A 54,247-nucleotide genomic window follows, 5' to 3' on the forward strand; every position below is an offset into this window, starting at 1 on the left:
GGAGCCGCGCCTTGTGGATCATCTGCCGTGGGGTGAGCTGGAAGATGCGCTTGCAGTGACGCTCCAGTTGCGCCACCGAGAGCCCGGCGATGGCAGTGAGATCGGCGAGGCTGAGCGGCTGGTCGTAGTGCTCGCGGATATGCGCGTCCACCGCCGCCAGCCGGCCGTAGGCCGGGTGCGCCGACTGCGCCGCCGGCAGGTCGTGGGAGATGCCGGCCATGCCGATGATCGCCCCGTCGGCATCGCGCAGCGCCTGCTTGTGGGTCAGGCACCAGCCCGGCTGGCGACCGGGATAGAGGTGCAGCTCCAACTGGTTCTCCAGCGTCGCGCCGCCGCGCAGCACGCGCCGATCCTGCTCGGCATAGAGCGGACCGAGGCTGGAAGGGAAGACCTCGTCGGCGCTGCGGCCGAGCAGTTCGGCCTTGTCTTTCACGCCGCAGCGGCGTGCCAGGGTGCGGTTGACCAGGACGTAGCGGGCGCGCTCGTCCTTGACGAAGAACACCACGCCGGGCATGGCGTCGAGCAGCGCCTCGACCTGGCGCAGGCTGGCCAGCAGGCTGGCGAGGTCGGCGGGGGGCGGGGCGGCGAGCAGGTCGTGCATCGGGGCGAAGGCCTGGCTGGGGGACCGCGCCAGCATACGGGGCGCCGGCGGCCGGGAACAGGGCCCGGCCGCGCGCCTCAGTTGCCCGGCGAGTCGCAGCGCAATGGCACCGTGCGTACGCGGCGCAGGTAGAAGAGGCAGGTGGCGCCGAGCAGCAGCGTCATCAGGACGAACTCGACGGCCAGGGTCGTCTGCGTCGCTTCCAGGTAGTCGCCATGGCGCTCCAGCCTGTGCGCGAACACCGCGCCGAGCAGCGCCGAGCCGAGGCCGAGGGAGGCCTGCTGGACGGTGGCGAGCATGGCGCTGCCGGCGCCGGCCTGGGCGGCCGGCACCTCCGAGAGGCCGATGCGGAAGAAGCTGCTGACGATGAACGCCTGGCCGAAGCCGATCACCAGGGTCGCCGGCGCCAGGTTGAGGATGCCCGGCTGCGGCCAGACCCGTTGCAGGGTCAGCATCAGGCCGAGCAGGCCGCACATCTGGATGACGCAGCCGAGCAGCAGCAGGCGTACCGGGCCGATCCGCGCCGCCACCCGGGCGGTGAGCAGCGCCGAGACGAAGTAGGAAGCGCCGAGGGCGATGAAGGCATTGCCGGCCTGCACCGGCGAGAGACCGGCGCCGGCCTGCAGGGCCAGGGCAAGGGCGAACATGAAGCCGCTCCAGCAGGCGAAGAACAGGATCGCCAGCAACAGGCCGAAGCGGATGCTCGGCAGGCGCAGCAGCGACGGCGGCAGCAACGGCCAGGCCTGGCGGTGTTCCTGGCGCAGCTCGGTGCGCCACAGCCAGGCCAGCAGCGGCACCGCCGCCGCCAGCAGCAGGGCGCAGGGCCAGGACCAGTGCAGCGATGGGCCGAGAGCCAGCGGCAGCAGCAGGCAGAGGATCAGCGCGGCGAGCAGCAGGGTGCCCGGCGCGTCGACGCGGGCGGCATGCTCGGCGCGGGTCTCCGGTACCCAGCGGCGGCTGCAAAGGAGAATGCCGAGGCAGATCGGCAGGTTGATCAGGAACACGCTGCGCCAGCCGAGGCCGCCGATATCGGCGGAGACCAGGAAGCCGCCGAGCACCTGGCCGACGACGAAGGCCAGGCCGCCGATGGCGCCGTAGGCGGCCAGCGCGCGGGAATGCGCGTGGCCGCTGAGGCTGACATGCAGGGTGGCGAGGATCTGCGGCACGATCAGCGCCGCGCCGACGCCCTGCAGGGCGCGCGCCACCAGCAGCAGCCAGACCGAACCGGCCAGCCCGCAAAGCAACGAGGCGACGGCGAACAGGGCGACGCCGAGATCGAACAGGCGGCGACGGCCGTAGTTGTCGCCAAGCCGGCCGCCCATCGCCAGGCACACGGCGAAGGCCACGCCGTAGACGGCGACGATCAGTTCCAGTTCGGTTTCGCTGGCGCCGAGGGAATGGGCGAGGGCGTCGAGGGCGACGTTGACGATGGAGAAATCGATCATCGGCAACAGTTGCCCCGCCAGCAGGATGCAGAGCCCGGCGAGGCCGAGCCGCGACGACGAGACGGTGCTGGGCATGGGCGGAGTCCTTGTGCGGAAGGGAGTGGGCTGGCAGCATGCGCTTCTGGCTAACCCGGTACCAGTTCTTGCTTATCCTGGTATTGGCGCTACCCGTCTGCCCTCCGGAGGACTTCGCCATGCCCCTCGACGCCCCTGCCAGCCACGCTGCGGAAAGCCCCGCGCAGCCGTCCCGCGCCGAACAGCTGGGGGCCTTCCTGCGCCGCCGGCGGGAAAGCATCGAGCCGCAGCGGGTCGGCATTTCCCGCCTCGGCCGCCGACGCACGCCGGGCCTGCGTCGCGAGGAGGTGGCGCAGCTCGCCGGGGTCGGCGTGACCTGGTACACCTGGCTGGAGCAGGGCCGCGCGGTACGCGCCTCGGAGCAGGTGATCGGAGCCATCGCCCGGGCCCTGCTGTGCAACGAGACGGAAACCCACCACCTGTTCAACCTCGCCGGGCTGGCCGCGCCGACCTCGGCGCGGCGGGTGGTCTGCGAGAAGCCTTCGGCCGCCACCCAAGCCATCCTCGATGCCCTCGACCCGTTGCCGGCCATGGTGCAGAACGCCCGTTTCGACATCCGCGGCTACAACCGCGCCTATTGCCGGCTGGTGGGCATCGACCTGGCGGAGATCCCCGAGGAAGACCGCAACTGCATCTACCTGGCACTGACCCACGAGCGCTGGCGCTACTGCATGGCCAACCGCGAGGAGGCGTTGCCGCGGATGGTCGGCTTCTTCCGCGCGGCAATGGTCGAGCGCATGGGCGATCCGCTGTGGGAGCGGCAGTTGCAGCGCTGCCTGGAGGTTTCGGCGGAGTTCCGCGAGATCTGGCGGCGCAATGAGGTGATGGGTATCGAAAACCAGCTCAAGCGCTTCCGTCATGCGCGCTGCGGCGAATTCGAACTGCAGCAGACCAACTGGTGGTCGGCGCCGAAGAACGGCGATCGCCTGCTGGTCTTCGTCCCCCTCGACGACCACGCTCGCGACTGCCTGGAGCAACTGTGAGTCGGCGCCCTGTCCCGTAGCCAGCGCCTGCTCGACCTGCTGCAGATTTTGCGCCGGCATCGTTACCCGGTGGCCGGGCATGTGCTTGCCGGCGAACTGGGGATCAGCCTGCGCACGCTCTACCGCGATATCGCCACCCTGCGACAGCAGGGCGCGCACATCGAGGGCGGCGCCGGCGCCAGGCGTTGCTGCGCGAGTGGCGTGAACGGGAAAGCATCGCCGCGCAGTGAGCGACTGCTGCCGGAGACTGACAGACGGCCACCGCCTGCGGGTCTAGCGCCCGGCGCTGTAGCGGCTCAGAGCCGGAACTCCTCGGCGATCAGTTCGCCGAGGCGCTCCAGCGCCGGCGGCCGCTCTCCCGGGGCGAAGGCCAGGCGAATGCGGTGGGCGGGCAGTTCGGCGAAGCCCTCCGCCGGCCCCAGCACGCGCATCGTCGGGCCGACCCGCGCACGGTCGATCACGCCGATCGCCAGGCCGCCTTCGATGGCTGCTTCCAGCGCCGCCGCGCCGGGACTGCTGACCACCGTGCGCCAGCGCCGGCCCGTCGCGCCGAGGGCTTCCAGCAGCGCCTGCCGATAGGGACAACCCTGGCCGTGCAGGGCCAGCGGCAGCGGGCGTTGCGGGTCGATCCGCAGGCCGTGGCCGGCGACCCACACCGGCTGGGTGCCGCCGATCTCGCGGGAGTGCCCGTCGTACGGGGTTTCGTCTTGCGCTTGCACCAGCAGGGCGAGGTCCAACTGGCCGCGCCGCAGGCGTCCGGCCAGCCTGCCGCTGGCGTCGGTGAGCACCTCCAGCTCCAGCGCCGGCAGTTCCGCGCCGAGGCGCGGCAGGAGACGGCCGAGCAGCTTGCCGGCGTATTCCTCGGAAATGCCGAAGCGCACCCGCAGCGGCTCTTCCCGTCTGCGCAACCCGGCGAGCACGCGGTCGTGGGTCTCCAGCAGCTCGGCGGTCTGGCGCTGGAACCGCTGCCCCAGCGGGGTCAGCCGCACCGACTGGTTGTCGCGCTCGAACAGCCGGCCGCCGGCCAGTTCCTCCAGGCGCCGGACGTGGGTGCTCACCGCCGAGGGGCTGCGGTTGAGGTGGCTGGCCGCGGCGAGGAAACGGCCGAAGCGCAGGATGGCATGGAAGGTACGCAGCAGCTCGATATCCAGGTTGGCGCTCATGGTTCCGATTTCCTGCATGACTGGTGCAGATAGTTTCGTTTGATAGTAGCGGCGGAGGCCGCCTAGCCTCGACTCGAACCTGACCGACGGAGGCGAGCGATGCGCGCGACCACCTGCACCCCGCGAGCGATGCCCGGGGCGACCCGCCTGCTGGCCGTGCAACTGGGCATGGTACTGGCCTGGAGTTCCGGCTTCGTCGGCTACCGCTATGCCATGGAACAGGCGCCGGTGTTCCTCACCAGCTTCTGGCGTTTCGCCGTCTGCCTGGCGCTGCTGCTGCCCTTCGCCTGGGCCGGGCTGCGTCGGTTGTCGGCGCGCCAGTGGCGGCGCCAGGCGCTGATCGGGGTGCTGGCCTACGCGGGCTACATCGCGCCGATCGCCAAGGCCATCGAACTCGGCGTCTCACCGGGCGTGGCGGCGCTGATGGCCGACCTGTTGCCGCTGCTGGTGGCCTTGCTGGCGCTGGTCCTGCCGGGGCAGCGAACGCGGCCGGGGCAGTGGCCGGGGATCGCCCTGGGCGTCGCCGGGGTGCTCTGGGCCGGGCATGCGGCGCTGGCGCTGGGGCGGGCGCCGGGCTGGGCCTACGGCCTGCCGCTGCTGGGCATGCTGGCGCTGGCCCTGGCCACCCTGTTGCAGAAGCGCTGGGACGACGCGCCGGGATCGCTGGCCGTGGTGCTGTTCGTGCAGATCGGCGCCGCGCTGCCGGCGTTCGCCGGCCTGGCGTTGGCGGAGGGTAGCCTGCGGCCGCCGCTGTCCGGCGGATTCCTGTTCGGGCTCGCCTGGCTGGTGCTGCTGCCCACCTTCGGCGGCTACGGCCTGTACTGGCTGGGCCTGCGCCATCTTTCCGCACAGGGCGGCAGCGCGGCGCTGTACCTGAGTCCGGCGCTGACCCTGCTATGGGCGCACTGGATGTTCGCCGAGCCGCTGACACCCATGCTGCTGGGTGGCCTGCTGCTGTCGCTGGCCGGCCTCGGCTGGCTGTATCGCGCCGAGCGTCGCTAGCCGGCGTCGCCCTGCCAGCGGGCCAGGGTCTCCAGGCGCGCCGGGCTGAACGGCGGACGCGGCGCCGGAGGCGTCCAGCCGAACAGGAATTGCGCGGCGCTGCCGCATATCCGCCCCTGGCAGGCGCCCATGCCGCAACGGCTGTGCAGCTTGGCCTCGGTCCAGCCGGCATGCCCGGCCAGCGCGGCCAAGGGGACGTCTTCGCAACGGCAGACCAGGGTATCCGCCTCCGCCAGTTCACGCAGTTCGGCACGCAGGGCGAAGTGTCGCGCCAGGGTGTCGGCGAAGCCCTGCCAGCGTCGCCGTCGTGGCCACAGGCGGCGAGCCGCGTCGCGCTCGTCGACGGCGGCATGGCCGGCGATGGCGCCTTCCACCAGGGCCAGTTCGCTGCCGCCGAAGCCGGTGCATTCGCCGGCGGCGTAGTGGTCGGGCAGGCTGCCGGCCTGCCATTCGTCGACGGCGAGCGCCTGGCCGTCGAGGCGATAGCCGAGGGCCTGGCCGAGTTGCACGTTGGGCGCCAGGCCGAAGCCGCAGGCCAGGCGTTCGCAGGCGATCTCGCGGACCCGACCGCCTTCGCGCAGGCGCACGGCTTCCAGGCGCTCCTCGCCGAGGGCGGCGAGCACGTAGCTGTCGGCGCGGTAGCTACGGGCGAACAGGCCGGCGGCCTGCCACAGCTTGCCGGGCCAGCGCGGCAGGCGTACGGCGAAGGCGGCCAGGGTTCTCGCCGGCGCCTGTTCGGCGATGCGCAGCAGGCGCGCCCCGCACTGGCTGGCGCTGGCGGCGCTGGCCAGCAGCAGCGGGCCGGAGCCAGCCACCACCAGGCGCTGGCCGGCCAGTGGCAGGCCGCCCTTGGCCAACGCCTGCAGGCCGCCGGCGCCGGTGACGCCGGGGAGGGTCCAGCCGGGAAACGGCAGCAGCAGTTCGCGGGCGCCGGTGCAGAGGACCAGGCGTCGGTAGCCGACCTGCCAGCCGCGTTGCGGGTCTTCCAGCAACAGGCGCCTGCCGGGACCGCAGGCGACCACCCGGGTCGCCGGGAAGTGCTCGACATTGGCGTGCCCGGCCAGGCGTTGGCGCATCTGATGGGCACGCGGCGGCAGGCTGGCACGCGGGCCGTCGCGCCAGATCTGTCCGCCGGCGGCCGGGTTGTCGTCGACCAGGGCGATGCGCGCGCCGCTCGGCGCGGCGGCCAGCGCTGCGGCCAGGCCGGCGGGGCCGGCGCCGACGATCAGCAGGTCGTAGTCGGCGCTCATGCCTGGGTCTCCACGCGCATGCCGGGTTGGCAGACGGTCTGGCAGGCCAGGCGTCGCCGACCGTCGATCAATACCCGGCATTCCTGGCACGCGCCCATGCCGCAGAACGGCGCGCGCCGCCCGCCGCCGACCGCGCTGCGGGAGCAGCCGTCGCCGCCGAGGGCGAGGGCGGCCGCCACGCTGGTACCGACGGCGACCCGCAGCGGACGCCGGTCGATGAACAGTTCGATCATGGCCGGGCACTCCCGGAGCTGGAGAGGAAGCGTTGCGGCAGATAAGGCGTGGTATCCAGCGGCGGCGTTTCGCCGAACAACTGGGCGGCGAGCAGGCGCGCGCTGCCCGGCGCGGTGGTCACGCCCAGGCCCTCGTGGCCGACCGCCAGCCACAGGCCCGGCTGCGCCGGGTGCTCGCCGAGCAGCGGCAGGCCGTCCGGAGTGGCGGCGCGGAAGCCGGTCCAGGCACGGATCGCATTGAGGCCGGCGAGCCCCGGCAGGTAGTCCAGGGCACGCCGCAGCATGCGCGCCAGCACCGGGCCTTCCACCTGCGGGTCGAGCGTGTCGAACTGCCGCGAGGAGCCGAGGAAGACCTGCCCGGTGGGGCGCGGCTGGGCGTTGAAGGCTACCGAGGTACCGCTGCTGGCGTGGGCGCTGCTGACATAGCCGAGTTCCACCAGTTGATGGCGGAGGGTGCCGGGATAGCGGTCGGTGATCAGCAGGTGGCCTTTCTTCGGGCGGATCGGCAGCTCCGCGCACAGCTCGCCGGCATGGATGCCGTTGGCCAGCACCAGCGCCTCGGCGCTCAGCCAGCGGCCGTCGGCCAGGCGCAGGCGGCTGCCGTCCACTTCGCTGACTTCGGCGTGCAATCGACGCAGGCGCGGGCCGGCTCGTTCGAGCAGCCAGCGCGCCGCGTTGGGCGCGTAGAGGATGCCGTCGCCCGGCACCTTCAGGGCGCCGGCGAGGCCTGGCCGCAAGACCGGTTCCAGGTCACGCAGGCGCGCGGCGTCGAGCATCTCGCAGGCGACGCCGGCGGCCAGCAGGGCCTGGCGCTTGCGCTCGGCTTCGGCGAGTTCGGCGGCGTCGGCGGCCAGCCAGAGGGTGCCGCAATTGCGGTACGCGCAGTCTTCCGGCAGATCCGCCGCCCAGGTGCGCCAGGCCTGGATCGAGTAGTCGCTGAGGGCCAGTTCGGCCGGGTTGTCGTCCATCGCCACCAGGTGCCCCATGCCCACCGCGGTGGCACCGCCGCGGCGGCTGTCCAGCACCAGTACGTCGAGGCCGCGACGCGCCAGTTCATGGGCGCAGGCGCTGCCGACGATGCCGGCGCCGACCACGATGACCTCGGCGTTCACCGGCGGATGCCCCAGGCGAACGGATCGTCGTCCGCCAGCAGCAGGGTGGCTTCCGCGCTGACGTGGGCGCGGCCGCGGATGGTCGGCACGATACGCCCGCCGGGCTGGCCGTCGAGCCATTCGTAACGCCCCTCGAACTGGCTGCCGATCACGCTCGCCTGGCGCCAGGGCTGGCCGGGCAGCAGCTTGCCGTCGGCGGCCAGGCAGGCCAGCTTGGCGCTGGTGCCGGTGCCGCAGGGCGAGCGGTCGTAGGCCTTGCCGGGGCAGAGCACGAAGTTGCGGCTGTCGGCGTGGGGGTCGTCGGCGAACAGTTCGATGTGATCGATGGCGCCGCCGTCCTCGCCGCGGATGTCCTGGTCGTCCAGCGCCTGCTGGACGGCGACGGTGTAGGCGGTGAGGGCGTCGAGGTTGTCGCCGGCGAGGCGCTGGCCGTGTCCGGCGACCAGGAAGAACCAGTTGCCGCCCCAGGCGATGTCGCCGCTGACCCGGCCGATGCCGGGCACTTCGACGCTGACCTGGCGACGGTAGCGGTAGGCCGGCACGTTGCGCACGCTGACCGAGCCGTCCTCGTGGAGGGTCGCCTCGACCTCGCCGACCGGCGTCTCGATGCGGTGCACGCCGGGACCGATCCGCCCGAGGTGTGCCAGCGAGGCGACCAGGCCGATGGTGCCGTGGCCGCACATGCCGAGGTAGCCACTGTTGTTGAAGAAGATCACTCCGGCACAGGCTTCGGGATCGACCGGTGCGCAGAGCAGGGCGCCGACCAGTACGTCGCTGCCGCGCGGTTCGAGGATGCAGGCGGCGCGCCAGGCGTCGTGGCGCTCGCCGAGCAGGCGCCGGCGCTCGGCCATGTCGCCCCGGCCGAGATCGGGAAAGCCGCCGATGACTAGGCGGGTGGGCTCGCCGCCGGTATGCGAATCGATGATGCGGATGCGTTGCATGGTGGCCCTCGCCTGTGCCGGGGAATGCGCCACAGGGTGGCGTTTCGGCGGGGCGGGGCGCTTGAGGGTTTTCGCTCAGGCGAGTGACGAAAGCGGCATAGCCGGGATGGCCCGGCTCAGGTGCTGGCCGGGCGGTTCGGCAGGTGTTCGTAGAGGGTCCGGCAGACCCCGACGATATGTGCCTCGATCAGTGCCGCGGCCCGTTCGGCATCGCCGGCGCGACAGGCGGCGACGATCTCGCGGTGTTCCTGGTCGGCGCGCTGCTTGCCTTCGGACAGGCTCATCTGCATGCGCAGGTAACGTTCCAGCTTGTCGTGGATGGAGCGAATCAGGTTGACCAGGAACGGCCGCTGCGCCGGTTCGTAGAGGCAGGCGTGCAGTTGCCAGTTGAGTTCGGCCCAGCGTCCGACGTTGTCTTCGCCGACGAAGTCGGCGCAGATCGCCTCGGCGCGGGCGAAGGTGGTCTCGTCCATGTTCGGCACCGCCAGGCGGATCGCCTGCGCCTCGAGCAGCACCCGCACTTCGAACATCTGCGCCAGTTCCGGTTCGGAAATACGCGTCACCACCGCGCCCTTGTTGCGCTGGAACAGCACCAGGCCTTCCGCTTCCAGGCGCTTGAGGGCCTCGCGGACGGGAATCTTGCTGACATTGAAGAGTTGCGCGATGTCGTCCTGGCGGATCGGTTCGTCCTCGGCGAAATGCCCGGCGATGATCGCTTCGCGCAGGTGCTTGGCGATGATCTCGGAGGCCGAAGGGGCGATGCCCAGGTTAGGGGCGTTGAGCATGGAGAGAGGCAAGCGGGACAACCTGCATGGCGTTGGGAACGTGCGGGATATTGTATACGAACGCTTGGCGCGTGCCGCTGCCAGTTGGCGCCTTCTGCGCAGGCGTGTTGGTCGGCTTCAGTGGGCCTCCGTGGCGCATGTTTCGCAGGGCGAAACGCTCTTCCGGAAAGTTCGGGGAGAGGCTGGACAATAGAAAATTAGCTTGCTAATAATTCGCTCGCTCATGTATTTCGGGGCGTCCGCGATGGCCAAGCCTTCCTTCTTTTCCTCCGACCTGGTGCAGGTGCTGCTGTGCCCGCGCCTGCACGAACTGCAGTTCGCGGTGAAGGCCCTGCTGGCCGGCGGGTTGGCCCTGTACCTGGCCTTCAGCCTGGAGCTGGAGCAGCCGCAATGGGCATTGATGACGGTGTTCGTGGTCAGCCAGCCCTATAGCGGCATGGTCCTGGCCAAGGGCATGTTCCGCCTGATCGGCACCTGCGCCGGTGCGCTGGTGTCCATCGGCATGGTCGCGCTCTATGGTCAGGCGTCGCTGCCCTTCCTCCTGCTGATGGCGCTCTGGCTGGCGTTCTGCACCGCCGGCGCGTCGCTGCTGCACAACCATGCGTCCTACGGTTTCGTCCTGGCCGGCTACACCGCGGCGATCGTCGCCCTGCCGGCCAGCGCCGATCCGGCGACGGTGTTCGACCAGGCGGTGGCCCGCTGCTCGGAGATCGGCCTGGGCATCCTCTGCGCGGCGCTGGTGAATGTGCTGCTCTGGCCGCGGCGCCTGGAACGCCAGTTGGCGAACCAGGGCAAGGCGGCCTGGGAGGCCGGCTTGCAGGCGGCCGCGGCGGAGCTGCGCGGCGCCGACGAACGCGGCGAGCTGCTCGCGGCGCTGGGGCGGATCGCCGCGGCGGACGCCCAGCGCGACCACGCCTGGTTCGAGGGTGCGCTCGGCCGCGCCCGCTCCCAGGCCTTGCGCGTGCTAGGCCTCGACCTGCTCGGCCTGCTGCGCGCGGCGCGCAAGGTGGCTCGCGAGCGGAGGCTGCTCGATCCGGCCAGCGCGCACGCCTTGCAGCCCTGGCTGGAAGAACTCGAGGCACTGTTGCGCGAGGGCCGCCAGGCCGAGTTCGAGGCCTGCCGGCAGCGCTTGCGCCTGGCGCTGGACGCGGCGCACGGACAGTTGCACCTGTGCCTGGTCTGCCTCGAACGCCTGCTCGGCGAGGCGAGGGCGGCCGGGCGCAGCGTCGAGGCGCTGGTCTATGGCGCGCCCACCCGCCAGGCGCCGGGCGCCATCGCCTGGCACCGGGACATCGAGCGCGGCGTGCTGTTCGGCCTGCGCAGCGCCCTGGCGTTCCTCTGCGTAGCCGCGTTCTGGCTGGCCAGCGCCTGGCCGAGCGGGTTGGGCGCGGTGTCGATCACCGGCGTGGTGCTGAGTCTCTTCGCCAGCCGCGACAACCCGGCCCAGGCCGGCCTGAACTTCCTTCGCGGGATCCTCCTGTCGATCCCGCTGGCCGGCTTCGTCGCACTGTTCTACCTGCCCGGCGTGGACGGCTTCCCGCTGCTCTGCCTGGGCCTGGGCGTACCGCTGTTCTTCGCCGCGCTGTGCGTGAACCGGGCGAGCCTGGCCGGGATCGCCTCGCCGTTCTGCATCTTCTTCGTGAAGAACGTCGCGCCGAGCAACAGCATGAGCTACGACCTCGCGCACTTCCTCAACAACGCCCTGTCGACGGTGCTTGGGGTGGCCTTCGCCGTGCTGGTGTTCAACCTGGTCAGCCTGCGGCCGGGCGAACGCCATTACCGGCGCATGCTGCAGGCCACCCTCGGCGACCTGGCGCGGCTCACCCTGCGCTCGCCGGCGCAGGCCGAGGCCTGGTTCGGCGGGCGCACCGCGGATCGCCTGATCCGCCTGGCGCAGCGCTACGACCGTTTACCGGAGGGGCGCCGCCAGCCCTGGTCGGACGGCCTGATGGGACTCGACTTCGGCGACGAGCTGCTCTACCTGCGGCAGTGCCTGGAGGAGGTCCCGGCGTCCCTGGCGCAGGCCCGCGACCGCTACCTGCGGCGCCTGCGCCTGGCGCTGCTGGGCGATGGCCCGCGGGCCGAGCGTGAACACGCCCTCGACCCGCCGACCGCGCGCCTGCTCAAGGCCCTGGCCGCCAGCCCGCTGGCCGGCAGCGAACGCGGCGAGCTGGCCGGCGCCGCGCTGGTGCAGTTGCAGGCCACCTGGCGGCAGTGGTGCCGCAGCCATGCTCCGGCCGGGACGGCGCTGCGCGCGGACCCGCTCCCCGGAGCCGGGTGCTAGTTCTGCGGTGGCCGGCCACATTGACCGCGCAAGCCCCGAACCACTAAGCTGCGCGCCTTGCGACAGGTGCCCCGCAAGGGGTGAAACAGGGAAGCTGGTGCGTTCCGTCGGAACCAGGCCAGCGCTGCCCCCGCAACGGTAGGCGAATCAGACAGCCGCTCGATGACCACTGTGCTCCGGCATGGGAAGGCGCGGCTGGAAGCGTCCAGCGCTTCGCTCGCGAGCCCGGAGACCGGCCTGACGCACCCACGGCATCGCGGAGGGCGCTGTCGGACGTCTCCTGCCGTCGCTTCGTCCTCCGTCTGCCTCAACCCAGGTCGCGCGGGTGAGAGCGACGGAGCAGCGTAGAGCATGAACAGAGTTTTCCTGACCCCGGCAGCCGTGGCGCTGTGCGGCGCGTCTTCCCTGAGCCTGGCCGAACCGGTCAGCCTTGCCGACCAGGTGGTGACCGCCACCCGTACCGCCCAGACCGCTTCCCAGAGCCTGGCGGCGGTGAGCGTCATCGACCGCGAGGATATCGAGCGCAGCCAGGCGCGCAGCGTGCCGGAGCTGTTGCGCCAGGTACCCGGCGTGTCGCTGGCGAACAACGGCGGTTTCGGCAAGAACACCACGCTGTTCCTGCGCGGCACCGAGTCCGACCATGTGCTGGTGCTGATCGACGGCATCAAGGTCGGCTCGGCCAGCGCCGGCCTCACCGCGTTCCAGGACTTGCCGGTGGAGCTGATCGAGCGCATCGAGGTGGTCCGCGGGCCGCGTTCCAGCCTGTACGGCTCGGAGGCCATCGGCGGGGTGATCCAGATCTTCACCCGGCGCGGCGACGGCCAGGGCGCCAAGCCGTTCTTCTCCGCCGGCTACGGCACCCATCACACCCTGGAGGGCAGCGCCGGGGTCAGCGGCGGCGCTGGCAACGGTTGGTACAGCCTCGGGGTGAGCAGCTTCGATACGGCGGGCATCAACGCCAAGCGCGCAGGCACCTCGAGCTACGAACCAGACCGCGATGGCTATCGCAACCTGTCCGGTAACCTGCGCGGCGGCTATCGCTTCGACAATGGCCTGGAACTCGACGGCACGCTGCTCAGGGCCAAGTCGCACAACGACTATGACCAGGTTTTCGGCAACTCTGGTTTCAATACCAACGCCGACGGCGAGCAGAACCTGGTCGGCGGCCGTGCCCGCTTCACTCCGCTCGATCCCTGGCTGGTGACCCTCCAGGCCGGGCGCAGCGAGGACAAGGCCGATGCCTATCAGGATGGCCGTTTCTACTCGCGCTTCGATACCCGTCGCGACAGCCTGTCCTGGCAGAACGACCTGACCCTGGCCGAAGGCCATGTGCTGACCCTCGGCTACGACTGGCAGAAGGACGAGATCAGCAGCAGCGAAGCCTTCAGCGTCGACTCGCGGCTGAACAAAGGCTGGTTCGCCCAGTACCTCGGCCGGTACGGTCGCCAGGATTGGCAACTGAGCCTGCGCCGTGACGACAACCAGCAGTTCGGCGTGCACGACACCGGCAGCGCCGCCTGGGGCTACGCGCTGAGCGACGCGCTGCGCTTCACCGTCAGCTACGGTACGGCGTTCAAGGCGCCGACCTTCAACGAACTCTACCTCCCCGACTACGGCAATCCCGACCTGGACGCCGAGACTTCGCGCAGCCTGGAGGTCGGTCTCAGCGGTACGCACGACTGGGGGCACTGGGCGGTGAATGCCTATCGTACGGACATCGACTCGCTGATCACCTATACAACCCGTCAGGGGCTTTATGTGCCGTTCAACATCGACGAAGCGCGCATCCGTGGCGTCGAACTGGTCCTCGGCAGCCAGTGGCTGGGCTGGGACTGGAACGCCAACGCGACCTTCCTCGACCCGCAAAACCGTTCCGGCGGCGTCAACGACGGCAACGAACTGCCGCGCCGGGCGCAGCGGATGTTCAACCTGGAACTGGACCGGCGCTTCGAGCGTCTTTCGCTGGGCGCCAGCGTGCACGCCGAAGGCCGACGCTATGATGACCCGGCCAACGAGGTGCGCCTGGGCGGCTACGCCACCCTCGACCTGCGCAGCGAGTACCGGCTGAACGACGAATGGCGCCTGCAGGGCCGGATCGCCAACCTGTTCGGTGCCGACTACGAAACCGCGTATGGCTACAACCAGCCTGGCCAGGCGGTCTACCTCAGCGTGCGCTACCAGGCTCTGTGAGGCCGGGTATTTCGAATGAACGAGGCGACGGCGCGGCCGCGTCGCCGCAAGGAGTGATCGACGATGAACGAATCCCCCGAGAAGGACCAGCGCCACCGCGAGCGGATGGAGCGCAAGAAGGCCGTGGTCGACGAGAAGATCGCCCAGGCCCGCGACGAACGCGGCGTGCTCCTGGTGCATAGCGGCAACGGCAAGGGCAAGAGCAGCTCGGCCTTCGGCATGGTCGCGCGGGCCCTGGGCCATGGCATGAAGGTCGGTGTCGTGCAGTTCATCAAGGGCGCCGCCAGCACCGGCGAGGAAGCCTTCTTCCGGCGTTTCCCCGAGGAAGTCAGCTATCACGTAATGGGCGAGGGCTTCACCTGGGAGACCCAGGACCGCCAGCGCGACATCGCCAAGGCCGAAGCGGCCTGGAAGGTCGCCGCGCAATTGCTGGCCGACCCGGACGTTGGCCTGGTGGTGCTGGACGAACTGAACATCGCCCTCAAGCACGGCTACCTGGAACTGGACAGGGTCCTCGCCGACATCCAGGCGCGCCCGGCCATGCAGCATGTGGTGGTGACCGGTCGCGGCGCGCAGCCGGGGATGATCGAGGCCGCCGACACGGTGACCGAGATGAGCCTGGTCAAGCACGCGTTCAAGGCCGGGATCAAGGCGCAGAAAGGAGTGGAGTTCTGATGCCGGCGCCATGCGCGGAGACGCTTCGCCCATGACCCAGGCACGCTGTCCGGCCCTGCTGATCGCCGCCCCGGCCTCCGGCCAGGGCAAGACCACCGTCACCGCCGCTCTGGCCCGCCTGCATGCGCGCCAGGGGCGACGGGTGCGGGTGTTCAAGTGCGGACCGGACTTCCTCGACCCGATGATTCTCGCCCGCGCCTCCGGCGCGCCGGTCTACCAGCTCGACCTGTGGATGGTCGGCGAGGCCGAAGCGCGACGCCTGCTGGCGCGGGCCGCCGGCGAGGCCGACCTGATCCTCATCGAAGGGGTGATGGGCCTGTTCGATGGCAACCCCTCGGCGGCAGACCTGGCGCGGCGTTTCGGCGTGCCGGTGCTGGGAGTGATCAACGGCGCGGCGATGGCCCAGACCTTCGGCGCCCTGGCCTACGGCCTGGCGCATTTCCAGCCGGACCTGCCGTTTTCCGGAGTGCTCGGCAACCGCGTCGGTAGCCAGCGCCACAGCGACATCCTGCGCGATTGCCTGCCGCCTGGCATGCGCTGGTTCGGCGGCCTGCCGCGCTCGGCCGAGTTCGAACTGCCGAGCCGCCACCTGGGCCTGGTCCAGGCCGAGGAACTGGCCGATCTCGATGTGCGCCTGGACGCCGCCGCCGACGCCTTGCGGGCCAGCGCCGAGACCGACCTGCCGGAGCCGGTGACCTTCGAGGTGCCCGCTCCGGCGCCGCTGCAACGCAGCCTGGAAGGCGTGCGCATCGGCGTGGCTCGCGATGCCTCGTTCGCCTTCCTCTACCAGGCCAATCTCGACCTGCTGCGCGAACTCGGCGCCGAACTGGCGTTCTTCTCGCCGCTGCAGGACCAGGCGTTGCCCGCCGTGGACAGCCTGTACCTGCCGGGCGGCTATCCCGAACTGCACCTGGGGCGCCTGCAGGGCAATCGCGCCATGGCCGAGGCGATCCGAGCCCACCATGCCGCCGGCAAGCCGCTGCTGGCCGAGTGCGGCGGCATGCTCTACCTGCTCGACTGCCTGGAAGACGCCGACGGCGAGCGCGGCGAACTGCTCGGCCTGCTGCCGGGCCGGGCGCGCCTGCAGAAGCGCCTGACCGCCCTGGCCTTGCAGGAGGTCGAGCTGCCGGAAGGGCGGCTGCGCGGGCATACCTTCCATCACTCGACCCTCGACTGCGCCGTCGAGCCTCTGGCCCGTGGCGTCTGCCCGAACGGCCGGAACACGGCGGAGGCGGTGTTCCGTCTTGGCCGGCTGACGGCTTCCTATATCCATTTCTACCTGCCTTCCAACCCGCAGGCCGCCGCCGCGTTGCTGGCGCCCGCGCGAGACGCCGACTGACATGTCCGATTCTTCCCACGCCTTCAGCGCCACGGAACGCGCCGCCGTCTACCGGGCCATCGCCGAGCGCCGCGACATGCGCCACTTCAGCGGCGGCAGCGTGGCGCCGGAGCTGCTCGCGCGGCTGCTGGAGGCCGCGCACCAGGCGCCCAGCGTCGGCCTGATGCAACCCTGGCGCTTCATCCGTATCACCGAGCCGGCGTTGCGCCGGGCCATCCACGGGCTGGTCGAGGAGGAACGCGGACGTACCGCCGAAGCCCTCGGCGAGCGCTCCGACGAGTTCATGCGGCTCAAGGTCGAGGGCGTGCTGGATTGCGCCGAACTGCTGGTCGCCGCCCTGATGGACGACCGCGAACGCCATGTGTTCGGTCGCCGGACCCTGCCGCAGATGGACCTGGCGTCGCTCGCCTGCGCGATCCAGAACCTCTGGCTGGCCAGTCGCGCCGAGGGCCTGGGGATGGGCTGGGTGTCGCTGTTCGATCCGGCCGCGCTGGGCGAGCTGCTCGGCCTGCCGCCTGGCAGCGAAGCGGTGGCGGTGCTCTGCCTGGGCCCGGTGGCGGAGTTCTACCCGGCGCCGATGCTGGCGCTGGAGGGTTGGAGCGAACCGCGTCCGCTGGCCGAGCTGGTCTACCAGAACCGTTGGGGCGCGCGAGCATGAGCGCACTGCTGGGTATCCTCGGCGTGGCGCTGGATGCGCGCTTCGGCGAGCCGCAGGGCTGGCACCCGCTGGTCGCCTTCGGCCGCCTGGCCGATCGCCTGGAGCGCCGTTTCAACCGCTCGCGCCTGGCCGGCGAGGGCGATCCCGGGGTCGGCTGGCGCAGCCACGGGGTGACCGCTTGGGTCCTCGCGGTACTGCCGCTGACCCTGCTGGCCTGGGCGCTCGCTGAACTTCCCTACCTCGGCTGGCTGGTCCAGGCCCTGGCGCTGTACGCCGCGCTCGGCCTGCGCAGCCTCGGCGAGCACGCCGAACCGGTGGCGCTGGCCTTGCGCGCCGGCGACCTGGACGAGGCGCGGCGACGTGTCGGCTACCTGGTCAGCCGCGATACCCGCGAACTGGACCAGGCCGGGGTCGCCCGCGCGGCCACCGAATCGGTACTGGAGAACGGCAGCGACGCGGTCTACGCCGCGCTGTTCTGGTTCGCCGTGGCCGGCGCGCCGGGGGTGGTGCTGTATCGCCTGAGCAATACCCTGGACGCGATGTGGGGCTACCGCAACGCGCGCTTCGAGCGCTTCGGCTGGGCCGCGGCGAAGATCGACGACATCCTCAACTACCTGCCGGCGCGGCTGGTGGCGCTGACCTACGCGCTGCTCGGCGGCACCCGCCAGGCCCTGCGCTGCTGGCGCGAGCAGGCGCCGCAATGGGACAGCCCCAACGCCGGCCCGGTGATGGCCGCCGGCGCCGGTGCGCTGGGCGTGTCCCTGGGCGGCGCGGCGATCTACCACGGCGAGCTGCACCAGCGGCCGCTCCTCGGCAGCGGCCCGCAGCCGCAGGGCCGCGACATCTATCGGGCCCTGGCGCTGGTGCGCCAGGGCGTGCTGCTCTGGCTGCTGGTGCTGGCCGGACTCTGGGCCATGGGGTGGCTGCATGCTTGAACACGGAGGGCGGTTGCGCGAGGCGGCGCGCCGCTACGACATTCCGCTGGCGGACTGGCTGGACCTGTCCACCGGCATCGCGCCCTGGCCGTTTCCGCTGCCGGCGATCCCCGAGCAGGCCTGGACCCGCCTGCCGGAGAGCGACGACGGCCTGGAAGCCGCCGCCTGCCTCTACTACGGCGCCGAACGGGTATTGCCGCTGGCCGGCAGCCAGGCGGCGATCCAGGCCCTGCCAAGGTTGCGGCGGGGCGGGCGGGTCGGCGTCCTGTCGCCGTGCTATGCCGAGCACGCCCACGCCTGGCGCCAGGCCGGGCACCTGGTGCGGGAGATCGGCGAGGCCGAGGTCGAGCCCTATCTCGACAGCCTCGACGTGCTGCTGGTGGTCAACCCGAACAACCCCACCGGGCGGGTCTTCGAGCCCGCCGAGCTGCTGGCCTGGCATGCCCGCCTGCAACGTCGCGGCGGCTGGCTGCTGGTCGACGAGGCGTTCATGGACTGCACCCCGCAGTCGAGCCTGGCGGCCTGTAGCAACCGGCCCGGATTGATCGTGCTGCGCTCGTTCGGCAAGTTCTTCGGCCTGGCCGGTGCGCGGCTCGGCTTCGCCCTCGGCGAACGGCCGCTGTTGCAGGCGCTGGCCGAGCAGCTCGGTCCGTGGACGGTCAATGGCCCGGTGCGCCATGTGGCCCAGAGTGCCTTGCGCGACCGCCAGCAACAGCGCCAGCAGCGCGAGCGCCTGCTGGCCGCCAGCCAGCGCCTGGAGGAACTGCTGCGCCGCCACGGCTGGCCGCCGGCGGGCGGCAGCGCGCTGTTCCAGCGCCTGGTCGATCCACGCTGCGCGGCGTTGCACGACTACCTGGCGCGGCGCGGCATCCTCACCCGCCAGTTCGAGCAGCCGGCCAGCCTGCGCCTCGGCCTGCCCGCCGACGAGGCCGCCTGGGCCCGGCTGGATGCCGCGCTGCTCGGCTTCAAGGAGCCTGCTCATGAGTGATCGCGGACGGACCCTGATGGTCCAGGGCACCACCTCGGACGCCGGCAAGAGCACCCTGGTGACCGCGCTGTGCCGCTGGCTGGCCCGGCGCGGCGTCGCGGTGGTGCCGTTCAAGCCGCAGAACATGGCGCTGAACAGCGCGGTCACCGCCGACGGCGGCGAGATCGGCCGCGCCCAGGCGGTCCAGGCCCAGGCCTGCCGGCTGGCGCCGCACACCGACATGAACCCGGTGCTGCTCAAGCCGAACACCGACATCGGCGCCCAGGTGATCATCCATGGCCGCGCGGTGACCAGCATGGACGCCGCTGCCTACCACGACTACAAGCGCGTGGCGATGGAAGCGGTGCTGGCTTCCCATGGGCGGCTCGCCGCCGCCTACCGGGTGGTGATGGTGGAGGGCGCCGGCTCGCCGGCGGAGATCAACCTGCGCGCCAACGACATCGCCAACATGGGCTTCGCCGAAGCGGTGGACTGTCCGGTGATCCTGGTCGCCGATATCGACCGCGGCGGGGTCTTCGCCCACCTGGTCGGCACCCTGGAACTGCTCTCCGACTCGGAGCGGGAGCGGGTCAAGGGCTTCGTCATCAATCGCTTCCGCGGCGACATCGCCCTGCTGCAACCCGGCCTCGACTGGCTGGAGGCGCGCACCGGCAAGCCGGTGCTCGGCGTGCTGCCCTATGTCAGCGACCTGCACCTGGAGGCGGAGGACGCCATCGACACGCGCCAGGCGGCCAAGGTCGGGCCGCGCCTGAAGGTGGTGGTGCCGGTGCTGCCGAGGATCAGCAACCACACCGATTTCGATCCGCTGCGCCTGCATCCCCAGGTCGAGTTGAGCTTCGTCGGCCCCGGCCAGGCGCTGCCGTCGGCGGACCTGATCGTCCTGCCCGGCTCGAAGAGCGTGCGCGCCGACCTCGCGGCGCTGCGCGAGCGTGGCTGGGACGAGGCGATCCTCCGTCACCTGCGCTACGGCGGTCGCCTGCTGGGGATCTGCGGCGGCCTGCAGATGCTCGGCGAGCGCCTGCACGATCCGCTCGGCCTGGAAGGCGCGGCCGGCAGCAGCGCTGGCCTCGGCCTGCTGGCGTTGGAAACGACCCTGGAGGCGGACAAGCAATTGCGCAACGTACAGGGCCGCCTGAGCCTGGAGGACGCGCCGCTGTCGGGCTACGAGATCCATGCAGGGGTCACTCGTGGCGAGGCCCTGGCGCGGCCGGCGGTGGTGCTCGACGATGGCCGCGCGGATGGTGCCCGCAGCGTCGACGGGAACGTCATGGGCACCTACCTGCACGGCCTGTTCGAATCCACCGCGGCCTGTTCGGCGCTGCTGCGCTGGGCCGGCCTGCGCGAGGTCCAGGCGGTGGACTACCAGGCCTTGCGCGAACGTGACATCGAGCGGCTCGCCGACCTGGTCGAGCGCCACCTGGATACCGGGCGATTGCTCGCCCTCTGCGGAGAACCCCATGCGTGACCTGATCCTTGGCGGCGCCCGTTCCGGCAAGAGCCGCCTGGCCGAGCGCCTGGCCGCCGAGAGCGGGCTGGCGGTGAGCTACATCGCCACCGCCCAGGCCGGCGACGGCGAAATGGGCCGGCGCATCGCCGAGCACCGCGCGCGCCGCCCGGCCCACTGGCGAACCCTGGAGGAGCCCCTGGCGCTGGCGGCGACGCTGCGCAGCGAGGCCGAGGCCGGACGCTGCCTGCTGGTCGACTGTCTGACCCTGTGGCTGACCAACCTGCTGCTCTGCGACGATCCCCAGCGTCTCGACGGCGAGCGCGAGGCGCTGCTGGAATGCCTCGGCGAGCTGCCGGGGCGGATCATCCTGGTCAGCAACGAAACCGGGCTCGGCGTGGTGCCGCTGGGCGAACTCAGCCGGCGCTACGTCGACGAGGCCGGCTGGCTGCACCAGGCCATCGCCGAACGCTGCGAGCGGGTGACCTTGACCGTCGCCGGCTTGCCCATGCCGTTGAAAGGAGAACCGCTATGAGTCTGCAATGGTGGCGCGACACCTGCCGCGAGGCAGATCCGCAGATGCGCCGGCGCGCGGCCGAACGCCAGGACCGGTTGACCAAGCCGCGCGGCTCGCTGGGCCGCCTGGAGCAAGTGGCGATCGACCTGGCGGCGTTGCAGGGGCGCGAACGACCGAGCCTGGAGAGGATCTGGGTGACGGTCTTCGCCGGCGACCACGGGGTAGTCGCCGAGGGCATCTCGGCCTATCCGCAGGCGGTCACCGGCGAGATGCTGCGCAACTTCGTCCGCGGCGGCGCGGCGATCAGCGTGCTGGCGCGCGAACTCGGCGCCGGCCTGGAGGTGGTCGACCTGGGCACCGCGTTCCCCTTGGAAGCCTTGCCCGGCGTGCGTCACCTGCGCCTGGCGGCGGGCACCGCGAACTTCGTCGAGGCCCCGGCGATGGGCGCCGAACAGTGCCTGCTGGCGCTTGAGGCCGGGCGCGAAAGCGTGCGCCGCGCCGAGCAGGCCGGCAGCCAGCTGTTCATCGGCGGCGAGATGGGCATCGGCAATACCACCGCGGCGGCGGCCATGGCCTGCGCGCTGCTGGATGCGCCGGTGAGCGCGCTGGTCGGGCCGGGAACCGGGCTGGACGCCAGCGGCGTGGCACACAAGACCGCGGTGATCGAGCGCGCCCTGGTCCTGCACGGCGCCCATCGCGCCGACCCCTTCGAAACCCTCCGCCGTCTCGGTGGGCTGGAGATCGCCGCGCTGGCCGGCGCCTACCTGGCCTGCGCGCAGAAAGGCATGGTCGCCCTGGTCGACGGCTACATCTGCAGCGTCGCGGCGCTCTGCGCGGTGCGCCTGAACCCGGCCTGCCGCGACTGGCTGCTGTTCGCCCACAGCGGTGCCGAGCCGGGCCATCGGCATGTGCTCGAAGCCCTGGCGGCGCAACCGCTGCTCGACCTCGGCCTGCGCCTGGGCGAGGGCAGCGGCGCGGCGCTGGCGGTGCCGCTGCTGCGCCAGGCCTGCGCGCTGCACGCGGGGATGGCGACCTTCGCCGAAGCGGCGGTCTCGGACCGCCCGGCATGAGCCTGCGCCTGGACCTCCTGCGGCATGGCGAAACCGAGTCCGGCGGCGGTTTCCGCGGCAGCCTCGACGACGCCTTGACCGCGCGTGGCTGGGCGCAGATGCGCACGGCGGTGGAAGGCGGACGCTGGGACCTGCTGGTCAGCTCGCCATTGCAACGTTGCCGCGCCTTCGCCGAGGAACTGGCGCAGCGCCAGGGGATCGAGCTGGAACTGGAAAACGATCTGCGCGAATTGCATTTCGGCGCTTGGGAGGGGCGCTCGGCGGCCAGCCTGATGGACGGCCACAGCGAGGCGCTCGGCCGCTTCTGGGCCGATCCCTACGCCTTTACCCCGCCGGGCGGCGAGCCGCTGTCCGAGTTCGAGGCGCGGGTGCTGGCCGCCCAGCGACGCCTGCGCCAGCGTCACGCCGGCCGTCGTGTGCTGCTGGTGACCCATGGCGGCGTCATCCGTCTGTTGCTCGCTCGCGCCCGTGGCTTGCCGCGCGAGCGCTTGCTGCAGGTGGACGTCGGTCATGGCGCACTGTTCGGCCTGCGCGCCGGAGAGGGCGACGATCGCTGGCACGAATGCCGGGAAGGGGAATAGCCATGCGCGAAGCCTTGCGCTCACTGCTGGTCGCCTTGCAGTTCCTCACCCGCCTGCCGGTGCGCCTGTCGGCGATGCCGACGCCGGAACAGTTCGGCCGCGCGGTGCTCTGCTATCCACTGGTCGGGGTGCTGATCGGCGTCGTGCTGTACGCCGCGGCGCGGTCGCTCGACGGTACGCCGCCGCTGTTGCAGGCAGCCTTGCTGCTGAGCCTGTGGGTGGCGCTGAGCGGCGCGCTGCACCTGGACGGCCTGGCCGACATGGCGGACGCCTGGGTCGGCGGGTTGGGCGACCGCGAGCGGACCCTGGCGATCATGAAGGACCCGCGCAGCGGCCCGGTGGCGGTGGTGGTCCTGGTACTGGTCCTGTTGTTGAAGTTCTCCGCCCTGGCGGCGCTGCTCGGCCAGGGCGAGGCCGGGTTGTTGCCGCTGGCTCCGTGGCTGGCGCGCAGCAGCCTGCCGCTGCTGTTCCTGACCACGCCCTACGCGCGCCCCGGCGGCCTCGGCCAGGCCATCGCCGAGCACCTGCCGGCGCGCAGCCTGCCGTGGGTGCTGGGGGTGAGTTTCGGCCTGGCCCTGGCGTTCGGCCTGGCCGGCCTGCTGGCGTTGCTGGTGACGCTGATGCTCTTCGCCTGGCTGCGCAGCCGTTTCCTCGCGCGCCTCGGCGGCACCACCGGGGACACCGCCGGCGCGCTGGTCGAACTTACCGAGTGTGCGGTGCTGGTGGCGCTGGCTCTGTAGCCGGACGCGGCTGGCGCAGGACCGCCATGGAGCTGAGGAAGAGCAGCGCGGCGGCGGCCAGCAGCACGGCGACGAAGGCCTGGTCGAAAGCCTGCCGGGCAAGCTCGACGAGCCGCGACGCGACCTCCGGCGCCAGGCCCTCGGCGACCAACAGGGCGTCGTCGAGGCTGTCGCGGACCCGCGCCGGCAGCTCGGCCGAGGGCAGCCTCAGCGACATCCCGTAGACGAAACTCATCAGGCTGCCGAGCAGGGTCACGCCGATCACCCCGCCCAGTTCGTAGGATACGTCCTCGATGGCGGCCGCCATTCCGGAACTCTGTTCGTCCACGTTGAGCATCACCGCGGTGGAGGCGGCGGTCATCGCGCCGCCGAAGCCGACGCCGAGCAGCACCAGGCTGGCCAGTTGCGCTCCGGTGGCGGCCTGGTAGGACAGGGCCAGGCCGAGCAATCCGGCGCTGCCGAGCAGCAGGGAGGCGCACATCACCCGGTTCTCGCCCCAGCGCGGCACCAGCCAACCGGCCAGCGGCCCGACCACCAGCGAGGCCAGCGGGATCGGCAGGACGAACAGGCCGGCCTTCAGCGGCGTCAGGCCCTGCACCAGTTGCAGGTGCTGGCTGAACACCAGTTCCATGCCGACCAGCGCCATGGTCGCCACCAGGGCCACCGCGACGCCGCGGGCGAAGCGCCGGTTGCGGAACAGCGCGAAGTCGATCATCGGCTCGCGGGCGCGGCGCTGGCGGCGGACGAACAGGTACAGGCAGAGCATGCCGCCGAGCGCGGCCAGGACGGCCAGCCCGAAGTCCGGGGCGCGCGCGCTGAGTTCCTTGATCGCATAGACCACCCCGACCAGGCCGAACATCACCTGCAGCGAGCCGAGGGCGTCCCATGGTCGCCGTGACTGGCCGCCGCAGGCGGGGATGGCCGGCAGCGCCAGCAACAGGGCGATGGCCACCACCGGGACGTTGATGAGGAACACCGAGCCCCACCAGAAGAACTCCAGCAGCACGCCGCCGACCACCGGCCCCAGCGCCGCGCCGGCAGAGGCGACGGAGGCCCAGATGCCGATGGCCAGGGCGCGTTCGCGTTCGTCCTGGAAGACATGGCGGACGATCGACAGGGTCGCCGGCATCATCAGTGCCGCGCCCACCGCCAACCCGGCGCGGGCGGCGATCAGCGCCGCGGCGGTGGGGGCGAAGGCGGCGCACAGCGAGGCCAGGCCGAACAGCGGCAGGCCGGCGAGGAACAGCCGCTTGTGGCCAAGGCGGTCGCTGAGCAAGCCGGCGCCGGGCAGCAGGCCGGCGACCACCAGCGGATAGGCGTTGACGATCCAGAGCTTCTCCGCGGCCGTCGCACCGAGGTCGTGGGTCAGGCGCGGCAGGGCCGTGTAGAGCACGGTCATGTCGATGATGATGAGGAACAGGGCGCTGGAGACGATGGCCAGGACCAGCCAGCGGTTCTGCCGGAACATGGGATAACCTCTGTGGCGAACGGTTCTTCGCTCGCCGTGGATAACGGGAATTGCGCGCCACGGGCGGACGCGTGAAAATATAAATACATACGTATGGATTTAAACTCAAGAGGTAGCCATGGGACGCCGACGAACGATCGACCGCGACCAGTTGCTCGATGCCGCCGAGGCGGTGATCGCCCGCGAGGGCGCGGCCGGCCTGACCATCGATGCGGTGGCGAAGGAAATGGGCATCACCAAGGGCGGCGTGCAGTACTGCTTCGGTACCAAGGACGCGCTGATCGACGCGATCTTCGAGCGCTGGGGCAAGGCCTACGACAGCCTGTTCGAAGCGGTGGCGGGGAAGCAGCCGACGCCGCTGACGCGGGTTCGCGCGCATGCCGAGGCGACCCAGCGTTCGGACGAGTTGTCCAGCAGCAAGGCGGCGGCGCTGATGGCGGCGCTGATCCAGACGCCCGAGCACCTGGAGGGCAGCAACCAGTGGTATCGCAGCCGGTTGGAAGGCCTGGACCTGTCCGCACCCGAGGGGCGCCGTGCGCGCCTGGCGTTCCTGGCGGTGGAGGGCGCCTTCATGTTGCGCTACTTCCGCCTGATGGACATTGGCCAGGACGAGTGGGACTCGATGCTCGACGACGTCCGTGCGTTGTTGCTGACGGCGGCTGGCGCCAGCGGAGACTGAGGCTCCGCTGGCGCGCTGCGGGTGGTCGCCTCAGTCGAAGGCGAAGTGCTCGCTCTTCAGGTCCATGATCGAACCGGTCGGCTTCGCCATCGCCGCCGCGTGGCCCTTGGCGCGCGGAAGCAGGCGGGCGAAGTAGAACTCGCTGGTGGCGATCTTGGCCTTGTAGAAGTCCGCCGACTCGCTGCCGCCCTGGCGCAGTCGCCGGCGCGCAGCGGCTTCCTGGAGGGCCCAGGAATAGGCCAGCGTGGCGTAGCCGGAGAACATCAGGTAGTCGTGGCTGGCGGTGCTCACCAGATCGCGTTGCTTGCGCGCGGTGAGGGCAATGCGCAGGGTCAGCAGGTTCCATTGGGCGCAGAGCTTGAGCAGCACCAGGGCGCGGCCGCGCATGCGCGGCTCGTTCTTTAGCAGGTCGACGGCGAACCGGGCCACATCCCTGGTGAAGTCGCGCACGGCCTTGCCCTGGGTCATCAGCAGGACCTTGCGGCCGAGCAGGTCGAGGGCCTGGATGCCGGTGGTGCCTTCGTAGAGGGTGGCGATCCGCGCGTCGCGGACGATCTGCTCCATGCCGTGTTCGCGGATATAGCCGTGGCCGCCGAACACCTGCATGCCGAGGTTAGCGCTTTCCAGGCCGAGTTCGGTCAGGCAGCCCTTGAGGATCGGCGTGAGGAAGCCGAGCTTGTCGTCCCAGCGTTCGTATTCGGCGTCGTCGTTGCTGAGGATGCCCTGGATCATCCGGTCGGCGTACTGGGTGGCCAGGTAGACCAGCGCCCGGCCGCCTTCGGCGATGGCTTTCTGGGTCAGCAGCATGCGCCGCACGTCACCGTGGTGCATCAGGCTGTCGGCGACCTGGTCGGGTTCCTTGGTCCCGGAGAGCGCGCGCATGGAGCGGCGTTCGCGGGCGTAGGCGAGGGCGCCCTGGTAGGCCAGCTCGGCGGTGGCCACGCCCTGGATGGCGGTGCCGATGCGGGCGCTGTTCATGAAGGTGAACATGCATTCCAGGCCCTTGTTCGGCGGCCCGATGAGGAAGCCGGTGGCGCCGTCGAAGTTCATCACGCAGGTGGCCGAGGCCTTGATCCCCATCTTCTTCTCCAGCGCGCCGCAACTCACGCCGTTGCGCGGGCCGAGCGCGCCGCCTTCGCCGGGAAGGAACTTGGGCACGATGAACAGGGAAATGCCGCGGGTGCCCTTCGGTGCGTCCGGCAGGCGGGCGAGGGCGATGTGGACGATGTTCTCGGTCAGGTCGTGTTCGCCGGAAGAGATGAATATCTTCGTCCCGCTGATGGCGTAGCTACCGTCGGGGTTGGCCTCGGCGCGGGTCTTCACCTGGCCGAGATCGGTGCCGCACTGCGGCTCGGTGAGGCACATGGTGCCGCCCCAGCGGCCCTCGGTGAGCGGAACCAGGTAGGTCTGCTTCTGTGCCTCGGTGCCGTGCTGCATCAGGGTGTTCATCGCGCCGAGGGAGAGGCCGGGATACATGGAGAACGGCCAGTTGGCTGTGCCCATCATCTCCTGCTTGAGCGCGCCGAGGCTCATCGGCAGGCCCTGGCCACCGTACTCCACCGGGTGCGAGAGGCCCTGCCAGCCGCCGGCGACATAGGCCTCGTAGGCTTCCTTGTAGCCCTTCGGCGTCCGTACTTCGCCGTTCTCCAGGTGGCAGCCTTCCTCGTCGCCGCTGTGGTAGAGCGGGGCGATCACTTCCTCGCAGAGCTTCGCGCATTCGCCGAGGATCGCATCGACCATGTCCGGCGTGGCTTCGGCTCCGTTGACGAGGTTGCGGTAATGCTCGGGGAAATCGAAGACTTCGTTGAGCAGGAAGCGCGTGTCGCGCAGCGGGGCTTTGTAAACGGGCATGGCTACCTCGGCGATGGATGGAGGGCGCCGGGTGCTCCCGGTCGCCGCTGACAGCGCGAGTTATAGGCCAGCGCCCGGCGTCCGGCCTTGGCAGGGGCAACAGACGGCGTTGGCAGTTCGGACAATCCGCTTGACCGACGAGAGGTACGGGTATATACACGCATCCATGCTACCGACCCAATGCCTCTGTACCAAACTGCGTCGCGCCGCCCGCAGCGTTTCCCGCTTCTACGACGAGGCGCTGGCCGATACCGGCCTCAAGGTGGCGCAGTTTTCCCTGCTGCGGCACCTGCGGCGCCTGGACCGGCCGAGCATTTCCGAACTCGCCGAAGCCATGGGACTCGACCGCAGCACCCTCGGTCGCAACCTGCGGGTGCTGGAAGGCGACGGCCTGCTGCGCCTGACCGGTGGCGAGGACCAGCGCAACCGCCTGGTCGAGCTGACGCCTGCCGGGCTGGATGCCCTGGAACGCGGAACGCCGGCCTGGGAAGACGCGCAGCGGCGTCTCGCCGGGCGCCTTGGCGAGGAGCGCAGCGGCGCCTTGGCGGCGTTGCTGGTGGAACTGGAGCGACTGGACTGACAACCGACGAAGCCTCTCGCAGAGGCGCTTCGTTCACGATAAAGCGGGTATATACCCGTAGATGGAGCGACCCATGCCGCGTGCCGCCTTCTGGATCCTGCTGTCCGGAGCCCTGATCCTCGCCCTGTCCCTCGGCGTGCGACATGGTTTCGGCCTGTTCCTCGCGCCGATGAGCGCTGATTTCGGCTGGGGCCGCGAAGTCTTCGCCTTCGCCATCGCCTTGCAGAACCTGGTCTGGGGCCTGGCCCAGCCGTTCACCGGGGCGCTCGCCGACCGCTACGGCGCGGCGCGGGCGGTGCTGGTGGGGGGCCTGCTGTACGCCCTCGGCCTGATCCTGATGGGACTCTCGCAGTCGGCCAGTGGGCTGTCGCTGAGCGCCGGCCTGCTGATCGGCCTGGGCCTTTCCGGCACCTCGTTCTCGGTGATCCTCGGCGCCGTCGGCCGCGCAGTGCCGGCGGAGCAGCGCAGCATGGCGATGGGTATCTCCAGCGCGGCCGGCTCCTTCGGCCAGTTCGCCATGCTGCCCGGTACCCTCGCCCTGATCGGCTGGCTGGGCTGGTCCTCGGCCCTGCTCGCCCTGGGCCTGCTGGTGGCGCTGATCGTGCCGCTGGCCGGGCTGATGAAGGATCGCCCGTTGCCGCCGCAGGGCCACGAACAGAGCCTCGGCGAAGCGCTGCGCGAGGCCTGCGCGCATTCCGGGTTCTGGCTGCTGGCGCTGGGCTTCTTCGTCTGCGGCTTCCAGGTGGTGTTCATCGGCGTACACCTGCCGGCCTACCTGGTCGACCAGCACCTGCCGGCGCAGGTCGGCACCACGGTGCTGGCGCTGGTCGGGTTGTTCAACGTGTTCGGCACCTACATCGCCGGCTGGCTCGGCGGGCGCTGGTCGAAGCCGCGCCTGCTGACCGCGCTGTACCTGGTGCGCGGGGTAGTGATCGTGCTGTTTCTCTGGCTGCCGCTGAGCGTCTACAGCGCCTACGCCTTCGGCGTGGCCATGGGGCTGCTGTGGCTGTCCACGGTGCCCCTGACCAACGGCACCGTGGCGACCCTGTTCGGCGTGCGCAACCTGTCGATGCTCGGCGGCATCGTGTTCCTCTTCCACCAGTTGGGCGCCTTCCTCGGCGGCTGGTTGGGCGGGGTGGTCTACGACCGCACCGGCAGCTACGACCTGGTCTGGCAGTTGTCGATCCTGCTAAGCCTGCTCGCGGCGCTGCTCAACTGGCCGGTGCGCGAGCGTCCGGTGGCGCGCCTGCAGGTGGCCGGAGGCGCGGCGTGAAGCTGGCCTGGCTGCTCGCCGCCGGGGCGCTGCTGGGACTCGCCTGGTGGGGCTGGCAGCGTGGCGGACTGGCGCTGCTGGAACTGGGCATGGGCGCATGCTGATAGGTGGCGATAGGCGCGGGGAAGGGTAAGCTGGGACATTCGTCGCCAAGGAGCCATTCCATGAAACCTCGCGTGCTGTTGTCCGTCCTGGCGCTCGCCGGGCTGCCGCTGAGCGGCTGGGCCGCCGATTGCCCGGAACTGTTGCAGGGCCAGTTGACCAAGCTGCGTTCCAAGGAAAGCATCGATCTTTGCCAGCGTTACGCCGGCAAGCCGCTGGTGGTGGTCAACACTGCCAGCCACTGTGGCTTCACCCCGCAGTTCAAGGGGCTCGAGGCGCTCTACCAGCGTTACAAGGGGCAGGGCCTGGAAGTGCTCGGGGTACCTTCCGACGACTTCAAGCAGGAAGCCGCGGATACCGCCGAGACCGCGAAGATCTGCTATGGCAACTACGGCGAGACCTTCGCCATGACCCAGCCGCAGCACGTGCGCGGCGACGAGGCGATCCCGCTGTTCCGCCAGTTGGCCGAGCAGAGCGGCCAGGCGCCGCGCTGGAATTTCTACAAGTACGTGGTGGATCGCCAGGGCAGGGTGGTCGCGCAGTTCTCCAGCAAGACCACCCCGGACGATCCGCAGCTCCAGGCCGCCATCGAGAAGGCCATCGCCAGCCAGCCCTGAGGGTCGGCCAGGCATGAAAAAGCCGGGCAATGCCCGGCTTTTTCGTTGGCGCGTGCGATCAGAAACGATAGGTGACCTGGGCGGTCAGGCCATGCGCGCTGTTGTCGTACTTGGCGCTGTAGGCCGGCTGCAGGGCGCTGCCTTCCTGGTTGACGCCGGCAGTGGTTTCCCACAGGTAGGCGTAGGCCACGTCGACGGTCAGGTCCTGGTTCGGCGACCAGCCGGCACCGACGGTGAAGACCTTGCGGTCGCCCACCGGGATGCGCACGTTGCGGTCCTCGTTGGTGGTCGGCGAGGGCTCGTAGGCAAAGCCGGTACGCAGCACCCACTCCGGGGTGGCCTGGTAGGAGGTACCTACCGAGAAGGACCAGGTGTCGCGCCAGTTCAGGTCTTCGCCGATGGTGTTGAAGCCCAGGGCCTGGCCGAGCGCCGGTACGCCGCTGTTGCGCACTTCGATCTTCTCCAGGCGGCTCCAGCGGGTCCAGACGGCGCCCAGGTAGCCCGTCCACTTGTCGTCGAACTTGTGGGTGATGGAGGTATCCACCGATTCCGGCAGGGTGATGTCCAGCTTGGCATCGTACTTGCCATTCAGGCCCAGGGCACCCGGAGCGTTCTTCACTTCGGTGTTGCCGCCCAGGTGGTACTTGACCTTGGAGTGGTAGGTCAGGCCCCAGGTGGTGTCGTCGGTCAGGTCGACCATCACGCCGACGTTGTAGCCGATGGCAGTGTCGTCGCCCTTGATGTTGATCTTGGTATCGCCGTTGCTGCCGAGCAGGCCATTGGTGGCCAGGGTGTTCTTCAACTGGCCGTCGATGCGGTTGAAGGTCGGACCGAAGCCGACGGAAACCTTGTCGTTGATCTTCCAGGCGATGGTCGGCTGCACGGTGATCACCTGCACCTTGCTATAGGAGCCGTGGGAGCTGCCCATGAAGCCGTTTTCGTAATCGTTGATGATGCCGTAGGGCACGTAGATGCCCAGGCCGAAAGTGAAATCTTCGTTGATCGGCGTGGAGAAGTAGCCGAACGGTACGGCGGCCAGCGGTACCGAGTCGCCCTTGTTGCTGCCCTGGGCGGTGCTGTGGGCCTGGCTGATGTCGTCCTTGGCCTTGACGATGGCCAGACCGCCGCTGACTTCGGTGCGTTTCAGCTTGGACAGGCCGGCCGGGTTGCCGTAGATGGTGCTGGCATCGAGCGCGGACGAGGCGCGGCCGGCGTACGCGGTGCCGGCGCCGCTGGCGCTCTGTTCGTTGATGGCGATGCCGTTGGCGAGGGTGTAGGTGGAGACAGCGCTAATGGTCAGTGCGAGAGAGGTTTTAAACCATATTGTTTTCATTGTTGGAGCAACTCCTGTGTATAACGGCGCGCAAACTACCAAGATTCCCAGACCGGCGCCAGTGTTCCGAAGTTCCGCAGGGTGCGGAACAGAGCGGTTGGCTCCGGTGCCAGTGAAGCGAAGGTAGCGCAACCGTTCGTGTCTGTATGTAAAAAATTTTCTGACCGGTTGGTCTGTTTCGGACGCGGGATTTTTCCATTCGCCGTCAGGCGACCTGGCTGAGGCTGCCGATGCAGCGTTGCCAGGCGTCGATGAACTCGTGCAGGCGACCGTGCGGCTGGAATACCTGGCGCCACACGCGAGCCTGGGCGAGGTGGTCGTGCTGGTCGGGCAGCGGCAGTCGCGCGGCTTCCACCAGCGACCAGGCGATGGCCGTGCTGTAGCGCAGGTTCACCGTCAGTTCCAGGTGCGGCGCGGCAAGGAAGGCATGCTGGCTGGCCAGGCCGCGGACCCGGCTGGCGCGCTCCGGGTCCAGCGCCAGGTACTGGTCCCAGAGCTGCTGGTGGCGTTCGCTGGCGATCCGGTACAGGCCGTGGCCACGGCGGTCGTCGAGGGCGCTCCCCAGCGCCGACTGGCAGGCCGCCGCGCCCAGCAGCAGCGCTTCGGCGGCGGGGCTGTGGCAGGACAGGTAGTCCAGGGTCGGGCGTATCACGTGCTGGCAAAGATCGTTGGCGGAAATACCCATGACGGCCTCGCGCAAGGTGGATCGGCGGGGCCGGGCAGTTTGGCAGCTTCTATTCCGATGGCCCCGCCGATAGCGGACTTAGCCGCTTGATTTGAAGTGTAGTGAAACAAGTCAGCTGTAAAGGACTGTTTTTAAATTGTTTCCAGCTTTAGAGAACGGCTGATATGCCCGCTGGAAATTAAACCGGCGCGTCCTTGCTTCGCTTGTGCTGGGCGGCATACTCAGCCCCTGCGCAGGCTGTAGAGGAAGTCGCGGAGGATGGCTTTCACTTCATTGGCCGCTTGCCGCTTGTTGCGTGCATCGCGAAGACTCATCGCGGCCTGGGTAAGGAAGCCGTAGAGCTGGCCGACCAGGGTTTCCCGGCGGTAGTCCTTGAGTTCGCCACTGGCCGCCAGTTCGTCCACCAGGCGCCCGACGTAGCGCAGCGTATGGCGCGAGTCGATGCGTTTCCATCGCTCCCAGCCGACGACCGTGATCACCTCCTGCAGCGACAGTTGCCGCTTGCCGCGCGCCATCACGCTGTCGATGAAGGCCTCGGCCAGTGCGGCGGCCTCCGCCCACTTGTCGACCTGCGCCGGCACCCTGTCCAGGTCCTCGGCGATCGTCCGTACCTGGCGTTCGTAGCATTCGGCGAGCAGTTCCTGCTTGCTGCCGAAGTGGTGGTAGAACGCGCCCTTGGTCACGCGCGCCTCGCGGGCGATGGCGTCGATGGAGACGCCGCCGTAGCCATGTTCGATGAAGGCGGAGAGGGCGCTTTCCAGCAGTGCCTCGCGGGTCGCCTCGGCATTTTCCTGCTGCCTGCTCTTGACATTCATACTGTTGCCTTCTTACATACCGTCGGTATGTTCATGCTAGCACGCCTGGCGATCCGTCGAGCATTGCGTCCGTCCCGGCTGCTCGAACCCGCACGGCAAAGGAGAGCGCGAATGAGTACCGCAGTGGAGATCGCCTGCCGTGACGGCGTGCGCCTGGCCGGCGACCACTTCCCGGCCGTCGGCGATGCGCAGGGGAGCATCGTGGTGGCCTGCGCGCTCGGCGTCAGGCGCGCCTTCTACCAGCGCTTCGCCGTCCTGGCCGCGGCTTCCGGCTACGAGGTGCTGTTGTTCAGCTACCGCGGCAGCGAAGGCGACGACCCTGCCGTGGCTAGCTATCGCCTGGCCGACTGGGGACGCGAGGACATCGATGCGGCGCTGGCCTGGTGCCGAGCGCGCGCGCCGGAGCTACCGCGCTATTTCGTCGGCCACAGCATCGGCGCGCAGTTGCTCGGTCTGGCTGGTCAGGCCAGCGGATTGAGCGGCGCCGCGTTCGTCGCCGGTTCGTTTCCGTACTGGAGGCGCTGGCGAGGCAGGCAGCGCTGGCAGATGTTCGGCCTGTTCTGCGTGGCGGTGCCGCTACTGACCGGACTGCTCCGCCGCTTTCCCAGCCGTTTCTTCGGCCTCGGCAGCCTGGATATGCCGAGTCATTTCATGCGCGACTGGGCGCGCTGGGTGCGGCAGCCGGACTACCTCCTGGCACCGCGCTTCGAATTGCAGCGGCAGGGTTACGAGGTGCTGGACATCCCCGTCGCCAGCTTCCTGTTCGAGGACGACGACTACGTGCCCTGGGCTGCGGCGGAAAAGCTTCACCAGGTCTATGCCGCGGCGCACCTGGAGTTGCGTCGCAAGGGACGGGCCGAGGGGGAGGTCGGGCATTTCGGACTGTTCCGCAACGAGGCGTTGCAGAAGGAGTTGCTCGACTACTTCAGGAAGCTGCCCGACGCGGCGTAAGCCGCGTCCGAGCGTATGGCGTCAGTCGCCGGTGGCGACCGGGCGGCGCGGGTCGGTGATCCACTCACTCCACGAGCCGGCGTAGAGGCGCGGAAGCGGGAAGCCGGCGAGGCTCAGGGCGAACAGGTTGTGGCAGGCGGTGACGCCGGAGCCGCAGTAGGCGACCAGCTCGTCCACCGGGCGACCGCGCAACAGGGCGGAGAACCGCTGGTGCAATTGTTCCGGCGGAAGGAAGCGGCCGTCGCTGCCAAGGTTGTCGGTGAAGGCGGCGCACTGGGCACCGGGAATGTGTCCGGCGACCGGATCTATGGGCTCGACTTCGCCACGGAAGCGCGGCTGCGCGCGAGCATCGAGCAGCGCCAGTCCGGGTTGGCCCAGTTGGGCCTGGAGGGTGGCGGCGTCGATCAACAGCGAGGCATCGGGCTGGCCCTGGAAATCGCCGGGTCGAAGACTGCTTTCGCCATTGGTCAGTGCCAGCCCCGCAGCCTTCCAGGCCGCCAGGCCGCCATCGAGGAGGTAGACCCCATCGCGCTTGCCCAGCCAATGCAACAGCCACCAGGCGCGGGCGGCGAATGCGCCGGGGCCGTCGTCGTAGAGCACCACCTGGCTATCCTGGCGCAGGCCCCAGGCTTGTAGCTTGAGCGCTAGCTCGGCGGGATCCGGCAGCGGATGGCGACCGGTCACGCCCTTGCGCACGGGAGCAGAAAGATCCCGTTCGAGGTCGGCGAAATGCGCGCCGGGAATGTGGTTCTCCTGATAGACGCGGGCACCGTAGGACGGGTCTTCGAGGGCGAAACGGCAGTCGAGGACCAGCAGGTCGGGTTCGCTGAGGCGGGCGGCCAGTTGTTGCGCGGTCAGCAGTTGGGCGGACGACATCGCGGACTCCTTGGGTCGGGAAGCAAAGCCGGTGGCGGATGGGTGGATCATGCCCCTTGGACCGCGTCGCGTCATCCCGGCGTCGCGCGGCGAGGCGGAGAAATGGCGAAAGGAAAGGGCTGGCTCCAGGCGAGGAAGATTCCTACTCGGTCATCAGCCTCGCCCGGCAGCGAGGTATTTGTCCAGACATGCAGAATCGGCTCGTTCCGAGGTATCCGCTCCTGTGTTCTATCCCTCGGAACGCTTGTCCGATTGGCTTGGCCCGGCGCTTGCGCCGGGCTTTTTTTCGCCTCGGCTTTTTCAGGGAATCGCCAGACGGCCGATCCGATCGTTTTCCAGGCTGCCGAAGTAGAGCTGGTCGCCCACCGGCTTCGCCGAGGTGATCATGCGCAGGTGGTGGCCGCTGGTGTCGTGCAGGCTGCGGACGATCCTGCCCTGTTCGTCGATGGCGATGACCAGCCCGTAGGCGGTCGGCTTGGGCAGGAACATGCGCGGCAGCTTGGCCAGCTGCGCCTTCAGCCAGGGATGCCGGTGGAGGAAGTCGGCGTCGGCCTTGCGCGGGGTCGGCAGGGCCACCCAGAAGGTACCCTTGCGGTCGCCCTGGAGGTTGTCCGGCAAGCCCGGCAGGTTGTCGATGAACACCTCGTGCTGGCCGGCCTTCTCGCCTTTCAGCCAGTAGCGGGTGATGCGATAGCGGTAGGTCTCGTTGACCAGTACGAAGTCCTCGTTTGCCGAGAGTGCCACGCCATTGGCGAAGTACAGGTCCTTGAGCAGCACCTCGGTCTTGCCGGTGGACGGGTCGTAGCGCAGCAGCCGGCCGTGCGGTCGGGCCTCGAGCAGGTCGAGGATGTAGTCGGGCTGGTGGAACTTGCTGGAAGCGTCGCTGAAGTAGATGCGGCCGTCGCTGGCGATGTCGAGGTCGTCGGTGAAGGCGAAGGGGACGCCGTCGGCCTCGGTGGCGAGGGTTTCCACCTTGCCCTGCGGATCGATGCGCAGCAGGCCTTTCCAGGCGTCGGCGAGGATCAGGTTGCCGGCGGCATCGAAGTCCATGCCCAGCGGGCGGCCGCCGGTGTCGACGAAGGTCTCGACCTTGCCGCTGGCGTCCAGGCGTACCACGCGGCCGTCGGCGAGACCGGCATAGACGCGGCCCTGGCTGTCCACGGCGGTGTCCTCGGGGCCGTGCAGTTGGCCCTGGCCAAGCAGCTCGGCCTTCATCAGGGTGTCGTTGGGTTCGAGGACCCCGGTCATCTGCGGAGCGGCCGGGGCATCCCAGGCGAGCGGGTCGATCGGGCTGGTCTTCAGGGCCAGGTAAAGAGCCGCGCCAGCCAGCAGGAGGACGATTATTCCGCTGAGCTTCTTCATGCAGTTCCCTTGTTCGGATTGTCGGACAAGGGGCGGAGTATGGACATTCGCTACGTTCATCGGCAAGCGCGGTGCCGAGCGGAATGCTCGCAGGGCGCGAGGCTCTATATAATGCGCCGCACTTGACCAAGGAGATGTTCGTGACCGCGCCCGAAATCCAGTGGATCCGCGATGATGCCAGCCTGGCGCAGCAATGCCGGGAATGGCGCACACAGCCGTACCTCGCGCTCGATACCGAGTTCATGCGCGTCGATACCTTCTATCCCGCGGCCGGTCTGGTGCAGGTGGGCGATGGCCGGCAGGAGTGGCTGATCGATCCGCTGCTGATCCAGGACTGGAGTCCCTTCGCCGAACTGCTCGAAGACGAGCGGGTGGTGAAGGTGCTGCACGCCTGTAGCGAAGACCTCGAGGTGTTCCTGCGCCTCACCGGCAGCCTGCCGGTGCCGCTGTTCGATACGCAGTTGGCCGCCGCCTATCTCGGTATGGCCCATTCGATGGGCTATTCGAAGCTGGTGAAGGAGGTGCTGGACATCGACCTGCCCAAGGACGAGACCCGTTCCGACTGGTTGCAACGGCCGCTCACCGAGATGCAGATGCGCTACGCCGCCGACGACGTCCAGCACCTCGCCCAGGTCTACCTGGCCCTGGATGCGCGGCTGAGCGAGGAGAAACGCGCCTGGCTGCTGGAGGACGGCGCCGAACTGGTCGCCAACCTCTGCCGCGAGAGCGATCCGCGCGAGGCCTACCGCGAGGTCAAGCTGGGTTGGCGGCTGCGTCCGCAGCAACTGGCGGTGCTCCGCGAACTCTGCGCCTGGCGCGAGGAGCAGGCACGCCTGCGCAACCGGCCGCGCAACCACGTGCTGCGCGAACGCACCCTGTGGCCGCTGGCGCGCCTGCTGCCGAAGAACAAGACCGACCTGGCGGCGATCGAGGACATGCATCCGCGCACCGTGCGCCAGGACGGCGACTTCCTCATCGAACTGATCGCCCAGGCTGCGCGCCTGCCGCAGAGCGAATGGCCCGAGGCGCTGCCCGAGCCGCTGCCGCCGGAGGTCACCCCGCTGCTCAAGAGCCTGCGCGCCATCGGCCAGCGCGAAGCGGAGACCCTGGGCATGGCGCCCGAGCTGATGCTGCGCAAGAAGATCCTCGAGGCACTGCTCAAGAGCGGCTATCCCGACGGTCCCTACGAACTGCCCGATTCCCTCCGCGGCTGGCGCCGCGAACGCATGGGCCAGGCCCTGCTGGACGCCCTGGAGAGCGCATGAAACGAATCTGTTCCGTTTACAAGAGCCCGCGCAAGAACGAGATGTACCTCTACGTCGACAAGCGCGAGGCGTTGAGCCGCGTGCCCGAGGCCCTGCTGGTGCCGTTCGGCGCGCCGCAACATGTCTTCGACCTGCTGCTCACCCCCGAGCGCCAACTGGCCCGCGAGGATGTTGCCAAGGTCCTGGAGAACATCGAGAAGCAGGGCTTCCACCTGCAGATGCCGCCGGGCGAAGAAGAGTACATCGAGCATCTCCCGGAAGAGTTGCTGCGCATGAACGACCCGCTCTGACGCGAGCCGTACCCCGCTGGCGCCGGCTTCCCGGCGCCACTTTAACGACGTGAAACCCGCTCTGTGCAAGGCTGCGCCTTCGGTGCATGATGTCCGCAAGATGTCGCACGATAGCGGAACCCCTGGCAGCGACCGTGGTCTACCAGCGCCAATCCTGCTGCTCTCGAGGGCTTCCCTCCAGGAGCCGTGATGCATGAAAGAACAATATTCTCCGGCCTGATCGCCAGCCCTTGTCCGGCTTGGCAGTGTGACCCATGCGCTTGCTGATTCTCGAACGTGACCACGCTCTCTATGCCGCGCTGCTGATGGCGGCCGACCCCAGCCTGAAGGTGGTGGCGGGGGACGACCCCCTGCAACTCATCGACGCCGCCAGCGAGTGCTCGATCTGGCTCGGCCAGCCCGACCTGGTGGCGCAGATGCTGCGCCAAGGCGTGCATCCGGTCTGGGTGCAGTCGACCTGGGCGGGCATCACGCCGCTGCTGGCCGCCGACCTGCCGAAGGACTACAGCCTGACACGCGCGGTAGGCATCTTCGGCCAGGTGATGAGCGAATACCTGCTGACCTACATGCTCGCCCACGAGCGCCAGTTCCTCGGTCGCCTGGCCAGCCAGGTCGGTTCGCAATGGGATAGCCGCACGCCTGGCGGATTGCGTGGCCGGCAGGCGGTGATCGTGGGTACCGGGGAGATCGGCCAGGCGGTGGCGCATACCCTGTCCGGCTTCGGCATGGACCTGACCGGGGTGGCGAAGAATCCGCGTTCGCTGGTGCCGTTCAACCGCATGGGCTCGCTCGACGACCTCGGCCGCCTGGTGGAGACGGCCGACTACCTGATCAACCTGCTGCCCGACACCCCCGATACCCACGACATCTACGACCGTGCGCTGTTCTCCCGGCTCAAATCCACGGCGCTGTTCATCAACGCCGGGCGTGGCGTCGCGGTGGTGGACGCCGACCTGGTGGCGGCGCTGGAGAACAACCAGTTGGCCGGCGCGGTGATCGACGTCTGCCGCGAAGAGCCGCTGCCGGCCAACCACCTGTTCTGGCATACCCCGCGCCTCTTGCTGACCGGCCACACCGCCGCGCCGACCCTGCCGGGGGCGATGGTCGAACTGTTCCGCGACAACCTCGCGCGCTTCTGGGCGGGCACCGCCATGCGTGGCGAGGTGGACTTCGCTCGCGGCTACTGAGCCGCGTTCCCTCAGGCAGCGAGCGGGAGCAGCGGATTCACCTCGACGGTGATGTGCACCAGTTCCTCATGCTCGGCCAGGCGGCGCTTGAAATAGTCGGCGCTGCCTTCCTCGGTGGTCAGCAGACTCAGCAGGCAGGCGTACTTGCCCTGGCCGACCTGCCACAGGTGCAGGTCGAGCAGTTCCGCCGGCAGCGGGCTGCTGGCGATCGCTGCGCGGATTTCCGCAGCCACCGGCGCGTCCATCTGCGCATCCAGCAATACCCGGCTGCTCTGCCGGATCAGGCCGCATGCCCAGACACTGACCAGTACCGCGCCGACGATACCCATCAGCGGGTCCAGCCAGGCCGCGTTCCACAGCAGGCCGCCGGCCAGCGCGACGATCGCCAGCAGCGAGGTGGCGGCATCCGCCAGCACGTGCAGGTAGGCGGCGCGCAGATTCAGATCGTGCCGGTGGGCATGATGGTCGTGGTCGTGGTCGTGGTGATGGTGCGAGTGGCCGTGCCCGTAGTGGGCATGGCCGTCGCGCAGCAGCCAGGCGCAGGCGAGATTGACCAGCAGGCCGAGCGCGGCGACCAGCATCGCCTGCTGGTAGCGGATCGGGCTGGGGTCGAGCAGGCGTTCGACCGATTGGTAGAGCATCAGCCCGGCCACCAGCAGAAGCAGCAGGGCGCTGGTGTAGCTGCCGAGCACCTCGATCTTCCACGTACCGAAGCTGAAGCGCGGGTCGTTGGCATAGCGCCGCGCGGCGCCGTAGGCGAGTACCGCAAGACCCAGGGCCAGGGCATGGGAGCTCATGTGCCAGCCGTCGGCGAGCAGGGCCATGGAGTTGAACAGCCAGCCGCCGGCGATTTCCGCGACCATCATGCAGGCGGTGAGCAATACCGCCCAGCGCGTGTTGCGCTCGGCCAGCGGGTTGCCCTGGTCGAACCGATGGGAGTGGCGCAGGGGCCGGGTAGTCGGGGTGCCGGGCATTGGCTACTGTCCTGTCGAGACGTCGAAAATATACTATACCCCAGTATATTACCTTGAGGAGAGAGCGGTGGCCCATACCATCCATGGGAAGAAGAAGCTCCTGGCGCGGGTGCGCCGCATCGCCGGGCAGACCCGGGCGCTGGAGCAGGCGCTGGAAGAGGGCAGCGAATGCGCGGCGGTGCTGCAGCAGATCGCGGCGATCCGCGGTGCGGTGAACGGCCTGATGAACGAAGTGCTGGAGGGGCACATCCGCGAACACCTCGGCGCCGAGCAGGCGAGCGCGGAACAGCGTCGCGAAGACCTGGAACTGGTGGTGACCGCGCTGCGTTCCTACCTGAAGTAGCCATGTGCCGGCCGGTGCTTGGCCTGGAAGGGGCGGGGGACTAGACTATCGCGCCTTTTCACCAGCCCCCGATGCCATGGCCGCCAAAGTCGAACCCTTCTGGAAACGCAAGACCCTCGCCCAACTCGACCAGGACGAGTGGGAGTCGCTGTGCGACGGTTGCGGCTTGTGCTGCCTGCAGAAGCTCGAGGACGAGGACGACGGCAGCGTCTACTACACGCGTATCGCCTGCAAGCTGCTCGACCTGCAAAGCTGCCGCTGCACCAACTACGCCGAGCGCATCCGTTTCGTCCCCGACTGCATCCAGCTCACCCCGGCGCAGGCCGACGAGTTCCAGTGGTTGCCGCCGACCTGCGGCTATCGCCTGGTTGCCGAAGGCAAGGACCTGCCGCTCTGGCACCACCTGGTCTGCGGCGACCCGGAGCGGGTCCACAAGGAACGCATTTCCCAGTCCGGGCGCATGCTCAGCGAGACCCAGGTGGCCGAGGACGACTGGGAGGACTACCTGATCTTCCGCGCCGGCTGAGCTCGTGTCCGTCGCACTTCCTTACCTTATGAAATGATATGTATTATCATTCGCATATTTGCGAAGGGACTTCCGTATCCGACGGAAGCGGGGAGGCGAGGTGTTGCAGCGGGTCAACGGCGCGGGGGGCGCCGCCGGAGGATGCACGGATGGATGAGCGCTTCCGTGGTTCCGTCTCGCATGCCTATCAGGCGTTCCATGGCGAGTTGCTGCGTTTCCTGCGCAAGCACCTGGGCAGTTCGGCGGACGCCGCCGACCTCGCCCAGGATACTTTCGCCCAGTGGCTGAAATGGCCGGGCCGGCAATCGGTCGAGCAGCCGCGCGCATTTCTTTTCCAGATCGCCCGCAACCTGTTGCGCGACCATTGGCGCCGGCAGCAGAGCCGCGGCCAGGATCTCGACCGGCCGGCGGGGAACGACGAACCCGCCGCGCTGGAAGGCGAGGCGGCCGGGCCGGGCGAGCGTTTCGAACAGCAGCAGCGCCTCAGCCATCTGGCGGCCGCGCTGGCCGAGCTGCCGCCGCGGCGGCGCGAAGCGTTCGTCCTGCACAAGTTCGACGGCCTGTCCCAGGTCGAAGTGGCCGAGCGCATGGGAATCTCCCTGAGCATGGTGGAAAAGCACATCGCCAGCGCCTTGCTGCACTGCAAGCGGCGGCTTGGCCAGGGAGGCGAAGGATGAAGCCGCTGGAACGACTGGAACCGCTGTTCGCCGACGAAACCGAAGAGGACATCGATCACCGCGCCGCCTACTGGTTCAGCCGGCGTCGTTCCGGGCATTTCAGCGCTGCCTGCCGGGCCGAGCTGGAGGATTGGCTACGCGCCGATCCGCGCCATCGCGAAGCGCTCGAGGGCATGGAGCGGCTCTGGCGCGAGTTCGACGGCCTGCCGCGCCCGGCGCTGGAGGATATTCCCGAACCGGTGCCGGCCTGGCGCCTGCCCCGGGCGCTGGCGGCGGCGTTCTTCGTGTCCTGCGCGCTGCTCGTCGCCACCCTGTTCTGGCGCGACCAGTCGCTCGGGCCGAACCTCGCCTACGGCACGGCGCCTGGCGAGCAGCGCGAGGTGGTCCTGGCGGACGGCTCGAAGCTGTTCCTCGACGTCGATACCCAGGTGCAGGTGCGTTACGCCGAGCGCACCCGCGACGTGCTGTTGAAGAAAGGCGAGGTGTTCTTCGTGGTCAGCCACGATCCGGCCCGGCCGTTCCGGGTCGGCAGCGGCGACAGCCGGGTCACCGTACTCGGTACCCAGTTCAGCGTCCGGCGCAACGCGCAGGCCCTCGCCGTGGCGGTGAAACAGGGGCGCGTGGCGTTGCAGCCGTCCCTGGAGAAGGATGCCGAACATGTGCTGCTGGCTGGCGACAGCGCGCGCCTGGACCTCGCCGACCAGCGCCTGGACCTCGGCCATGTGGCGCCGGAGCAGGTCGCCAGTTGGCGCGATGGGCAACTGGTGTTCCGCGACAAGCCGCTGGGCGAACTGGTGGAGGAACTGTCGCGCTATCGTGCCGCGCCGATCCGCCTGGGAGATCCCCGGCTTGCCGGCAAGCGGGTCTCCGGTACGGTGCGGATCGCCCGCCCCGACGATTTTCTCCTCGCTCTGCCGGCGCTATTGCCGGTGCGGGTACAGCCGCAGGCTGGCGGTGAGGTGCTGATCCTGGCGCGCTGAGGCGCGTCGGCAGCATTAATGAAAATATTTTTCATTCGCATATGTGGGTTTTTCTCCCTGCTGCGTCTTCTCTGCTGTCCGTCGCCGCTGCCGGCGACATCCAGCAGTCACTTGGGGAGAGTTCCAGCATGACCTTGCCTTTCACCCGCGCCGCCTGGCGCCCGCTGTGTTCCGCCGCCGTGCTCGGCGCCGCGTTGTGGGCCGCCGGCGCCAGCGCTGCCGAACGACGCTTCGACCTGCCGGCGCAGCCGCTGGCCGCCTCGCTGTCGCGCCTGGCGCAGCAGGCGCAGGTCCAGGTGCTGTTCGACGAGTCGCTCCTGCGGGGCCTGCGCGCTCCGGCGCTGAGCGGCAGCTACGGGGTGCGCGAGGCGCTGGAGCGGTTGCTGGTCGGTTCCGAGCTGGAGCTGGTGGAGGCGGGCGGCGGCTACGTGGTGCGCCGGCGCCAGGTCGACGCCTACAGCGACAACGCGCTGCAACTGGACGCGCAGACCATCGTCGGCAACGGTCGCGAAGTGGACGCCAGCAACGTCGGCCGTTCGACCCTGACCCGGCGGGATATCGAGCGCCAGCAGGCGGACAACATCCCCAGCCTGCTGCAGACCCTGCCCGGAGTGACCATGGGCGGCTCGCCCAAGCCGGGCGGACAGACCACCAACATCTGGGGCCTGGGCGACGCCGAGGACGTGCCCTATACCCTGGACGGCGCGCAGAAGAGCGGCTTCGAGCGCTACCAGCAGGGCACCGTGTTCATCGAACCGGAAATGATCAAGCGCATCGAGGTGGAGAAGGGGCCGCACTCGGTGTTCACCGGCAATGGCGGCTTCGGCGGCACCGTGCACATGGAGACCAAGGACGCCCCGGACCTGCTGCGCGAAGGCCGCGACGTCGGCGCCATGCTCAAGTACGGCTATCACTCCAACGACCAGCAGAAGATCTACTCCGGCGCCGTGTTCGGCCGCAGCGAAGACCGCCGCGTCGATGCCCTGCTCTACCTCAACGGCCGCGACGGCCGCGACATGAAGCTGGCCGACAACCTGCCGCTGTCGCCCACCGACTATCCGATCAACCCCAAGCGCCTGCCCAACAGCGCCCAGGACGAGAAGACCGGCCTGTTCAAGCTCAACCTGCACCCCACCGAGGAGCACGACCTGGGTTTCACCTACCTGCGCTCGAAAAGCTCGCGCTGGACGCCGTTCTCCGCCAGCAGCTACCCGACCCCGCCGAGCCAGTGGACCATCGACCGCTACGGCTACGAGCTGGGCCTGACCCGCCTGCTGGCCCACCGCGATACCACCGACACCACCTGGACCGGCAAGTACAACTACCATCCGCTGGACAATCCCTGGATCGACCTGCAACTGAGCTATTCCGATGCCCGCACCGAGCAACTCGACCGTCGCGAGGACACCGCCTTCTACCAGCTCGCCACCGGCGGCAAGCGGATGCGTACCGAGTACCAGGACAAGGTCCTGGAACTGCGCAACACCAGCCGTTTCGATACCGGAGCGCTACAGCACGAGCTGACCCTGGGCGCGGCGCTGCACAAGCACAAGCGCGACATCCTCATGCACATGCCGGGCAAGACCTACGAGACCCCGCGCTACAACTACGGCTGGCTGCAACCGGCATTCATGCCGGCCGGCAATCAGGACACGCAGAGCTTCTACATCCAGGACGCGATCACCTACGGCAGCCTGACCGTCACCCCATCGATGCGCTTCGACAGCGTGCGCAACGACGGCCAGGCCAACCTGGCGCCGATCTACGACAATCCCAAGCTCGGCCATGACTATCGCGCCCAGACCTACTCCGGCTGGTCGCCGCGGCTGTCGGTGTTCTGGACCGCGACGCCGAACCTGGCGTTCTTCGCCGACTACACCGAGACCTGGCGAGCGCCGGTGATCGACGAGCAGTACGAAGTGCAGAACAGTTCGACCATCGGTGGCAGCAGCCGCGACCTGGACGCCGAGCGCATCCATGCGATCCGTGGCGGCAGCGTGATCAACCTGCCGGACCTGCTGGTCGCCGGCGACAGCCTGCAGATCCGCACCACGTTGTTCCAGAACCGCATCAAGGACGAGATATTCCGCACCCGCAGCGTCGGCTGCCGCCAGCAGTCGATCGACAACGGCAGTATCGGCGGTAGCTGCGGCGACATGCTGCCGCTGAGCAACTACCGCAACCTGCCGGGCCTGACCATCAAGGGCTTCGAGATCGAGAGCTTCTACGACAGCCAGCGACTGTTCGGCAGCCTGTCCTACTCGTGGATGACCGGCAAGCACGATGGTGCCTACAGCAATCCCTGGGGACCGAACGTGTGGGCGCGCGACATCCCGCCGCCGAAGTGGGTGGCCATGCTCGGCCTGAAGGTTCCGGAATGGGACGCCAAGCTCGGCTGGCAGGGCGAGTTCGTGCGCAAGACCGACCGCCTGCCCAGCGATCGCTACAGCGGCGGGATGGGTACCGGTTCCGGCGATATCTACTGGGATCACGCGGCCAACGACAGCTACGACACCCATCGGCTGTTCGCCGAGTGGGTCCCGGCCAAGCTGGGCCTGAAGGACACCCGCATCGACTTCACCGTGGACAACCTGTTCAACCGCTCCTATCGCCAGCCGCTGGGCGGCGACCTGGTCTACAGCCAGGGACGCAACGCCAAGATCAGCGTCACCCAGTTCTTCTGAGGGGCGTCAGCGCACCGAACCGATGCGCCGGGTGTCCTCGGCATACCAGACGACGAACACCCGGCCGACCAGGTCGGCGCGCGGTACGTAGCCCCAGTAGCGGCTGTCGTTGGAGTTGTCGCGGTTGTCGCCGAGCATGAAGTAGTGGCCGGCGGGGACGGTCCGCTCGGCCATGCGCAGGGAGTCCGGCTGGCGCAGCGCCTGCTGCGCCAGGTAGGGCTCGGTCACCTGGTGGTCATTGACGTAGAGCCGGCCGCCATCGATTCGCACGCGATCGCCGGGTATCCCGGCGATGCGCTTCACATAGGCGATGCTGCGCTGCGGCGGGAAGCGGAACACCACCAGGTCGCCGACCTGCGGGTCGGCGAAGGCGTAGCGCGCGGCGTTGGCGAGGATGAAGTCGCCCTGTTGCAAGGTCGGTTCCATCGAGCGCGAAGGGATCTTGTACAGCGCCACGCCGAGGAGCCGCGCGCGCGGGTCGAGACTGGCGGTGCCGAACGGATTCGCCAGGTAGACGGCCAGCATGATCGCGGCGAGCAGGCCCATGGCGGGCCAGAAGCGTCGTTTCACGAAGGTTCCCTTTTTCGTGGCGGAAGGCCGGCGTCGCCGGCCCCCGCGGTCGTCATACCAGGCCGAGGACCTTGAGCAGGAAGGCGTATTCCAGCGCCACGTCCTTCAGCCCCTGGTAGCGGCCGCTCATGCCGCCGTGGCCGGCGCCGAGGTCGGTCTTGAGCAGCAGCAGGTTGGCGTCGGTCCTGGTCGCCCGCAGTTTCGCCACCCACTTGGCGGCTTCCCAGTACTGCACGCGGCTGTCGTTGTAGCCGGCGACCACCAGCAGGTGCGGGTAGTCCTGGGCCCTGACGTTCTCGTAGGGCGCGTAGGCGGCGATCCGCGCATGCACCTCGGGCTCCTGCGGGTTGCCCCACTCATCGTATTCGGTGACGGTCAGCGGCAGGTCCGGATTGAGCATGCTGTTCAGCACGTCGACGAACGGCACCTCGGCGATCGCCGCGCCGAATAGTTGCGGGCGCTGGTTGAGCACCGCGCCGATCAACAGCCCGCCGGCGCTGCCGCCGCTGATGGCGAGTCCCTCGGGACGGCAGTAGCCCTCGGCGAGCAGGTGCTCGGCGCAGGCGATGAAGTCGTCGAAGCTGTTCTGCTTGTGTTCCAGCTTGCCGGCCCGGTACCAGGCTTCGCCCAGTTCGCCGCCGCCACGGACATGGGCGATGGCGAAGACGAAGCCGCGTTCGAGCAGGCTCAGGCGGGCGTGGGAGAACCAGGGATCGAGGCTATGCCCGTAGGCGCCGTAGCCATAGAGATAGAGCGGCGCGGGGCGCCCGGCGGCGATGCCGTCGAGGACTTCCTTGCGCGCCACCAGGCTGACCGGCACCTGCGTGCCGTCGCCGCTGCTGGCCCAGATGCGCCGACTGGCGTAGGCGTCGGCGTCGAAGGGGCCTTCCACCGGGGTCTGCTTGAGGACGGTCTGCGTGCCATCGGCGAGGTTCAGCTGGCGTACCTGCGCCGGACGGTTCAGGGCCTCGTAGCGCAGTCGCACGCAGGGGCTGTCGAATTCCAGGCTGTCCTGCACGTAGAGGCTGTAGGCGGCGTCCGGCAACTGCACGCGGTAGGCCGGCAGGCCCTGCGGTTGCACCTCGATCACCGGCAGGCCGCCGTCGCGCAGGCCGAGGATCACCGCCTCGGCGTTCAGGCTGACATCTTCCAGGGTCCGCTGCGGGTCGTGGGCCACGCGCAGTTGCCAGTGCTCGCGAGTCGGCCGCGACTCCTCGGCCTGGTAGAGGGCGAAGTTGATCCCCGCCTGGTTGCTGCGGATCAGCCACAGGCCCCGGCCGTCGAGGCGACCGTGGTCGGGGTAGTACTCATGGCCTTCCTCGCGCGGCGCCAGGCAGCGGAACGTTCCCTGCGGCTGGTCGGCGTCGAGCACCCAGGCCTCGCTGGTGGTCTTGCTGTTGAGCAGGAGGATCAGCTGGCGTTCCGAGCTGGAGCGGTAGCAGTGCAGGAAGAAGCGCCCGTCGCCTTCCTCGAATACCAGCTCGGCGCCGGCCTCGCCCAGGCGGTGGCGATAGAGCTTGTGCGGGCGGTGGGTGTCGTCCAGTTCGCCGAAGAACAGCGTACGGTTATCGTTGGCCCAGGTCAGGCTGCCATCGCAGTCGTCGAAGGGCAGGGCCTGCACCGCGCCGCTGGCGAGGTCCTTGACGAACAGGCGGTAGATCTCGTCGCCGCTGGTGTCCAGGCTGTAGGCCAGCAGGCTCTGGTCGGGGCTGATGCTGAAGGCGCCGAGGGAGAGGAAGCCGCCGTCGGCCAACTGGTTGGGATCGAGCAACAGTTGCTCGGCGCCTTCGTCGACCGCCAGGCTGCCGTCCGCCGGACGTGGGCAGCGGTAGTGGCGCGGGTATTCATCGCCGGCGGTGGTGCGCTGGTAGTACAGCCACGGACCCCAGGGACTGGGCAACGACAGGTCGGTCTCGCGGATGCGTCCCCTGATCTCCTCGAACAGGGTCTCGCGCAACCCGGCCTGGTCGGCCAGTTCGCTATCCAGGTAGGCGTTCTCGGCCTTCAGGTAGTCGAGCACCTCCGGGGCGTCGCGCTCCTCCAGCCAGGCGTAGGGGTCGCGTCCGGCGTCGCGGCGGGCGATGGGGGGCTGCGGATGGGGCATCGGGAATCCTCGTCGGTCCGGCCATGCGCGAGGCCGGGAAATCTGAATAAAACTGGCGGCGCGGCGCCCGTCATCGGTGGGTAGGCGCGTCGGCATGCAAAAGCGGCTATCATAAGCCCCCCATCACCGCTATCGCCACGCACGCCGCATGAATGAACAAGACTATCTGATCGCCTGGGGCGCCTACGCCATCGCCGGACTCGGCCTGATGCTGGTGTTCTGGCTGATGACCGGCTGGATGTGGCGCTGGCTGCGCGAACCCCTGCGGCTGATCGTCTTCATCCTGCTGTTCACGCCGACCCCGGTGGACCCGCAGAACGACCTCTACGCCCCGGCCATCGCCATCACCGCGCTGGACGTCGTGTTCAAGGTCGGCAACAACGCCTGGCGCGCGGTCTCCGACCTGGCCCTGGTGGCGCTGCTGGGTTTCGGCCTGTACCTGCTGATCGCCGCCATCCGCTGGCCGCTGGAGCGGGCCTGGAAGAATCGCCGGCATCCGTCGCAGGATGCCGAGGACGAGCCGACCCTGCGGCAGATGATGCAGCCCGAGTTGATGCCGGACGTCGACACCCGCACCGACGAGCACGGCGACCGGCGCATGCGCATCGAGCCGCGCCTGTAGCCTTTCGCGACGAAATCCATTCTTGCGCTACGCCCGGCAGGCGTTCAGCATGAGGCGAGGCCTATGTCGGGATTTCCCATGGATTGCGTGTTCTGCGCCATAGCGGGTGGCCGCGAGCCGGCGCACAGACTCTTCGAGGACGAGCATTTCATCGTCCTGCTGGACATCTTTCCGCTGCGACCGGCGCACGTGCTGATCGTAGCCCGCGAGCACGCCCCGCACCTGAGCGATCTTTCCGCCGCCGCCCGCGACGCCCTCCCGGCGCTCGCCGAGCGTACCGGTCGCGCATTGCGCCGGGCCGGTTTCGGCGTGGAAGGCATCAACCTGTTGCTCAACGATGGCGTGGCGGCCAACCAGCACGTGGCGCACCTGCATCTGCACCTGATTCCCCGGCGTCGCGGCGACCTGCCGCGACTGCTCTGGCGCGCCCTGACCCGTTTCCTGCCGGTTGGTCGCGCGAGCCTGCAGGCGCGTCTGCAGCGGGAAGGAGAACTACTACGTACAGCCTTGCTCAGGGAGGTTTGAGCCATGTGTGAACTATTGGGCATGAGCGCCAACGTCCCGACGGACATCGTCTTCAGCTTCACCGGACTGATGCAGCGCGGCGGCGGCACCGGCCCGCACCGCGACGGTTGGGGCATCGCCTTCTACGAAGGACGCGGCGTGCGGCTGTTCCAGGACCCGCTGGCGAGCGTCGATTCGGAGGTGGCGCGGCTGGTGCAGCGCTTCCCGATCAAGAGCGAGACGGTCATCGGGCACATCCGCCAGGCCAACGTCGGCAAGGTCGGGCTGAGCAACACCCACCCCTTCATCCGCGAACTCGGCGGGCGCTACTGGACCTTCGCGCACAATGGCCAACTGGCCGACTTCCAGCCCAAGCCCGGCTTCTACCGCCCGGTCGGCGAGACCGACAGCGAGGCGGCCTTCTGCGACCTGCTGAACCGCGTGCGCCGGGCTTTCCCCGAGCCGGTGCCGGTGGAGGTGCTGTTGCCGGTGCTGATCTCGGCCTGTGACGAATATCGCAAGAAAGGCGTGTTCAATGCCCTGATCAGCGACGGCGACTGGCTGTTCACCTTCTGCTCCAGCAAACTCGCCTACATTACCCGCCGCGCGCCGTTCGGCCCGGCACGGTTGAAGGATGCCGACCTGACCGTGGACTTCCATGCGGAAACCACGCCGGACGACGTGGTCACGGTGATCGCCACCGAGCCGCTCACCGACAACGAGAACTGGACCTTGCAGCAGAGCGGCGAGTGGGTCCTCTGGTGGGGCGGCGAGGTGTTGGCCAAGGGGCGGGTCTGAATCGCCGCCGTGGACGAGGAGAGCGCATGTTCCGCAGTTACCTGAGACTGGTGCTGTTCACCCTGGGCCTGCTGCTCGGGGTGCAGGTGCCCGGCTTCATCGACGACTACGCCAAACGCGTCGACGCCCATCGCCTGGAGGCCGCGCAGAACATCCAGGGCTTCCAGCAGACCGCCGGACAGTTCTTCAACGGCAGCCTGGAGGAACTGGTCAGGCATTACCGCAGCAACAGCGATCCGGTGTTCCAGCGCGACGGCGAGAACCTCGACCGCCTGATGCGCCGCGCGCGCATGCTCGACGCCGAGTGGCAGGCCATGCAGGGGCCCTGGTACTCCCGCGCCTGGCACATGCTGCGCGCACCGAACCATGAGTTGCTGATGGAAACCTATGCCAGCTACAGCTACCAGGTCCTGCTCAAGCCCGAGGTGATCGCCTGGGGCCTGGGCTGCGCCTTGCTGGTCGCCTGGATCGCCGAGCTGATCGTGTATTCGCTGGCCTCGCTGTTCGGCTTCGGCGAAGACCGCCGCACCCGCGAGCGTCACTGGAGCTGACGGCGCGACTCAGGCCGCCGCCAGTTCCAGGAACGCCCTGATCACCCGCAGGCCGCGGCGCTTCTCCAGGCAGCCGATCAGGTGGCAGTTGGTCAGCTCGGGACCGACCAGCGGCACCGCGCGAACCCGCGGATCGTTGCCGACCTCCAGGGAAGACACCACGCCGACGCCCAGTTCGGCGGCCACCGCTTCGGTCACCGCTTCCCGGCTGTCCAGCTCCAGCAGCACCCGCGGCTGCACGCCCTGGCTGGCGCAGGCGCGGTCGAAGGTGCGGCGGGTGATCGAGCCGGGTTCGCGCAGCACCATGATCTGCTGGTCGAGTTCTTCCAGCGGTACGCCTTCGCTGCGTTCGCACCAGGGATGCTGGCGAGGCAGCAGGGCGCAGATGCGCGAATTCACCAACTCCTCCAGGAACAGCCCGGGACGCGCCTCGACCTCGGTCAGCACGGCGACGTCGACGTGTTCGCTGAGCAGCGCCGCGAGGGTTTCCTGGGCGTTGCCCAGGCGCAGGTTGACGGTGATTCCCGGATAGCTCGCGCGCAGCCGGGCGAGCATCGGCATCACCAGGTGCGGGCCGTCGGCGGCGACCTCGAGGCGGCCGGAGACCAATTGTCGATTGGCGTCGAGCAGGGCCTCGGCTTCTTCCTCCAGGGCGAACAGGGTGCGTGTGATCGCCACCAGGCGCGAGCCTTCCTCGGTCAGTTCGATGCGCCGGGCGGTGCGTCGGAACAGGGTGACCTGGTAGTGCTCCTCGAGTGCCTTGACGTGTCCGGTCACCGCCGGCTGGCTGATGCACAGGCGCTCGGCGGCGCGGGTGAAACTGCCTTCGCGGGCGACGGCGTCGAAGGCGCGGAGCTGGAAGAGATCATGGTATCGGCCTGGCTTATGGCTGGCATCGGAACAAACAATTTGAACGATAGTAGCGCGGCGCTCACCTTATGTCTCCAGGCTTCCCCGGAACGCCGGCGCGGAACGACCGCCCGGGCCGCGAAGCCCGATCCGGTTTCTTTCGCCGATTCCCGCAGAGGAAATGAGCATGAGCACTGCCGAACGCGCACCTATCCTGCTGACCCCCGGTCCGCTGACCACCTCCTACCGTACCCGTCGGGCGATGATGGTCGACTGGGGCTCCTGGGACAGCGATTTCAACGAACTCACCGCCAGCGTCTGCCAGCGCCTGCTGAAGATCGTCGGCGGCGAAGGCAGCCACACCTGCGTACCGTTGCAGGGCAGCGGCACCTTCGCCGTGGAAGCGGCGATCGGCACCCTGGTGCCGCGCGACGGCAAGGTCCTGGTGTTGATCAACGGTGCCTACGGCAAGCGCCTGGCGAAGATCTGCGAGGTCCTGCAACGGCCCTTCAGCACCTTCGAGACCGAAGAGAACGTGCCGACCACCGCCGCTGACGTCGAGCGCCTGCTGGCCGCCGATCCGGCGATCAGCCATGTGGCGCTGATCCACTGCGAGACCAGCACCGGCATCCTCAATCCGCTCGAGGCCATCGCCAAGGTCGTCGAGCGTCACGGCAAGCGCCTGATCGTCGATGCCATGAGCTCCTTCGGGGCGATCGGGATCGATGCCCGGAAAGTTCCGTTCGATGCCTTGATCGCCGCCTCCGGCAAGTGCCTGGAGGGCGTCCCCGGGATGGGCTTCGTCTTCGCCCGCAGCGCCGCCCTGGAAGCCAGCGCCGGCAACTGCCACTCCCTGGCCATGGACCTGCAGGACCAGCACGCCTATATGCGCAAGACCGGGCAGTGGCGCTTCACCCCGCCGACCCATGTGGTCGCCGCCCTGCACGAAGCGCTCAGCCAGTACGAAGAGGAGGGCGGCCTGCCGGCGCGCCAGCGGCGCTACGCGAGCAATTGCGAAACGCTGCTCGGCGAGATGGCCCGGCTCGGTTTCCGCAGCTTCCTGCCGGCGGAAATCCAGGCGCCGATCATCGTTACCTTCCACGCGCCGCGCGATCCGCGCTACCGCTTCGCCGACTTCTACCAACGCGTGCGGGAGAAGGGCTTCATCCTCTATCCGGGCAAGTTGACCCAGGTGGAAACCTTCCGCGTCGGCTGCATCGGCCACGTCGACGCCGCGGAGATGCGGCAGGCGGTCGCCGCCATCGGCGAGGCGCTGCGCGAACTGGAAGTCCTCGAGATCTGAACTGAACGACAACGAGCAGAAAAGGGTTCACGACAATGAATTACAACCAGCCAGCCACCCTCCAGGCCGCCATCCTCGACTGGGCGGGAACCGTGGTCGATTTCGGCTCCTTCGCGCCGACCCAAATCTTCGTCGAGGCTTTCGCCGAATTCGGCGTCCAGGTCAGCCTGGAGGAAGCGCGCGGTCCGATGGGAATGGGCAAGTGGGACCACATCCGCACCCTCTGCGACATCCCGGCGATCGCCGAGCGCTACCGCGCCGTCTTCGGCCGCCTGCCCAGCGACGACGATGTCACCGCCATCTACGAGCGCTTCATGCCGCTGCAGATCGAAAAGATCGCCGAACATTCGGCGCTGATCCCCGGCGCCCTGCAGGCGATCGCCGAACTCCGCGGGATGGGCCTGAAGATCGGTTCCTGTTCCGGTTATCCGGCGGTGGTGATGGAGAAGGTGGTAGCCCTGGCCGAGACCAACGGTTACGTCGCCGACCACGTGGTGGCCACCGACGAAGTGCCCAACGGCCGGCCATGGCCGGCCCAGGCGCTGGCCAACGTGATCGCCCTGGGGATCGACGATGTGGCGGCCTGCGTGAAGGTCGACGACACCTGGCCGGGTATCCTCGAAGGGCGCCGCGCCGGGATGTGGACGGTGGCGCTGACCTGCTCGGGCAATGCCCTGGGCCTCACCTACGAGCAGTACAAGGCGCTGCCGGCGGCCGAACTGGAGCGCGAGCGGACGCGTATCGAACAGATGTTCGAAGGTTCGCGTCCGCACTACCTGATCGAGACCATCGCCGAGCTGCCGGCGGTGGTCCGCGACATCAATGCGCGCCTGGCGCGCGGCGAGATGCCGCAGGGTAACTGAGCCACGTCTGTGCCGAGGCCGCCGCGGGCAACCGCGGCGGCCTCGGTTTTCTAACCGGCGTCCGGGTGCCCCAGGCGAGTCTTGAGGAAGTCGATGAACGCGCGGACCTTCGACGGCAGGTGGCGGGTCGGCGGATAAACGGCATGCACGCCCTGGAGCGGAAACCCGTGGTCCGCCAGCAGGCGTTGCAGTGCGCCGCAGCGCAAGTCGGCCTGCACCAGCCAGTCCGGCAGCACGGCGATACCCAGGCCGTCGAGGGCAAAGGCGCGCAGGGCCGCGGCGTTGTCGGCCAGCAGCATGGGATGGCGCGGTCCGCGGTAGCTGCGCAGGGCGCCGTCGGGGGCGCGTACTTGCCAGGGCAGGGAGTCCGCCAGCCGGCTGTGACCGAGATTCTGCAGGCGCTCCAGACTCTCCAGGTCGGTCGGCGGCGGTTCGCCGAGCGCCGCCAGGCAGGCCGGGCTGGCCACCGCCAGGACCTCGAAGCTGGCCAGTTGCACCGCATGGTGGGTGGAGTCCTCCAGGCGCCCCAGGCGGATCGCGACGTCGAAGCGTTCGCCAATCAGGTCGGCATGCAGCGATGAGGTCGACAATTGTACCTGCAACGCCGGGTGCAGCCGGGCGAATGCCTGCAGGGCCGGCACCAGTTGGCGCAGGCCGTATTCCTGGGTGGTGGTGACGCGCAGGCTGCCACGCAGTTCGCCATGCTCGGCGCGGGCGTCGTCGATGGCCAGGCGCGCCTCGTCGAGCACCTTCACGCAGCGCTGGTAGAAGCGTTCGCCAGCATCGGTCAGGGCCAACCGCCGGGTGCTGCGGCTGAGCAGAGAAACGCCCAGCTCGGCCTCCAGCCGCTTGAGGTTGAAGCTGACTACCGCACGCGTCTGGCCGAGGGTGTCGGCGGCGGCGCTGAGGGAACCGCAGTCGACCACGGCGCGAAAGGTTTCGAAGCGGTCGAGGCTGACCATGGAAGGCGACCCTATTGTCAAATTCGATTTGACAGTCTATGCGCGATTAGCCTCTCCAGATAGCGCGAGCGCCTCGCTATGCTCCCCGGCAAACCTCCGGAGCGCCCATGAATCAACCGTCCCGCCTGGCCACTTTGTACCTGCTGGGGTTCGCCCTGGACCTGGTGAACATCTTCATCGCCAGCGTCGCCTACCCGGACATCGGGCGTTCCCTTGGCGCTTCGGTGGCGACCCTGGCGTGGATCGGCAACACCTACCTGCTCGGCTTGACCCTGGTGATTCCGTTGAGCGTCTGGCTCGCTTCGCGCCTGGGAGAACGGCGACTGATGCTGCTGGCACTGGCCGGTTTCGCCAGCGCTTCGCTGGGTTGCGGCCTGGCTGGATCGGCGGCGACGTTGATCGTCTGGCGCCTGTGCCAGGGGTTGGCCGGCGGGTTACTGATCCCCCTCGGCCAGGCCATGGCCTATCGGAATGTCCCGTCGTCGGCACGGGCCGGCCTGACCGCACGGGTGATGCTGGTGGCGCTGATCGTTCCCGCCGTGGCGCCTGCCCTCGGCGGCTGGCTGGTGGACAGCCTGTCCTGGCGTGGGAT

General features: G+C 69.1%; 54 protein-coding genes, 1 pseudogene and 1 riboswitch (1 of these 56 cut by a window edge). Of the genes and pseudogenes, 35 read left to right on the top strand and 20 right to left on the bottom strand.

Annotation, left to right across the window (positions count from 1 at the left end):
• Together HMPREF2924_RS23020 and HMPREF2924_RS23025 are read right to left on the bottom strand one after the other, a co-directional pair.
• On the bottom strand, window positions 1-637 hold a 637-nt coding region (locus tag HMPREF2924_RS23020; RefSeq protein WP_033888969.1), incomplete at its 3' end, for a PAS domain-containing protein.
• A 41-nt stretch (window positions 638-678) separates the two neighbouring features.
• Window positions 679-2,121: an MFS transporter gene (locus HMPREF2924_RS23025; protein WP_003133532.1), complete on the bottom strand. Its 1,443-nt coding sequence runs from the start codon at window positions 2,119-2,121 to the stop codon at window positions 679-681.
• Between the two features lie 38 nt (window positions 2,122-2,159).
• On the opposite strand from HMPREF2924_RS23025, the gene HMPREF2924_RS23030 reads away from it, so the two are divergent.
• Window positions 2,160-3,104, top strand: coding sequence for a helix-turn-helix transcriptional regulator (locus tag HMPREF2924_RS23030; protein WP_003133531.1), 945 nt, complete (start codon window positions 2,160-2,162; stop codon window positions 3,102-3,104).
• A 36-nt stretch (window positions 3,105-3,140) separates the two neighbouring features.
• A pseudogene (locus tag HMPREF2924_RS34795) lies at window positions 3,141-3,263 on the top strand (helix-turn-helix domain-containing protein); the annotation flags it as partial.
• A gap of 137 nt (window positions 3,264-3,400) precedes the next feature.
• Here HMPREF2924_RS34795 and HMPREF2924_RS23035 read toward each other — a convergent pair.
• Complete coding sequence (locus HMPREF2924_RS23035) at window positions 3,401-4,267, bottom strand: LysR family transcriptional regulator (protein ID WP_003082572.1); 867 nt, start codon at window positions 4,265-4,267, stop codon at window positions 3,401-3,403.
• A 99-nt stretch (window positions 4,268-4,366) separates the two neighbouring features.
• Here HMPREF2924_RS23035 and HMPREF2924_RS23040 point away from each other — a divergent pair, with 99 nt between their 5' ends.
• Entirely contained in the window at window positions 4,367-5,269 is a 903-nt protein-coding gene (locus tag HMPREF2924_RS23040; protein WP_003133530.1) for a DMT family transporter, read from the top strand.
• On the opposite strand, the gene HMPREF2924_RS23045 is transcribed toward HMPREF2924_RS23040, so the two are convergent.
• The 5 genes from HMPREF2924_RS23045 to HMPREF2924_RS23065 form a co-directional block, all read right to left on the bottom strand.
• Window positions 5,266-6,519 carry an NAD(P)/FAD-dependent oxidoreductase gene (locus HMPREF2924_RS23045; RefSeq protein ID WP_014603677.1) on the bottom strand — a complete coding sequence of 418 codons (1,254 nt, stop codon included), beginning with the start codon at window positions 6,517-6,519 and terminating at the stop codon, window positions 5,266-5,268. The two genes, HMPREF2924_RS23040 and HMPREF2924_RS23045, sit on opposite strands and share 4 nt — an antisense overlap.
• Window positions 6,516-6,752, bottom strand: coding sequence for a (2Fe-2S)-binding protein (locus HMPREF2924_RS23050; RefSeq protein ID WP_014603678.1), 237 nt, complete (start codon window positions 6,750-6,752; stop codon window positions 6,516-6,518). The genes HMPREF2924_RS23045 and HMPREF2924_RS23050 overlap by 4 nt, the downstream gene beginning before the upstream one ends.
• Complete coding sequence (gene lhpB, locus HMPREF2924_RS23055; protein ID WP_023094814.1) at window positions 6,749-7,864, bottom strand: D-hydroxyproline dehydrogenase subunit beta LhpB; 1,116 nt, start codon at window positions 7,862-7,864, stop codon at window positions 6,749-6,751. The genes HMPREF2924_RS23050 and lhpB overlap by 4 nt, the downstream gene beginning before the upstream one ends.
• Window positions 7,861-8,805, bottom strand: a complete 945-nt coding sequence (locus HMPREF2924_RS23060) for a 4-hydroxyproline epimerase (protein WP_003133510.1) — start codon at window positions 8,803-8,805, stop codon at window positions 7,861-7,863. The genes lhpB and HMPREF2924_RS23060 overlap by 4 nt, the downstream gene beginning before the upstream one ends.
• A gap of 116 nt (window positions 8,806-8,921) precedes the next feature.
• Window positions 8,922-9,590 carry a GntR family transcriptional regulator gene (locus tag HMPREF2924_RS23065; protein ID WP_003086767.1) on the bottom strand — a complete coding sequence of 223 codons (669 nt, stop codon included), beginning with the start codon at window positions 9,588-9,590 and terminating at the stop codon, window positions 8,922-8,924.
• 244 nt (window positions 9,591-9,834) lie between these two features.
• Between HMPREF2924_RS23065 and HMPREF2924_RS23070 the strand changes: the two genes are divergently transcribed.
• The 12 genes from HMPREF2924_RS23070 (at window position 9,835) to HMPREF2924_RS23125 (ending at window position 23,011) form a co-directional block, all read left to right on the top strand.
• A complete protein-coding gene (locus HMPREF2924_RS23070; protein ID WP_003133507.1) occupies window positions 9,835-11,874 on the top strand; it encodes an FUSC family protein in 2,040 nt (679 codons plus the stop codon).
• Window positions 11,875-11,921: 47 nt separating this feature from the next.
• A riboswitch (cobalamin riboswitch) is annotated at window positions 11,922-12,130 on the top strand.
• A 95-nt stretch (window positions 12,131-12,225) separates the two neighbouring features.
• A complete protein-coding gene (gene btuB, locus HMPREF2924_RS23075; RefSeq protein ID WP_003133505.1) occupies window positions 12,226-14,064 on the top strand; it encodes a TonB-dependent vitamin B12 receptor in 1,839 nt (612 codons plus the stop codon).
• Window positions 14,065-14,127: 63 nt separating this feature from the next.
• Window positions 14,128-14,739 (top strand): cob(I)yrinic acid a,c-diamide adenosyltransferase, encoded by a 612-nt coding sequence (gene cobO, locus HMPREF2924_RS23080; RefSeq protein WP_003086769.1) that lies wholly within the window; start codon window positions 14,128-14,130, stop codon window positions 14,737-14,739.
• 31 nt (window positions 14,740-14,770) lie between these two features.
• A complete protein-coding gene (locus HMPREF2924_RS23085) occupies window positions 14,771-16,078 on the top strand; it encodes a cobyrinic acid a,c-diamide synthase CobB (protein ID WP_003086772.1) in 1,308 nt (435 codons plus the stop codon).
• A 1-nt stretch (window position 16,079) separates the two neighbouring features.
• Window positions 16,080-16,736, top strand: coding sequence for a 5,6-dimethylbenzimidazole synthase (gene bluB / locus HMPREF2924_RS23090; RefSeq protein ID WP_003133502.1), 657 nt, complete (start codon window positions 16,080-16,082; stop codon window positions 16,734-16,736).
• Complete coding sequence (gene cbiB, locus HMPREF2924_RS23095; protein ID WP_003111871.1) at window positions 16,733-17,671, top strand: adenosylcobinamide-phosphate synthase CbiB; 939 nt, start codon at window positions 16,733-16,735, stop codon at window positions 17,669-17,671. The genes bluB and cbiB overlap by 4 nt, the downstream gene beginning before the upstream one ends.
• Window positions 17,664-18,659 (top strand): threonine-phosphate decarboxylase CobD, encoded by a 996-nt coding sequence (gene cobD, locus HMPREF2924_RS23100; protein WP_003133501.1) that lies wholly within the window; start codon window positions 17,664-17,666, stop codon window positions 18,657-18,659. Before cbiB ends, cobD begins: the two co-directional genes overlap by 8 nt.
• Window positions 18,652-20,124 carry a cobyric acid synthase gene (locus tag HMPREF2924_RS23105; protein ID WP_003112353.1) on the top strand — a complete coding sequence of 491 codons (1,473 nt, stop codon included), beginning with the start codon at window positions 18,652-18,654 and terminating at the stop codon, window positions 20,122-20,124. The genes cobD and HMPREF2924_RS23105 overlap by 8 nt, the downstream gene beginning before the upstream one ends.
• Window positions 20,117-20,638, top strand: coding sequence for a bifunctional adenosylcobinamide kinase/adenosylcobinamide-phosphate guanylyltransferase (cobU, locus tag HMPREF2924_RS23110; protein ID WP_003133500.1), 522 nt, complete (start codon window positions 20,117-20,119; stop codon window positions 20,636-20,638). Before HMPREF2924_RS23105 ends, cobU begins: the two co-directional genes overlap by 8 nt.
• Window positions 20,635-21,690 (top strand): nicotinate-nucleotide--dimethylbenzimidazole phosphoribosyltransferase, encoded by a 1,056-nt coding sequence (gene cobT, locus HMPREF2924_RS23115; protein WP_003133499.1) that lies wholly within the window; start codon window positions 20,635-20,637, stop codon window positions 21,688-21,690. The genes cobU and cobT overlap by 4 nt, the downstream gene beginning before the upstream one ends.
• Window positions 21,687-22,271, top strand: coding sequence for an alpha-ribazole phosphatase family protein (cobC, locus tag HMPREF2924_RS23120; RefSeq protein WP_003133498.1), 585 nt, complete (start codon window positions 21,687-21,689; stop codon window positions 22,269-22,271). The genes cobT and cobC overlap by 4 nt, the downstream gene beginning before the upstream one ends.
• 2 nt (window positions 22,272-22,273) lie before the next feature.
• Entirely contained in the window at window positions 22,274-23,011 is a 738-nt protein-coding gene (locus HMPREF2924_RS23125) for an adenosylcobinamide-GDP ribazoletransferase (RefSeq protein WP_003086787.1), read from the top strand.
• Here the strand turns inward: HMPREF2924_RS23125 and HMPREF2924_RS23130 are convergent.
• A complete protein-coding gene (locus HMPREF2924_RS23130; RefSeq protein WP_003133496.1) occupies window positions 22,974-24,479 on the bottom strand; it encodes an MFS transporter in 1,506 nt (501 codons plus the stop codon). The genes HMPREF2924_RS23125 and HMPREF2924_RS23130 overlap by 38 nt on opposite strands.
• 118 nt (window positions 24,480-24,597) lie before the next feature.
• Here HMPREF2924_RS23130 and HMPREF2924_RS23135 point away from each other — a divergent pair, with 118 nt between their 5' ends.
• On the top strand, window positions 24,598-25,158 hold the full coding sequence (locus HMPREF2924_RS23135; RefSeq protein WP_003109279.1) for a TetR/AcrR family transcriptional regulator: 561 nt from the start codon (window positions 24,598-24,600) through the stop codon (window positions 25,156-25,158).
• A gap of 30 nt (window positions 25,159-25,188) precedes the next feature.
• On the opposite strand, the gene HMPREF2924_RS23140 is transcribed toward HMPREF2924_RS23135, so the two are convergent.
• Window positions 25,189-27,009 (bottom strand): acyl-CoA dehydrogenase C-terminal domain-containing protein, encoded by a 1,821-nt coding sequence (locus HMPREF2924_RS23140; RefSeq protein ID WP_003133492.1) that lies wholly within the window; start codon window positions 27,007-27,009, stop codon window positions 25,189-25,191.
• Between the two features lie 130 nt (window positions 27,010-27,139).
• Between HMPREF2924_RS23140 and HMPREF2924_RS23145 the strand changes: the two genes are divergently transcribed.
• The 3 genes from HMPREF2924_RS23145 to HMPREF2924_RS23155 all read left to right on the top strand — a co-directional run bounded on the left by HMPREF2924_RS23145 (window position 27,140) and on the right by HMPREF2924_RS23155 (window position 29,581).
• Window positions 27,140-27,589, top strand: coding sequence for a MarR family winged helix-turn-helix transcriptional regulator (locus HMPREF2924_RS23145; protein WP_003082614.1), 450 nt, complete (start codon window positions 27,140-27,142; stop codon window positions 27,587-27,589).
• A gap of 73 nt (window positions 27,590-27,662) precedes the next feature.
• Window positions 27,663-28,862 carry an MFS transporter gene (locus tag HMPREF2924_RS23150; protein ID WP_003133491.1) on the top strand — a complete coding sequence of 400 codons (1,200 nt, stop codon included), beginning with the start codon at window positions 27,663-27,665 and terminating at the stop codon, window positions 28,860-28,862.
• A 164-nt stretch (window positions 28,863-29,026) separates the two neighbouring features.
• Window positions 29,027-29,581 (top strand): glutathione peroxidase, encoded by a 555-nt coding sequence (locus tag HMPREF2924_RS23155; protein WP_070700666.1) that lies wholly within the window; start codon window positions 29,027-29,029, stop codon window positions 29,579-29,581.
• Window positions 29,582-29,639: 58 nt separating this feature from the next.
• Here the strand turns inward: HMPREF2924_RS23155 and HMPREF2924_RS23160 are convergent, their stop codons facing one another.
• The 3 genes from HMPREF2924_RS23160 to HMPREF2924_RS23170 all read right to left on the bottom strand — a co-directional run bounded on the left by HMPREF2924_RS23160 (window position 29,640) and on the right by HMPREF2924_RS23170 (window position 32,414).
• The gene (locus HMPREF2924_RS23160; protein ID WP_003133490.1) at window positions 29,640-30,914 is read right to left on the bottom strand and encodes an outer membrane protein transport protein; all 1,275 of its coding nucleotides are present in this window, start codon (window positions 30,912-30,914) and stop codon (window positions 29,640-29,642) included.
• A gap of 205 nt (window positions 30,915-31,119) precedes the next feature.
• Entirely contained in the window at window positions 31,120-31,599 is a 480-nt protein-coding gene (locus tag HMPREF2924_RS23165) for a hypothetical protein (protein WP_003082640.1), read from the bottom strand.
• Window positions 31,600-31,820: 221 nt separating this feature from the next.
• A complete protein-coding gene (locus HMPREF2924_RS23170; protein WP_003133489.1) occupies window positions 31,821-32,414 on the bottom strand; it encodes a TetR family transcriptional regulator in 594 nt (197 codons plus the stop codon).
• A 111-nt stretch (window positions 32,415-32,525) separates the two neighbouring features.
• Between HMPREF2924_RS23170 and HMPREF2924_RS23175 the strand changes: the two genes are divergently transcribed.
• A complete protein-coding gene (locus tag HMPREF2924_RS23175; protein ID WP_023094812.1) occupies window positions 32,526-33,365 on the top strand; it encodes an alpha/beta hydrolase family protein in 840 nt (279 codons plus the stop codon).
• A 21-nt stretch (window positions 33,366-33,386) separates the two neighbouring features.
• Here HMPREF2924_RS23175 and HMPREF2924_RS23180 read toward each other — a convergent pair whose 3' ends face one another.
• Window positions 33,387-34,241, bottom strand: coding sequence for a sulfurtransferase (locus tag HMPREF2924_RS23180; protein ID WP_003109274.1), 855 nt, complete (start codon window positions 34,239-34,241; stop codon window positions 33,387-33,389).
• Between the two features lie 300 nt (window positions 34,242-34,541).
• Window positions 34,542-35,603 (bottom strand): SMP-30/gluconolactonase/LRE family protein, encoded by a 1,062-nt coding sequence (locus tag HMPREF2924_RS23185; RefSeq protein WP_003082649.1) that lies wholly within the window; start codon window positions 35,601-35,603, stop codon window positions 34,542-34,544.
• A 140-nt stretch (window positions 35,604-35,743) separates the two neighbouring features.
• Here HMPREF2924_RS23185 and rnd point away from each other — a divergent pair, with 140 nt between their 5' ends.
• From rnd to HMPREF2924_RS23200, 3 genes are all read left to right on the top strand, one after another.
• A complete protein-coding gene (rnd, locus tag HMPREF2924_RS23190) occupies window positions 35,744-36,868 on the top strand; it encodes a ribonuclease D (protein WP_003086813.1) in 1,125 nt (374 codons plus the stop codon).
• Entirely contained in the window at window positions 36,865-37,158 is a 294-nt protein-coding gene (locus HMPREF2924_RS23195; RefSeq protein ID WP_003082651.1) for a YcgL domain-containing protein, read from the top strand. The genes rnd and HMPREF2924_RS23195 overlap by 4 nt, the downstream gene beginning before the upstream one ends.
• A 254-nt stretch (window positions 37,159-37,412) precedes the next feature.
• Window positions 37,413-38,345: a D-2-hydroxyacid dehydrogenase gene (locus tag HMPREF2924_RS23200; RefSeq protein ID WP_003133469.1), complete on the top strand. Its 933-nt coding sequence runs from the start codon at window positions 37,413-37,415 to the stop codon at window positions 38,343-38,345.
• Between the two features lie 11 nt (window positions 38,346-38,356).
• Here the strand turns inward: HMPREF2924_RS23200 and aitP are convergent, their stop codons facing one another.
• Complete coding sequence (aitP, locus tag HMPREF2924_RS23205; RefSeq protein ID WP_003133467.1) at window positions 38,357-39,319, bottom strand: CDF family iron/cobalt efflux transporter AitP; 963 nt, start codon at window positions 39,317-39,319, stop codon at window positions 38,357-38,359.
• Between the two features lie 67 nt (window positions 39,320-39,386).
• Here aitP and HMPREF2924_RS23210 point away from each other — a divergent pair, with 67 nt between their 5' ends.
• From HMPREF2924_RS23210 to hxuC, 5 genes are all read left to right on the top strand, one after another.
• Window positions 39,387-39,662 carry a metal/formaldehyde-sensitive transcriptional repressor gene (locus HMPREF2924_RS23210; protein WP_003082658.1) on the top strand — a complete coding sequence of 92 codons (276 nt, stop codon included), beginning with the start codon at window positions 39,387-39,389 and terminating at the stop codon, window positions 39,660-39,662.
• A 76-nt stretch (window positions 39,663-39,738) separates the two neighbouring features.
• Window positions 39,739-40,188 carry a YcgN family cysteine cluster protein gene (locus tag HMPREF2924_RS23215; protein ID WP_003082662.1) on the top strand — a complete coding sequence of 150 codons (450 nt, stop codon included), beginning with the start codon at window positions 39,739-39,741 and terminating at the stop codon, window positions 40,186-40,188.
• Between the two features lie 149 nt (window positions 40,189-40,337).
• Complete coding sequence (locus HMPREF2924_RS23220; RefSeq protein WP_003133465.1) at window positions 40,338-40,865, top strand: RNA polymerase sigma factor; 528 nt, start codon at window positions 40,338-40,340, stop codon at window positions 40,863-40,865.
• Entirely contained in the window at window positions 40,862-41,845 is a 984-nt protein-coding gene (locus tag HMPREF2924_RS23225) for a FecR family protein (RefSeq protein ID WP_003133463.1), read from the top strand. The genes HMPREF2924_RS23220 and HMPREF2924_RS23225 overlap by 4 nt, the downstream gene beginning before the upstream one ends.
• Window positions 41,846-41,973: 128 nt before the next feature.
• Entirely contained in the window at window positions 41,974-44,529 is a 2,556-nt protein-coding gene (gene hxuC, locus HMPREF2924_RS23230; RefSeq protein WP_003133461.1) for a heme receptor HxuC, read from the top strand.
• Between the two features lie 6 nt (window positions 44,530-44,535).
• Here the strand turns inward: hxuC and lepB are convergent, their stop codons facing one another.
• Complete coding sequence (lepB, locus tag HMPREF2924_RS23235; RefSeq protein WP_003133458.1) at window positions 44,536-45,075, bottom strand: signal peptidase I; 540 nt, start codon at window positions 45,073-45,075, stop codon at window positions 44,536-44,538.
• 76 nt (window positions 45,076-45,151) lie between these two features.
• Entirely contained in the window at window positions 45,152-47,203 is a 2,052-nt protein-coding gene (locus HMPREF2924_RS23240) for a S9 family peptidase (RefSeq protein ID WP_003109264.1), read from the bottom strand.
• Between the two features lie 148 nt (window positions 47,204-47,351).
• Between HMPREF2924_RS23240 and HMPREF2924_RS23245 the strand changes: the two genes are divergently transcribed.
• The 4 genes from HMPREF2924_RS23245 to HMPREF2924_RS23260 all read left to right on the top strand — a co-directional run bounded on the left by HMPREF2924_RS23245 (window position 47,352) and on the right by HMPREF2924_RS23260 (window position 49,678).
• The gene (locus HMPREF2924_RS23245) at window positions 47,352-47,825 is read left to right on the top strand and encodes a hypothetical protein (RefSeq protein ID WP_003086834.1); all 474 of its coding nucleotides are present in this window, start codon (window positions 47,352-47,354) and stop codon (window positions 47,823-47,825) included.
• A 63-nt stretch (window positions 47,826-47,888) separates the two neighbouring features.
• The gene (locus HMPREF2924_RS23250; protein WP_003133454.1) at window positions 47,889-48,350 is read left to right on the top strand and encodes an HIT family protein; all 462 of its coding nucleotides are present in this window, start codon (window positions 47,889-47,891) and stop codon (window positions 48,348-48,350) included.
• A 3-nt stretch (window positions 48,351-48,353) separates the two neighbouring features.
• Window positions 48,354-49,127 (top strand): class II glutamine amidotransferase, encoded by a 774-nt coding sequence (locus HMPREF2924_RS23255; RefSeq protein ID WP_003082680.1) that lies wholly within the window; start codon window positions 48,354-48,356, stop codon window positions 49,125-49,127.
• A gap of 26 nt (window positions 49,128-49,153) precedes the next feature.
• A complete protein-coding gene (locus tag HMPREF2924_RS23260; protein WP_023094811.1) occupies window positions 49,154-49,678 on the top strand; it encodes a DUF2937 family protein in 525 nt (174 codons plus the stop codon).
• A 9-nt stretch (window positions 49,679-49,687) separates the two neighbouring features.
• On the opposite strand, the gene HMPREF2924_RS23265 is transcribed toward HMPREF2924_RS23260, so the two are convergent.
• The gene (locus HMPREF2924_RS23265) at window positions 49,688-50,587 is read right to left on the bottom strand and encodes a LysR substrate-binding domain-containing protein (protein ID WP_070700669.1); all 900 of its coding nucleotides are present in this window, start codon (window positions 50,585-50,587) and stop codon (window positions 49,688-49,690) included.
• A gap of 127 nt (window positions 50,588-50,714) precedes the next feature.
• Between HMPREF2924_RS23265 and phnW the strand changes: the two genes are divergently transcribed.
• Window positions 50,715-51,830 (top strand): 2-aminoethylphosphonate--pyruvate transaminase, encoded by a 1,116-nt coding sequence (phnW, locus tag HMPREF2924_RS23270; protein WP_003086851.1) that lies wholly within the window; start codon window positions 50,715-50,717, stop codon window positions 51,828-51,830.
• 35 nt (window positions 51,831-51,865) lie between these two features.
• Window positions 51,866-52,693: a phosphonoacetaldehyde hydrolase gene (gene phnX, locus HMPREF2924_RS23275; RefSeq protein ID WP_003100114.1), complete on the top strand. Its 828-nt coding sequence runs from the start codon at window positions 51,866-51,868 to the stop codon at window positions 52,691-52,693.
• Window positions 52,694-52,743: 50 nt separating this feature from the next.
• Here phnX and HMPREF2924_RS23280 read toward each other — a convergent pair whose 3' ends face one another.
• On the bottom strand, window positions 52,744-53,655 hold the full coding sequence (locus tag HMPREF2924_RS23280; protein ID WP_003133443.1) for a LysR family transcriptional regulator: 912 nt from the start codon (window positions 53,653-53,655) through the stop codon (window positions 52,744-52,746).
• 107 nt (window positions 53,656-53,762) lie between these two features.
• Here HMPREF2924_RS23280 and HMPREF2924_RS23285 point away from each other — a divergent pair, with 107 nt between their 5' ends.
• Window positions 53,763-54,247: the 5' portion of an MDR family MFS transporter gene (locus HMPREF2924_RS23285; protein WP_003133440.1), read on the top strand. Its footprint extends 874 nt past the window's final position; the window shows 485 of its 1,359 coding nt (coding positions 1-485); its start codon is at window positions 53,763-53,765; its stop codon lies off the right edge, out of view.

This window comes from Pseudomonas sp. HMSC063H08 (assembly GCF_001813645.1).
Taxonomy (GTDB): domain Bacteria; phylum Pseudomonadota; class Gammaproteobacteria; order Pseudomonadales; family Pseudomonadaceae; genus Pseudomonas; species Pseudomonas aeruginosa.

Bases quoted from the DNA above. Each gene is read 5' to 3' on its own strand.
- aitP (WP_003133467.1), bottom strand. From the start codon at position 39,319: ATGCCCGGCACCCCGACTACCCGGCCCCTGCGCCACTCCCATCGGTTC.
- HMPREF2924_RS23180 (WP_003109274.1), bottom strand. From the start codon at position 34,241: ATGTCGTCCGCCCAACTGCTGACCGCGCAACAACTGGCCGCCCGCCTC.
- cobD (WP_003133501.1), top strand. From the start codon at position 17,664: ATGCTTGAACACGGAGGGCGGTTGCGCGAGGCGGCGCGCCGCTACGAC.
- HMPREF2924_RS23140 (WP_003133492.1), bottom strand. From the start codon at position 27,009: ATGCCCGTTTACAAAGCCCCGCTGCGCGACACGCGCTTCCTGCTCAAC.
- btuB (WP_003133505.1), top strand. From the start codon at position 12,226: ATGAACAGAGTTTTCCTGACCCCGGCAGCCGTGGCGCTGTGCGGCGCG.
- HMPREF2924_RS23215 (WP_003082662.1), top strand. From the start codon at position 39,739: ATGGCCGCCAAAGTCGAACCCTTCTGGAAACGCAAGACCCTCGCCCAA.
- HMPREF2924_RS23050 (WP_014603678.1), bottom strand. From the start codon at position 6,752: ATGATCGAACTGTTCATCGACCGGCGTCCGCTGCGGGTCGCCGTCGGT.
- HMPREF2924_RS23220 (WP_003133465.1), top strand. From the start codon at position 40,338: ATGGATGAGCGCTTCCGTGGTTCCGTCTCGCATGCCTATCAGGCGTTC.
- cobT (WP_003133499.1), top strand. From the start codon at position 20,635: ATGAGTCTGCAATGGTGGCGCGACACCTGCCGCGAGGCAGATCCGCAG.
- cobO (WP_003086769.1), top strand. From the start codon at position 14,128: ATGAACGAATCCCCCGAGAAGGACCAGCGCCACCGCGAGCGGATGGAG.
- HMPREF2924_RS23195 (WP_003082651.1), top strand. From the start codon at position 36,865: ATGAAACGAATCTGTTCCGTTTACAAGAGCCCGCGCAAGAACGAGATG.
- cbiB (WP_003111871.1), top strand. From the start codon at position 16,733: ATGAGCGCACTGCTGGGTATCCTCGGCGTGGCGCTGGATGCGCGCTTC.
- HMPREF2924_RS23185 (WP_003082649.1), bottom strand. From the start codon at position 35,603: ATGAAGAAGCTCAGCGGAATAATCGTCCTCCTGCTGGCTGGCGCGGCT.
- HMPREF2924_RS23130 (WP_003133496.1), bottom strand. From the start codon at position 24,479: ATGTTCCGGCAGAACCGCTGGCTGGTCCTGGCCATCGTCTCCAGCGCC.
- HMPREF2924_RS23030 (WP_003133531.1), top strand. From the start codon at position 2,160: ATGCGCTTCTGGCTAACCCGGTACCAGTTCTTGCTTATCCTGGTATTG.
- HMPREF2924_RS23225 (WP_003133463.1), top strand. From the start codon at position 40,862: ATGAAGCCGCTGGAACGACTGGAACCGCTGTTCGCCGACGAAACCGAA.
- phnW (WP_003086851.1), top strand. From the start codon at position 50,715: ATGAGCACTGCCGAACGCGCACCTATCCTGCTGACCCCCGGTCCGCTG.
- HMPREF2924_RS23060 (WP_003133510.1), bottom strand. From the start codon at position 8,805: ATGCAACGCATCCGCATCATCGATTCGCATACCGGCGGCGAGCCCACC.
- HMPREF2924_RS23085 (WP_003086772.1), top strand. From the start codon at position 14,771: ATGACCCAGGCACGCTGTCCGGCCCTGCTGATCGCCGCCCCGGCCTCC.
- lepB (WP_003133458.1), bottom strand. From the start codon at position 45,075: ATGGGCCTGCTCGCCGCGATCATGCTGGCCGTCTACCTGGCGAATCCG.
- HMPREF2924_RS23175 (WP_023094812.1), top strand. From the start codon at position 32,526: ATGAGTACCGCAGTGGAGATCGCCTGCCGTGACGGCGTGCGCCTGGCC.
- HMPREF2924_RS23250 (WP_003133454.1), top strand. From the start codon at position 47,889: ATGTCGGGATTTCCCATGGATTGCGTGTTCTGCGCCATAGCGGGTGGC.
- HMPREF2924_RS23280 (WP_003133443.1), bottom strand. From the start codon at position 53,655: ATGGTCAGCCTCGACCGCTTCGAAACCTTTCGCGCCGTGGTCGACTGC.
- HMPREF2924_RS23165 (WP_003082640.1), bottom strand. From the start codon at position 31,599: ATGGGTATTTCCGCCAACGATCTTTGCCAGCACGTGATACGCCCGACC.
- HMPREF2924_RS23040 (WP_003133530.1), top strand. From the start codon at position 4,367: ATGCGCGCGACCACCTGCACCCCGCGAGCGATGCCCGGGGCGACCCGC.
- bluB (WP_003133502.1), top strand. From the start codon at position 16,080: ATGTCCGATTCTTCCCACGCCTTCAGCGCCACGGAACGCGCCGCCGTC.
- HMPREF2924_RS23160 (WP_003133490.1), bottom strand. From the start codon at position 30,914: ATGAAAACAATATGGTTTAAAACCTCTCTCGCACTGACCATTAGCGCT.
- HMPREF2924_RS23070 (WP_003133507.1), top strand. From the start codon at position 9,835: ATGGCCAAGCCTTCCTTCTTTTCCTCCGACCTGGTGCAGGTGCTGCTG.
- HMPREF2924_RS23200 (WP_003133469.1), top strand. From the start codon at position 37,413: ATGCGCTTGCTGATTCTCGAACGTGACCACGCTCTCTATGCCGCGCTG.
- HMPREF2924_RS23045 (WP_014603677.1), bottom strand. From the start codon at position 6,519: ATGAGCGCCGACTACGACCTGCTGATCGTCGGCGCCGGCCCCGCCGGC.
- cobC (WP_003133498.1), top strand. From the start codon at position 21,687: ATGAGCCTGCGCCTGGACCTCCTGCGGCATGGCGAAACCGAGTCCGGC.
- HMPREF2924_RS23240 (WP_003109264.1), bottom strand. From the start codon at position 47,203: ATGCCCCATCCGCAGCCCCCCATCGCCCGCCGCGACGCCGGACGCGAC.
- phnX (WP_003100114.1), top strand. From the start codon at position 51,866: ATGAATTACAACCAGCCAGCCACCCTCCAGGCCGCCATCCTCGACTGG.
- HMPREF2924_RS23125 (WP_003086787.1), top strand. From the start codon at position 22,274: ATGCGCGAAGCCTTGCGCTCACTGCTGGTCGCCTTGCAGTTCCTCACC.
- HMPREF2924_RS23170 (WP_003133489.1), bottom strand. From the start codon at position 32,414: ATGAATGTCAAGAGCAGGCAGCAGGAAAATGCCGAGGCGACCCGCGAG.
- HMPREF2924_RS23150 (WP_003133491.1), top strand. From the start codon at position 27,663: ATGCCGCGTGCCGCCTTCTGGATCCTGCTGTCCGGAGCCCTGATCCTC.
- HMPREF2924_RS23065 (WP_003086767.1), bottom strand. From the start codon at position 9,590: ATGCTCAACGCCCCTAACCTGGGCATCGCCCCTTCGGCCTCCGAGATC.
- HMPREF2924_RS23025 (WP_003133532.1), bottom strand. From the start codon at position 2,121: ATGCCCAGCACCGTCTCGTCGTCGCGGCTCGGCCTCGCCGGGCTCTGC.
- hxuC (WP_003133461.1), top strand. From the start codon at position 41,974: ATGACCTTGCCTTTCACCCGCGCCGCCTGGCGCCCGCTGTGTTCCGCC.
- HMPREF2924_RS23135 (WP_003109279.1), top strand. From the start codon at position 24,598: ATGGGACGCCGACGAACGATCGACCGCGACCAGTTGCTCGATGCCGCC.
- HMPREF2924_RS23260 (WP_023094811.1), top strand. From the start codon at position 49,154: ATGTTCCGCAGTTACCTGAGACTGGTGCTGTTCACCCTGGGCCTGCTG.
- HMPREF2924_RS23105 (WP_003112353.1), top strand. From the start codon at position 18,652: ATGAGTGATCGCGGACGGACCCTGATGGTCCAGGGCACCACCTCGGAC.
- HMPREF2924_RS23245 (WP_003086834.1), top strand. From the start codon at position 47,352: ATGAATGAACAAGACTATCTGATCGCCTGGGGCGCCTACGCCATCGCC.
- HMPREF2924_RS23155 (WP_070700666.1), top strand. From the start codon at position 29,027: ATGAAACCTCGCGTGCTGTTGTCCGTCCTGGCGCTCGCCGGGCTGCCG.
- HMPREF2924_RS23035 (WP_003082572.1), bottom strand. From the start codon at position 4,267: ATGAGCGCCAACCTGGATATCGAGCTGCTGCGTACCTTCCATGCCATC.
- HMPREF2924_RS23255 (WP_003082680.1), top strand. From the start codon at position 48,354: ATGTGTGAACTATTGGGCATGAGCGCCAACGTCCCGACGGACATCGTC.
- cobU (WP_003133500.1), top strand. From the start codon at position 20,117: ATGCGTGACCTGATCCTTGGCGGCGCCCGTTCCGGCAAGAGCCGCCTG.